Below are 57,671 nucleotides of genomic sequence, written 5' to 3'. Positions count from 1 at the left end.
TATCTAGGTTATTAATATCAGGATTATGTGAATATGAAGGTTCTGATAAAGAATATGTAAGGCTAATTAGCCCAATAAGTGATTTTTTACAGCGCTCAGAAAGAAAATTGAACCCTCAATTTCAAACAAACCTAGACATAGCACTAAAAAAGGTTTTAGAAGAAAGTGATTTTAATGAAAAAGAAATTCCAGACTTTTTATATGCCATTAAAACTCAATTTCAAAAAGGGGCTAAAATTGATACAAAGTATTTAATTCCTTCACATTTTTTAAAAATAATGATTGATTTATATGAAAAAAAGAGAAATTACCCTGACGTAATAAGATTTGCATATAAAGCTTTAGAAAATGAAGAATTTATTGATACTCAATTAGTACATGAAATTAGATATTTCTTATGTTTAGCTCTCGCAAAGCAAAAAAAACCTAAATTTTTCGAGGAAATACAAAATATTAATGGCGCCGATCATAATTTCTTATTCGGCTTCTATTATAGACAAATAGGAAATAATGAGAAAGCTTTAGAGCAATTAAAAAAGAGTTTGGAAATAAGACCTAATTTTAATAGAGCTAGAAGAGAATTAGTACAAGTTCATATTAATCTTGAAGAATATGAAAAAGCTAAAAACCTAGCCCAAGAATACTTTGAAAATGACAAAACAAACCCTTATTTTATACAAGCATATTTTACGGCAATCTTAAAATCAGACAAATCTAGACTGGAACTAGATAAATTAGAAGAACTAATACAATATCTAGAAAAAATAAAAACAGACAAAGCTAGCGAAATGGTATATAGATGTAAAGCTCAAATAGCTGCTTTTTATAAGAATGACAGAGATTTAGCTTTTCAATATATAGAAGCGGCTATTCACATAATTCCAAATTTAATTTATGCTAAGTTAATTAAATTGGACATTTGCCTAGAATTCAACGAATTAACATTAATGAAAGATGTTTTAGATGAGATAAATCAATATCATAAGAAAAGATATGATATTAGTGTTCTTACAAAATATGAATTATTATATTTGTTGAAATCTGAAGGAAAAGACAAAGCCAAAGGATATTTATGTAACTTACAAGGTGAAATAGGACCTAAGAAATATCAGAAGTTATCGAACATGCTAGAAGTATGACAAATTAATTTTAAATAGAATAATCTATTTAGAAAAATACTTTTTTATCCAAGAATTTTCAAGTTATAAAACTAACAATATCACTTAATAAGTGATGTGCAAATTCAATAAATAATGTTTATCTTGAAAATCCATTTTAAAAAAATCTCGATTTTTTTAAATGTCCTAATATTTCTCCCTTACTGTGTAATCCATAATTGATTACACAGTAAGGGAGTATTTTTTATATTCGAATTTAATCCTCATCCCAATCTAAATTAAATAACTCATTAAGCTTTCCTATTTTTTTATTGTTTACATCAACAGTATTTAAATTTGATGATTCACTTTTGAAAACCTTATTAGGGCTATTTAATTCTAAAACTTGTGAAATTTGATTTGGTAAAGTAATAACCTCCGCCTTCACATTAGCTTGTTTTAACTTGTCTGATCGTCCGTATAAATGAGGAAAATAACTTTCAGCAACAATTTGATTATACAGTGTTTCGTAGTGAGTTCTCTGGGCAGTTACTTTAGATAACTGTTCTTTCAATCTCTGTATTTCTAACTGCATTTTTGGTATAGATTCTTCAAGTGTTGCTAATTTTTTAGCGTCTGTGTAGAGGTCACTAATAATGTTTAATAGCTTTGCAATCTCATTTTTTAATTCTATTGTATTAGCACCATATTTAAAAAACAATTCTTCAACGCTAGGGATCGTTATAATGCCACTTTCGTCTAGTTTAGGAATATGAACAGGTGAATTTAAATGATTTATAAACTCTTTCATTCGCCTACTCCATGTATTCCTCCCTATTCCTGTTTCCTTTTCTAATAATAACGACGTTAATTTTCGATTAGGCTGTTTATATTTAACTTCTAAAGCAATGTTCTTTAAATCCTCATCAGACCATTGTTGTGGTTTACCTCTTTTAGTTTTCACCATTTTTATCACCTGCAATATTAGCATCTATTTTCGATTTCAATTCCATATAGTATTGTAACTTTTTAGCCGCTGACTTTCTTTCAGTTATATTTAAGTCATGACCGTATCTTTGTGGTAATCCAAATAAGCTTTCTAAAAGGGAAATAGACTCTTCAATTCTTTGTTTTAAATCTACAGAATGACTAGACAGCCATTTAATAGCTTCCTCTCTTTCATTTATACTAGGTGAGAATATATATTTTGGACAAAACTCACAAAACTCAATACAAGTATTTGGGAAATCCTCTTTAAGTTCTGAACATAGCCCGTATTGAACTCTACCTACGTGTTTTTCGGTTATCTTCTCTTTCTCAATGTTAGATTTATGAACAATATATTTTTTCCACCCTATGATTGAATTGTCCATTCTATAGCCAATCTCTGTTTCAAGCTTTAGTTGAGCTAGCCTATATACATACGATTGCGCAAAATGCTTAACATGACTAAAGTAACCTTGCGTAATTTTTAGTTCACTATGTCCAGCTAGTGTAGCAATATTATGCATACTAAAACCTTGCAAGCACATATTGATGATAGCAAAGTGTCGAGTATCACCCGCTTTTACGCGTTCTAAATTGTATCGTCCATATTTCTCTTCTACGATTATTTTATAGAATCTATCTTTTAAATCATTAAAATTTCGTAAGTTCATTATTGGATTCTGTTTTTTCCTTCTAATTTTATGATTTAAGCTAAACATTTCTGACGGAAAAAAATATTCCGAGTAAGGAAAATACATATTTACCTTATCCCTTACTTCTATTAAAAGTTGATATGTTTTTTGGTCAATCACAACTGAATCATATTTTATAGAAAAATCAATGGTAGCAGATTTATTTTTTATTCGTGGAACCGAAATTGTATAGGGCTCATTTTCACTTTCATCATAAGATAAGCAATTTTTTTAAGTTTTAGAAGTTCACTTGGGCGCATAGGCAATGTATTTGTAAGTAACCACCAAACTAAGATTGGTATGTAACTTATAATTTCTTCCACAGGGTTATTTTTAAAATAATGATTGATGACGTCATCTAATTCAAGTACATCTTGAAAATCAGGTAAGTCTCTGGAGGTTTGTGGCTGTTTAGGCATACTAGAGCATATATTAAGGATTTCTTGATAACTATCGGTTCTATAAAAATCAATAAAGTTCGACGTAACACTAACCATGTGATAACCAAGATATTTATATTTCTCAATACTTTCAGCTAATATGCCCTTTAATTGAGCTAAACTTTCGAAACCTTGAGATCCAAGTATAACCTTTCGTAATGCAGATAACTCATCATAAGTAGTTTTGGGTGTTTTTCCAGATATAAGTCTAAGTAAAATAAAGAATTTTAGATGTCTATTGATTTGCGGATAGCTAATTAAATCAAATTTCATTTGCAAATTTAATTGTGATAAAGGATCATAAACAAACCACTGGTTGTCTTCAAAAGATTTATTTTTTATAACCGCGCTTTCGACTAAATCATCAAATATCTGTTTATAATCTTTTAATAACAAGTCACCTTTAGAAATTTGTTGAATGGACTCTATTTTATAAAAACGTGATTCATTTAAAATTTTTCTAATCTCCATGGTTATCTCCTGGTAAATAGATTTTATAAGCATATCGTTTTAACAAATCATTGATTTGATTCATATCTACATAAGCTTTTACATAACTTTTACCGAAAGTATTATTAGCTTCACTCAGTATCAATAAACATTGCAGTAGAAAGCGACTTTGCCTTTTTAAAAGATTTTCATTGTCACTTTCCTGTATTGAAGTTAAAAGTCTTAGAAGTTCCTGATTTAATTGAATTAGAACCAAATTTTGTGGAAGAACATATTCACAATACATGCAATTCATTAAAGCTGGATAAGCACAATTTGGGAATACTAAACATTGTGCATGTTCAATTTTAGATGGCATAGAATGGGTTGATAATTCCGAAAATAAGTCATGTAATTGCTGTTTATTTAAGCGCATAACTTGATGTATAACTTTTAACCTCTTTTCATAGATTGCATTCATTACTTCCGCAACCGAATCATTATCAGTCTCCTCTATAATGGCAGGGGTTAAATAATTAGAAACATAAGCAGCTATTGATTCGGTTTCTTTAAGAGAGATGTGTTCTTTTATTTCTTCAATAATAGTGGTTCTATCTTCTAGATTTAGGGTTTTATAGTTATCGGTATACGTAAATCTTAATAATTGCTCATATAGCCATCCAAAATTTCCTCTTCGAAAAATATTTATGGCAACTCTTCCAATAGAGCCATCTTTGTTCATAAGCTGTATATAAGTTTTTGTGGTATCTTCATTTTTATGTGATCTTGCATTTTGAGCTAAAGTCAGTGCTAACTCAGAATCAAAAGCATCCCCTTCAGTTACAGATCCATATAAGTATGTTGCCAAAGAACGGTTCATTATTAAGCTACTAAATGTAAATCCTTCGAATTCTTTGTAGCATTCAAATAATTTAGAATGTGTCCCTTTTCTACCTTGAGTTTTAATTCTACGATACTTACCTTCAATAAATGTTTCCAACTGTAATGTGTTAATTTCTCTTAATCGCTCCGATAAAACTAATGCATAAGCTAGTGGTTTCTCCAAGTTTGAAGGGACTAAGAAAGTAAGTATCTCATTAGTTTTAGATGCCCGCTTATTTCTAAAAGCAAGATACAAATTTTTAATTATCATTTGAATTTGATGTTCACTTAATGTGAATTTTTCAGTGTGAAAATTTGATTCTTGAATGCCAAGTTCTTTTAAATTTAAGTTGGGTGTATTAAGAATTAAATCACTTCCTCGTATAAAGTCACAGCATAATAAAGTAACATACACCCACATATTTGCATACTGTCTACTATTAAGACTTTTTTCGATATGAAGTTCTATATTTTGTACATGCTTATATATTTGATTAAAAGTTGAGGCTGAATAAATTTCTTGTTGTTTATGTTCATGCTTTTGAACAGCTAATAATTTATTCTTTTGAGGTATATTTTTTTGATCAAATGCATATGACAGAAACCGAGTAAATAACAGTTTTTCTTTTGAAGTAAACAAACCTTCTTTTAAGGATAATTGATTTAATTCCTCTATATCGCTTTTGAAAACTTCTCTAGATAAGTTTTTTTGGAGTTTATTATGAAAATTAATAAATTGAGTAATAGTAACTTTTTTATGAATAGTAGAGCCTGTACATTTATTAAAGTAAGCTTGTGAATACGTTATAAATAGAGTTCGAGTTTCCATAAACAAATTATGTTGTTGTGTTTCATTAGCTATTTTATTCATCGCATATTCACAGTCAATCTCCACAAGACTATCACGGTCGTCGAGAAACTGTTTATATTTTATCAGCTCTTCTTTTGGTATAAAAACTCGACCATTTATTTTTTTTACACTCATTTTATGATTGGATCGTTTTGAATAAAGACTATTTTGAATAGAAACCGTACTCCTACCAAGAATCTCCGAAGCTTCTTTAATTGAATAATAATCTTTATTCAATTGAATCATAACCTCTCAACTTCCTTTCCATAAGTTTAGGAATGTATTCCTCATGCACATTATCTAATTTCTCTTCAATTTTTTTATGCATTCGTGGTGTTGAGACCATATAAGAGAGAGCAGATTCTAAGCTAGAATCACCTCGTAAATGTGCAATTTCATAAGGGTTTTGTGCCTCATTCGCAATGAGGTTTGTAAATGTTCCCCGTCCTATATGTGTAGACCATTTAATACTTTTTAAATGGTGGGCTACTAAGCGATGTTCAATATTATTTGAAGTTTCTAAGGTGGATATTAATTTAAATTTACATTTGTCGAAGTACTGTCTATAACTTCTACCTGACATCGGCTGCTCATTGGTGTTTAAAAACAAAGCATTAGTTTGCTTAGCAGAGTATAGCTTTAAATGCTGTCGAATCAGGGTAGATCCCCAGCCGTTCACATCTAACGCTACCTGAGATCGTGTCTTTTTTACTGAGGCATGTTCTTTTAAATCTGTTCTAAAATTTTGGTTTTCTATTTTTAATATCAACTCTTTATTTGTTATAGATTTTGATATTTGTGTACGTTTTAAATTAACTACTTCTGAAACTCGTAGCCCTCCAAATATTTGTAGATATATTCCTAAAGCAATTCTAGGAGTATGTGTAGAGGCAATCTCTAAAAATAATGGTATATATTCAAATGGTAAAATGTGTTCAATTTCTTTTATTTTCTTTTTTGGATAAACCACTGTAAAAGGAGATTTATAATATAAAGTATTGTATTCGTTTTTTTCTTGTTTAAAATCAATTAAACTAACCTTTAAAAATAGTAATTTATTTATTCCCCACGTATAGAAATGCACTAGGGTTCTTTCAGCATCTTTAACAGTATCTTGAGAAACCTTATTGGTGCCCAACCAATTTAAGTATGCTGAGCCATGTGAGATGGTCAATTCTGTTAAATTTTTAATTTTCAAACTTGGATAATATGTTATTAAGTAGTTTAAAAACTTCACTATATTTGTAGCATGCTTTTTCTGCGTATTAAATGACTTATACCCCCATTTTTCAATAATAAAATTGCTAAGGTGATGAATTACATATGTGTCCTTTTTGATGTTTTTAAGAGCAATTAATGAAATATGTTTTTTCTCTTTAACTGTTTGGCTTTCTTCAATTACATAATCAATCCAAACTGGTTGTGTTATAAATTTTAAATTTTCATTTACACTTTTTACTGAGATTAATTCCCCCACTAACTCTCCCCCTTTTTTAATTATGTGCAATGAATTTTAAAGTTTATCCTCCCCTATATCCTTATGAAATTAATAATGAAGCATCTCTTATGTTCTTGAATATTGAGTATATTATTATTGTACATCATTATGGAGATAAGCCGGTCGTGAGGGAGAGTTGGTCGCACGCTGGATTATCGATAAAGTTAAAATGCAGAAACCAATTAAACGTCTATGGATTTCATCTGTTACCGATAAAGCAATTAAAGATGGCTTCGCAAATTTAAAACCAGGAAAAGCATACGACAATCTATACGCTTCTGCTGTCGCACGTTCAGAGGCTGACTGGTATATCGGCCTTAATGCGACTCGGGCATTAACTACTCGCTTTAATGCTCAACTAAATTGTGGTCGTGTGCAAACACCTACTGTAGCCATGATTGCAAGCCGTGAAGATGAAATTAAACATTTCAAAGCTCAAACTTACTATGGTATCGAAGCTCAAACAGCTGAGAGATTAAAACTAACTTGGCAAGACACAAAAGGAAATAGTCGCAGCTTCAATAAAGAAAAAATCGATGCACTTGTGAACAAAATCAGTAAGCAAAATGCTACTGTTGTAGACATTGATAAAAAGCAAAAGAAATCGTTCGCTCCTGGTCTTTACGATTTAACTGAGCTACAACGTGATGCGAATAAAATATTTGGCTATTCTGCGAAAGAAACATTAAACATTATGCAAAAATTATATGAACAGCATAAAGTTTTAACGTACCCTCGTACAGATTCACGTTATATTTCATCTGATATTGTCGGCACACTTCCAGAGCGTCTGAAAGCGTGCGGAGTTGGAGAATACCGTCCTTTAGCACATAAAGTATTGCAGAAACCTGTAAAATCTAATAAATCATTTGTTGATGATAGCAAAGTAAGCGATCATCACGCAATTATTCCAACAGAGAGCTATGTAAACTTCTCAGCTTTCACAGATAAAGAACGTAAAATTTATGACTTAGTTGTAAAACGTTTCTTAGCTGTTTTATTCCCGGCCTTTGAATATGAACAACTAACATTGCGCACGAAAATTGGTGACGAAACGTTCATCGCACGTGGAAAAACGATTTTACATGCTGGTTGGAAAGAGGTTTATGAAAATCGATTTGAAGATGATGATGCAATCGATGATGTAAAAGAACAAATCTTACCTCGCATCGAAAAAGGCGATACATTAAACATAAAACTAATTGTCCAAACATCAGGTCAAACAAAAGCACCTGCACGCTTTAATGAAGCAACTTTACTTTCAGCGATGGAAAACCCAACAAAATACATGGATACGCAAAACAAACAACTTGCTGACACGTTAAAGTCAACTGGTGGATTAGGTACTGTAGCTACACGAGCTGATATTATCGACAAGTTATTCAATTCGTTCTTACTTGAAAAACGTGGTAAAGATATTCATATTACTTCAAAAGGCCGTCAGTTACTTGATTTAGTGCCAGAAGAGCTAAAATCTCCTACACTAACTGGTGAATGGGAACAAAAGTTAGAAGCTATCGCTAAAGGAAAATTAAAGAAAGAAGTATTCATTTCTGAAATGAAGAACTATACGAAAGAAATTGTTGCTGAAATTAAATCGAGTGATAAAAAATATAAACATGAGAACATTTCAACGAAGTCTTGTCCAGACTGTGGTAAACCAATGTTAGAAGTAAACGGTAAAAAAGGTAAAATGCTTGTATGCCAAGATCGCGAATGTGGTCACCGTAAAAATGTATCCCGCACTACAAATGCACGCTGTCCTCAGTGTAAAAAGAAACTAGAACTTCGTGGTGAAGGAGCAGGCCAAATTTTCGCATGTAAATGTGGCTATCGTGAGAAACTTTCTACATTCCAAGAGAGACGTAAAAAAGAATCCGGCAGCAAAGCTGATAAACGCGACGTTCAAAAATATATGAAACAGCAGAACAAAGAAGAAGAACCATTAAACAATCCATTCGCAGAAGCATTAAAGAAATTAAAATTTGATTAAACAAAAAGGTTCCTACCACTATCGGTAGGAACCTTTTATTTTTAATGAATAATTTTACTTCCTTTTGCGTTCTCAACAAACTTTTCACTCGATTTGTTAATTGGTGTTTTCAGTAATAACGCAGCAATAATCATAACTACTACGAAAACACTTAACACAAGTAAATCTCTTATTACTATATCCCAAAGCATTCCACCTACTGTTTCACGAATTGCACTAATTGCATATGTGAATGGTAAGAACGGATAAATCGCTTGGAAGAATGGTGGTGTCATTTGAATTGGGAACGTACCACCCGATCCTGCTACTTGTAGTACAAGTAAAATAATCGCCATCGATTTCCCAACGTTTCCGAAAATAGAAACGAGTGAGTATACGATACAAACAAAGACTCCACCGATAAATAAACTAAATAACACAAACCAGAACTTATCGACTACGTACGTACCGAGTAAGAATATATCTCCCATTGATACGATAAACGCTTGTGAAAGACCTATCGTTAAGAATGTTAATAAACGTCCGAAGTAAACTTCATGGCTCTTATAATTCGCGCCCTCTTCATGTACTTCTACCGTTAATAATGAAACCATTAATAATGCGCCTACCCATAATGCAAGCACTGTATAGAATGGTGACATTGCTGAACCGTAGTTCGGCATTGCAAATAATTTATTCTCTTTTAAATTTACTGGATTCGCGAAGTAATCACTTTGCTTTTCAACATCATTCTTTAATAAGCGTATGATGTCTTTTATATCCTCTTCTGATTCAAAATCACGAATTTTATCTGCTAATTCTTTAATCTTTTTCTCAGTAGCTGGCATTTCAGCTTTAATATCTGCAATTTTCTTTTGACCATCTACTAAGCCTTTTGATGAATCTTCAAGTAATTTTTTCACATCTGGAAGCTTCTTATCTGCCTCGCCTAAAATTTGAGATGTATTTTTAGACATCTCTTTTGTACGAGCAATTGCTGCGTTAAAGTTTGGAACGATTTCTGAATCATATTTAGCTAAGATGTCACCAATTTGGCCCGAAACATTTTTAGACACTTGATTAATACTTTCAATAACATCTGCTGCTGGTTTTTGACCTTTATTAATAGCGTCAATTCCTTTATCAGTTAAATCGATTCCTTTTTGAAAACCATCTTTTATTTTATTTAACTTAGCAATTGTGCCATTAAGATTTTTATCACTATTCACATCGCCCAAAACTTTATTTGTACTTTCCATAACCGGAATCATATCATTAACTAAATTCCATCCTGCTTTGAACTGTCCATTTACATCATTTAAGGCTACTTTTGTAGAATCTAATCCATTAACACCTTTGTTACTTAAGTCTTCTCTTGCTTTTTCAAGCTCCGTTTTTAATCTGCTGTAATCATTTACAGCCTTATCATATTTTTCTCTACCATTGTCTAATGCTTCATTTGTTTGGTTTACTAAATCATTTGCTGCTTTTATATCTTGATTTAAATTCCCTCTTAACTGCTGAGCGTCTTCTTTTACATTTTCAGCTGTGTTTTTCAATTGCTCAGCTGTGCTTACTGCTTTTTCGAAATCTGCTACAAACGTAGCATTATAATCTGCTTCTGCTTGGTTTACCAAGTTATTTATTGCATCTAACTTTTTATTAGTAGCGTCTCTTACATCTTGTTTCACTTCTTGCCCTGTACCAATAATATTGGCAATATCTTTAACGCCACCATTTGCATTTTCAATAGCTGATTTAAGGTTTGTTAATTTTTCTATTCTCTTTTGGAAGAATTCTTTTCCAAAATCAGTTGATGCAGACTCTTTAAATTTAGTAAAGACATCAATTACATATGAAACACTATCTGCTCGACCTTGCAGCGTCTCAGAAACCTTATTAAGATCTTGTTTCGCTTTTTCCGGATCAAGATTACCATTTTGCAACCCGTTTATAACACCTTGTGCATAAGTTGTTCCGACACGTATCGAACTAAAAACATTATTTACAGTTTGATCAATATTTTTAGCAATATTTTTATACCCCTCACCATTCACTTGCGGTAACGCTGGAATTTCTGGTATTTGTGGTACGTGCGGAATAGTTATATTAGGCAACACTGGGAATTTAGCCGGATCTGGAAGTGTCAGATTAGAATCAAATGATGGATTTTTTAAGAAATCCGTAATTGCTGCCGCACTATCTAAACCTTGTTGCATTACAATTAAGTTATTCTTAATAGTCCCTGGAGCACGTTTCAATGTTTCATCATTTCTCGCAAAGAATTTATCTAAATTCCCTAACGCTTCTTGCCCATCATTCATAACATTTTCTACAACTGGCAACTCTTTTTGCGCTACTTTTACAACATCTTCTGCTCGAGTCGCATCATCTAATGCCTTATCCACAAGTGTATTCATTTCTGGGAATTGTGCTTCTAACTTAAAGACAAGATCCTTGACCTTCTCAATACTCGGTAAGTTAGTTTCTAAATCGATTCCAAGGTCATTGAAGATTTTAAAAATCTCACCGTTTGCTGTTTTAACAAAGTTTTTACTAACCTCTTCTGTAAGACCCGATGCACCTTTAGCTGTAATCTTCGGTGCAATGGCATTCACCTTTTCATTTACATAGTAATCAATTTCCGGTTTCTGTGGATTTTCATTCAAGACCGTTGCAATCTTTTCAGAAAAATCTTTTGGAATAGTAATACTTGCGGAATAATCTCCACGCTCTACTCCATAAATTGCTTGCTTTTCATCAACAAACTTCCACCCGAAATTTTTGTCCTTCTTAAGTGAATCTACAATTTCTTCCCCGATGTTAATATCTTTCCCTCTTAAATTTGATCCAACATCTTGGTTAGAAACTGCAATCTGGATTCCCTTCGTATTTCCGTAAGGATCCCAAGAAGCTTTAATGTTAAACCAAGCATATAACGATGGTAAAATCATTAACCCTAAAACAATAACAATTGCAGCCCAATGTTTGGCTACATTCCGTAAATCTGTCTTATAAATACGCCAAATTTGTTTCATAAAAGTTATCACCTAATTATATATTTTTCCTTCTTTAGAAAATGATACATGCATTTTGCAATTATATCACTTTCTACATCGTGGATTAAACGAAAACATACTATTTTTCCCATTAAATATTTCACTTACTTCATTATATAACGAAGTGAAAAAAGTATGCATACAAAATGACCAAATTAGTTTTACATTCAATAATAACAAATATATAGGAAATGTCATAAAAAATACAAGTATTTTCTCTTGGAAATACTTGTATTCCTAAAAAAATCCTCACAGCTTTTTATAATCTGTGAGGATTTCTTCTATTATATGTCTAATTGCATCTCTACACCGAAATGATCTGAAATTACATTTCGGTTTGTGCCATTAAAAATAACTTTTGAAGAATGAACTGTTTTACTTTGGTTACACAATATTAAATCGATTCGCAAATTATGTTTATTTTCATCCCAACCAGCAATTTCACCTCGGACAGTTGTTCCTTCATCCTTCTCTATCGCTAGTTCATATGTGTCATATAAACCTTTTTGCATCATATACTCATAACCCTCTCCTTCCAAACGAGCATTGTTATTAAAATCACCCATTAAGAAGGAAAGTTCATTACTATTTACACGCTCCATTAAACGATCAACTTGGTCCTTGAATGATTCTTCTTCATCATTCCACCAGCCAAGATGGCAAGAATAAAACGTTATATTCTTATCATTATAAGCAATTGTTGCACTTACAATTTTGCGTGTTTTCCAATACGTTGTATCCTTATTTTCTGAGATAAAGAACGTATCTTCCTTTACAATGTTGTGCTTTGTTATAATTGCTAATCCTTCCTCGTACACATCATATCCAATATGAGAGAAATCCCAAATAATATTGTATGCTTTTACATTTAATGCTCTTAACTCTTCTAGCAGTAAAAGTCCAAAATTATCTTTTTTCTTGTTACCGCATACATTTTCAGCTTGTATAGACTGACTTACTTCTTGCAATGCGATCACATCATAATCTTCTTCTTGAATTACTTTAGCAAGATACTTTATTTTTTCAATTTGATTCTCTTCTTGCCAAGAGTGACAATTTAAAGTTAGCAATTTCATATTATTACGCACCTAACATATCTTGAATGTCTGACTTTAATACGTCAGCTTTCGGGCCATATACTGCTTGTACACCTTTATCTTTTACGATAAGTCCTAAAGCACCATTTTGTTTCCATTGTGCTTCTGGTGCAACAACATCTAAATCTTTTACTGTTACACGTAAACGTGTCATACAAGCATCCACGTCAGCAATATTTTCTTTTCCACCTAATAAATCGATAACTTTTGTTGCTAATGAACCATCTTGTACATTTCCTGTTCCTTCTGATGCCTCATCTTCATTATCAATATAGTTACCCGCACGACCTGGTGTTGGTAAATTGAACTTTTTAATTAAGAAGTTGAATAATGTAAAGTTAAGACCGAAGAACACTAATGAAACGATAACGAAATTGATTAAATCTCTTGTTAAACCTGCGTTAACCATCATTGGTGTACGAGTAATTAACTCAATAAATCCGAATGCGTGAACACGTAAGTTAATTAAATCTGCTAATGCGAATGCAAGCCCTGTTGTAATTGCATATACAACATATAATACTGGAGCAATAAACATGAACATGAATTCGATTGGCTCTGTTACACCTGTTAAGAATACTGCTAATGCTGCTGATAAGAACATTGGTTTATACTTTGCACGTTTTTCTTTATCAACATTACGGAACATCGCAAACGCAATCCCCATTAACGCTGCTGTTGAGCCGATAACTTGTCCAGCTTTGAAACGAGCTGGTACAACGTTATTTAATAAATCGTTATATGCTTTCGTATCTCCATTTGCTAGTAAATTATTTAAGTCTGTAATCCATGCAAGCCATAATGGATCTTGTCCTGCTACAATTTGTCCAACTTTTGAGCCAGTCAACATCGTATATGTTCCGCCTAGCTCTGTGTAGTTCATCGGAATCGTTAACATATGATGTAATCCAAATGGTAATAATAAACGCTCTAACGTTCCATATACGAACGGTGCAACAACTGGCGCACTATCTTTAGATGCTGCAATCCAGCGACCGAATTCATTTAATCCACTTTGGATGAACGGCCATAAAAGTGATAATACAATTGCAGTGACTGTAGACCAAACAATTACAACGAATGGTACGAATCGTTTTCCATTAAAGAATGCTAATGCCTGTGGCAGTTTATTATAGTTATAATATTTGTTATATAGAGTAGCTCCTAAGAAACCTGTGATAATCCCTACGAAAACTCCCATGTTTAATGCTGGCGCACCAAGTACAGAAGTAAAGTAATCTTTTACAACTAAATCTCCTGCTAATACTGAAGAAACTGTCGCTTTTGAATCCGCTAACATTTCAGCGTTTACGCCAAATATAGCTCCTGTAATTCTGTTTGTTAAGACGAATGCTAACAGTGCTGCAAATGCACCACCTGCGCGATCCTTCGCCCAAGATCCCCCAATTGCTACTGCGAATAAGATGTGTAGATTTGTAATGATTGCCCAACCGATGTCTTCCATTACGCGAGCGATTGTATGAACTGCGTTAATATCCCCAGCAGACATCCCAATTAACTTACCGATAGAAATCATTAAACCAGCTGCTGGCATTACAGCTACAACAACTAATAATGCTTTCCCGAACTTTTGCCAAAAATCAAAAGACGTAATTTTCATCTGTTCTTCCTCCCCTTTATTTATAACAAAATAATGATTTAAATTATAATTTCTGTTTCTCTTATGAAAACGATTCCTTATGTTACTTTTTTCTCTTTACGCAACCGTTTTCATAAATCTATTTTAATAAAAGCGTTTTCACTTTGCAATAGAAATTTATTTTTTTTCATAAAAAAAGATGCTCTAAGAGCATCCTTTTTTATTATGAAATGCGATAAACCCTTGTTTCATAAGGTTTTAACGTGATTGAAGTTACTTGTTCATTTTCCGCAACTTCATAGTTATTTAAAAGCAAACGTTTGCGTTCTAGTGCAAATGAACCCTCATTATACACAGCTTCCTCTTTTGAGATATTACTAATTACAATGACTTTTTCATCCTGTAACGTACGTGTATACGCATAAATTTGTGGATCGTCCTCTAAAAGTAAATCGTACGTACCATAATTCAATACATCGTGCTCTTTTTTCAAGGCGATCATTTTCTTATAGAAATTGAAAATAGACTTTTCGTCATTTTTTTGCTTTTCAACATTAATTTCTTTGTAATTTGGATTCATGCCAAACCAAGGTGCACTTGTTGTGAAACCAGCATTCATCTCATCGTTCCACTGCATAGGTGTACGTGAATTATCACGGCAAGAAGCCCATATAATTTCCATCATATCTTGATGTGATACGCCTTCTGCAATTTTCTCTCGATATAAATTTTTAATTGCTACATCATCGTAATCTTCAATATTTGGTAACTGAACATTTGTCATACCAATTTCTTGTCCTTGATAAATAAACGGTGTACCATGCATAAAGAAATACATCGCTCCTAGAGCTGTTGCACTTTCACGCCAATATTGTTTATCATCTCCCCACGTTGAAACGATACGTGGCTTATCGTGATTCTCGATGTATAAAGCGTTCCATCCTTTATTTTCTAATCCTTTTTGCCATTTCGTTAATACTTTTTTCAATCCTATAACATCAAGGTCTTTCTTCTTTTCTGCATCCCATAAGCTTAAATGTTCAAACTGGAATACCATATTGAATTTACCTTGTTCTTCTCCAACCCAAAGCTCAGCATCTTCAATCTTAACGCCATTTGCTTCACCAACAGTCATAATATCGTACTTAGAGAATGTGTTTTCTTTTAACTCTTCTAATAAAGGTTGAATACCGTCCACATTCATATGTTTATCAAAAGATGGTACATATTTTAATTCTTTTGGATTTGGCATATCCTTGAGGCCATCTTCTTTTTTAATATGGCTAATTGCATCAACACGGAAACCATCAATCCCTTTATCAAGCCACCAATTAACTGTATCGTATAACACTTCACGAACTTCTTTATTCTCCCAGTTTAAATCTGGTTGTTTACGTGAGAATAAATGTAAATAATATTGTTCTGTTACTTCATCATACTCCCATGCCGAACCATTAAAAATACTTTCCCAGTTGTTTGGTTCCGCACCATCTTTACCATCATGCCAAATGTACCAATCACGCTTCGGATTGTCTTTAGATGAACGAGATTCAATAAACCATGGATGTTCATCACTCGTATGATTAATAACTAAATCAATAATAAGCTTCATGTCACGCTTATGAACTTCATCTAGTAAAGCATCAAAATCTGCCATTGTACCAAACTCATCCATAATATCTTGATAATCACTAATATCATAACCATTATCATCATTAGGCGACTTATACATTGGACAAATCCAAATTACATCTATACCTAAATCTTTTAAATAATCCAGCTTTGCAATAATACCTTGTAAATCTCCAATACCATCACCATTTGAATCCATAAAGCTTCGTGGATAAATTTGATAAGCAACTGCTTCTTTCCACCATGTCTTATTCATACTAATTCTCTCCTTTTGCATCCCATCGGAATTTTATGCAAACGTTTTCGTAACACTATCATAACAAAATATGAATAGTTTGCAACTGTTTTCATTGAACTCTATGTAGATTCCTTATTCTTATGCTTTATTTATTTCTCGCCAAGGCAAATCTCATTCTTCTCCTCTCCTTGTCCACGCGTATTACAGACCTTTTTCATATATTAATAAAAAGCCTGAATTATTTTAGGAAGGAGCTATAAATTGAAACATACAAAATTAACCGGTCGTGTCGTCGTACCTTCAGATCCTGACTATGACGTGGCCCGAATGAATTTAAATTTAAGTATTCCAAAACTCCCTTGTATTATTGTTTTTTGCCAAAATAAAAATGATGTGTGTAACGCATTAAAATGGGCTCGTGAACGTCATATACCATTTCGCTTAAGAAGCGGACGTCATAGCTATGAAAATTTTTCTCTTTTAAATAAAGGACTTATTATTGATGTGAGTGAAATGCATCGCATTACTGTTAATACAGATAAATTAACAGCAACAATTGAAGCTGGTGCAAATCTTGGCACTGTTTATAAAGAGCTTTGGAATTATGGTGTTACAATACCGGCTGGTACAAGTGCAAGTGTTGGAATCGTTGGATTAACACTTGGCGGTGGTATCGGTATGCTTTCACGCTTATTTGGATTAACATGTGATCAATTAGTAGAAGTTGAAATGGTACAAGCGTGCGGTAAATTTGGCGCAAAAATCATTCGTGCAAACGAACAAAAAAACCCTAACTTGTTTTGGGCGTGCCGCGGTGGTGGTGGTGGAAACTTCGGAATTGTTACTTCTTTAACTTTTCGAGTACATCCTATAAAAAATGTATCAATCTTCTCAATTACATGGGAATGGGAAGATTTTATCGCTGCATTTCAAGCTTGGCAAAATTGGGCGCCTTATATAGACGAACGTCTCACTTCATCAATTGAATTATTCGCAAAGCAACGAAATAAAATTGAAGCACAAGGTGAGTTTGTTGGCTCTCCCTCTGAACTCCATTCCTTATTATCTCCTCTTCTTGAAACTGGTACCCCCTCTCTCTTCATAGATGAAGTTCCTTATATAAAGGCTGTTGAATTTTTTAACAGTGGTAACATCCCTGAAAACTTCAAGCGCTCCGGTTCCTACGTATATAAACCTATTTCCCTTAAAGGAATTCAAATCATGCAACATTTTCTTTCTCATGCTCCAAATAAAGATGCGAGTATTTGGCACCAATCGCTTGTAGGTGCTGTTGAAAATATCCCCCCTACTGAAACAGCTTATTTCCATCGTAAAGCAATTATTGCGCAAGAATACATTACCTCTTGGAAATGCGATGATGAAGAAAATCGCAATATACACTGGGTTAAAGATTTACGAGAAAGCTTAGATCCTTATACACTAGGTGACTATGTCAATTGGCCCGATATCGACATTAAAAATTGGCAAACTAGTTATTATGGCCCTAACTTTCAAAGATTACGTAAAGTGAAGACAACATATGACCCTTGTAATGTTTTTCGCTTTCAACAAAGTATCCCACCCTTTCATACGTAAAAAAGGGGATAAAATAAAAAATCATCCAATATGCCGTTACCTCACAGTATGTTGGATGATTCAAGTTGATTTTCTATATCTTTTCAAATTATTGCTCCTACTCATAAACTTTCAATTACGGATTAATTGTGTTTCTCATCATTTTTATGCAATGAATGTAATTTAATATTTGGTACTTTATCTTTTTCAATACCGCTATTATAAGCAACAGGAATTTGAAATTCGAATTGTTTTGTCTCATGTTTTTGTAAATAGACTGGTTTCGGTACTGGATAACCTTTTGAATTCTCGTTTGCATTATCATATAAAACAACTTTTAATGCCTGTGAATGATTACGATAATTTTTTAAAGTCACAATGCATTTTTGTTCGATACCCTCTCCATTTTTCTCCATTCTACACTGGCTATCTTCTTTTTTATATTCTATCGCCTCTACTCCTGTTTTTCCTGCGTAGTACCATGTTTTATTCAATGTATGGAGGATGTTATTTAAAATAAACGGCATCATTAAAATCAAAATACTAATGCCTACTACCTTTACCTTATTCATTGTTCTAAATGTACTAGATTTCTTTTTCACTAGCCATTTTACAAATAATATAAATGCGATTATATGTAGTACGAAAGAAACAATTAATATATTTGAAACTTTATAACCCATATAAATATATGTATATACCGGAACCTTATAGAAATTGAATAGTTTTTCCCCAATTAATTCATTATCGTTTGGAATTTTTAATAATAACAAAACCCCTATACTGTAACAAATAGCTACTAATCGATCATACTCAATTCGAACCATTCCTTCTCTCCTTCCCTTTGCTTTTTTATTATCGATTTTAGCTATTATTACCATAATATACAATCATTTTATAGAGGATAACGTAAAAAAGTTCCTTATAAATATATAAAGAACCTTATTAATATGCAATATGAATTAGAAAATCAATATGCAATTTTCACATAGAGATCTCCTCAAAATATGTTGGATTATGTATTGTAATTTTTTTATCCAGAATTGTAACAATACTATCGTTTTTTAATTGTTTTAATACGCCGCTAACCGTCTCTCGGGACGTCCCAGATATTTTTGATATTTCAATTGTTGTAAGTGGGCATGAAATTACAATCGTTTCGCCACTCTGTTCTCCTAAATCTTGCATTAAATAATTTAATGTTTGAATGACTCGATCTTGTGCATTAGGAATTGTAATATTTTGCACTCGATTTTCGTTTAGTTTTAATATTGATGATAATTGCTGAACAACGTACATTAATTGCGTCCTACTAGATTTCACCATATCTTCGAAAATTACTGTCGGAATATAATATACCTCTACATCTGTCATCGCTTCTGCCGTATAGTTATATCCTCTGTCTGTAAACATACCACCATAAGGAAAAATAGAATACCGCTTTACATAGTCATCATATAATAAATTTCCACTTTGATTTACCCGCTCTAACTTTACAAAACCATCTAACATGAAGTAAATTCTTTCTCTTGAATCCCCTTCTAAAAATAAAAATTGACCCTTTTTATAAGTTCGCCAATAGACAAACTCCGCCAAACCTTTCAATTTCTTTTCTGTTAAATGAGCAAATAATTCAAATTGTTTTAAGTCTTTAACTACGTTCCGTCTATTCATAAAATTCCCTCTCTCTTGCTGTATGTTGGAGCGAAAAATCAAGAAAGCGTATTCAAATTAAATTTTATCATAATTAACTTATATATTAAGATTTCATCATGAAAACTTTATGAACAATGAGTACAAAAAATATTAATAAATAAAAAGAATGAAGTTACTAACTTCATTCTTTTTTTACTAATAAATAGCGCACACAATTATTTAAACATACATGCATACATTCTGTTTAGAAATAATAGTACCAGCTTTTTCTTCTAGTGCTTCATATACTTTTTCTAAAGACGTAATAATTGTTTTTCTTTTTGGATTTGTATTAACAAAATTAATAGCAGCTTCAATTTTTGGAAGCATACTTCCCGCAGCAAATTGTTTTTCCTCAATGTATTCTTCTAATTGATTCACTGTGACATGCTCTAATTTCTTTTGATTCAGTTGATTATAATCTACATACACATGATCAACTGCAGTTAAAATTACGAGCGTATCAGCATCTACTAATTCAGCTAATTTCTGCGCAGCAAAATCTTTATCGATAACCGCTTCAGTTCCTTTTAACCCTTCTTCGGAATCAATTACTGGAATTCCACCACCACCAACAGCTATCACTATATTTCCATCCTCAACTAAAGAATTAATTACTTTATGCTCATGAATACTTACAGGCTTCGGTGATGGAACAACACGTCTCCACCCTCTGCCAGCATCCTCTTTAAACACTGCTTTTGTTTCTTCCATTAATCTTCTTGCTTCTTCTTCCGTATAAAAAGGACCAATTGGTTTAGTTGGATTTTTAAATGCCTCATCTTTTTCATCCACGACAACGCGTGTTATAACCGTTGCTACGTCTTTTTTTATATTCCGTTTTTTCAGTGCCTTTTCAATCGCATTTTCCATCCAATATCCAATCATCCCTTGGCTCATTGCACCACAAGTATCTAATGGCATTGCAGGTGTCTTTTCCGTTTCTGCAGCTTTTTGCTGTAATAAAATATTCCCCACTTGCGGGCCATTTCCGTGCGCAATTACTATATCTACATCATTTTCCATTATTTTCACAAGTTGTTCCGCTGTTTTTTCTAATGCTTCTTGCTGTGCCCCTGCAGTAGCTTTTCCAGACTGTATCGCATTTCCCCCTAGTGCAACTACAATTTTTCTTCGTGCCATATTTCAGCCCTCCAGTTAATTTCGCTTTCACAGCGCTTTATAAAGTAATACTGCCTGTAATTAATCCATAAATCGCAAAGAATGCTAAAGCACCAATTGCTACCGATGATGCTAATTCCACTCGAGTAAATATTTGCTTCGAACTCTTTTGCTTTTGAACATTGTAAAAAATAAAAATACCTGGCGCATATAAAGTCATTGTTAATAATAAATACTCTAAACCAGCTGCATAAACTAACCACACACCATAAATACTTGCTATCAAACCAATTATTATATTTTTATTTCGATCCACTTCTTCAGACTTTAAGCTATGCTTCAGTTGATAAAATGCTGAAAAAGCATATGGGATTAAAATAGCTGAAGATGCTAAAGAGAATGCAAAGTTATACGCCTGATCGGAAACGACGAATGTTAATAAGAACATTTGAATTAAGCCATTTGTTATCCATAATGAATTTATTGGGGCCTTATTTTTATTTTCTTTTGCAAACCATTTTGGAAACACTCCGTCTTTAGCTGCCAAATATGGAATTTCAGATGCGAGTAAAGTCCAGCCTAACCAAGCACCTAATACAGAGATGACTAAACCTAAATTAATAAAGATAGCCCCCCATTTTCCAACAACACTTTCAAATAAATAAGCCATAGACGGATTTTTCAAATTAGCAATATCTGCTTGCTGCATAAGTCCAAGAGACAGTAATGTAATTAAAATGTAAATGATGAGTGTACCAATTAAGCCAATAACCGTTGCTTTCCCTACATCACTTCTATTTTTTGCTCGACTAGATAAAACAACAGCCCCTTCTACCCCAATAAACACCCATAAAGTTACAAGCATTGTACTTTTAACTTGGCTGCCAACCGCTCCCCATGAAAAAGAACCAGTTTGCCCCCAAAATCCATCTAGAAACGTATCAATATGAAACGCGAAGATTCCTATAACAATAAATACAAATACAGGTACTAATTTTGCGATTGTAGTTACTAAATTCACAAGTGCTGCTGATTGAACTCCACGTAAAATTAACATGTGAACACACCATAATAATACGCTTGCACCAATAATGGATGCTACATTTTGACCGCCTTCAAAGATTGGGAAGAAATACCCTAATGAAGAAAACAATAATGTACCGTAAGCTACATTACCAAGCCAGGCAGATAGCCAATATCCCCACGCACTATTAAACCCCATAAAATTACCAAATCCTGCTTTTGCATAGCTAAAAATACCGCCATCTAAATCTGGCCGTTTTACAGTTAGATTTTGAAAAGATAATCCAAGCGCGATCATCCCAATTCCTGTTATAACCCAACCAATAATAATGGCTCCAGCACCAGCACCTTTTGCCATATCACTTGCTAAATTAAATGCTCCACCGCCAATCATAGACCCCACTACAAGCGCCGTTAATGTAAACAACCCTAATTTCTTATCTTCATCCATTCCACTCACCTCTCTTTAATTGCAATAACAATACGAAAGCCATAGTGAATGATAGTGTCTAAAGGAGGAGAAAGAAGAAAGGAAGACTCCCTTTCTTCTTTACTCCATGTTTCCTAAAGTAGCTGCCATAACCGCTTTAATTGTATGCATTCTATTTTCAGCCTGATCAAATACTTTTGAATGTTTACTGCGGAATACTTCGTCAGTTACCTCCATTTCCCTCAACCCATATTTCTCATAAACTTCCTCACCATACATCGTTTCAACATCATGGAATGCGGGTAAACAATGTAAGAAAATCACATTTTCATTTCCTGTTTCTTTAATCATTTTCATATTTACTTGATAAGGTTTCAATAACTCGACACGTTCAGCAAATTTTTCTTCCTCACCCATAGACACCCATACATCTGTATAAATTACATCTGCATTCGCAACAGCTTCTTCCACATTACTTGTTATCATTACCTGTTCATTATATTTTTTTGCTAAATCAATTACTTCTTGCTCTGGCCATAAAGATTCAGGTGTACAAATACGTACATCCATTCCAACGATCGCTCCACCAACTAGTAAGCTATTAGCAACATTATTTCGTCCATCTCCAACGTAAACGAGCTTCACATTTTTTAATTTCCCTACATGTTCTCTAATTGTTAATAAATCTGCCAGTGTTTGTGTTGGATGCCACATATCTGTTAATCCATTCCAAACCGGCACACCAGAATTTTGTGCTAAAGATTCTACAGTTTCATGATTAAATCCACGAAACTCAATTCCGTCAAACATGCGTCCTAACACTTTTGCTGTATCCTCTACGGATTCTTTTTTCCCAAGCTGAATATCACCTTTCCCTAAATATTCAGGGTTCGCCCCCAAATCTGTACATGCTACTGTAAATGCACATCGCGTACGAGTAGAGGTTTTTTCAAATAATAGCGCTACATTTTTACCTTCTAAATAATGATGTGGGACACCGTTTTTCTTTTTCTCTTTTAATTCTGCTGCTAAATCTAGAAAATATAATAATTCTTCTTGTGTAAAATCTTTTTCAGCTAGAAAACTTCTTCCTTTTAAATTTGGTCTAGTCATTAACATACTTCATCCCTACTTTCTCCGTTATTTATACTAAATATCTTTACGAACAATTGGCATACTCATGCAACGTGGACCCCCACGACCACGAGATAATTCCGAACTTAGCACCTCAATGACTTCTATACCATGTTCCCGTAATAAAGTATTGGATACATAGTTGCGATCATATGTAACAACTACACCTGGCGCAATTGCTAATGTATTAGAACCGTCATTCCATTGTTCACGAGCGGAAGCAATTGCATCTCCTCCTCCACAAGGAATAAGAACTAATTCACTTAAACCTAATACCTCTTTTAATGCTTCCATTAAAGAAGTACGATGTGTAATTTTAAGAGTTTCCACATCTGGACCTTTTTCTAAAATATAAATATTCATATTTCCTTTTGGCCCTTGAATGGCTGGGTGAATTGTAAACTTGTCATAATCAACCATTGTAAACACTGTATCTAAATGCATAAATGCTCGGCATTTTGGAATTTCTATTGCTAACACTTTCTTAATTTTATTTTGTCGGCTAAAAAGGTTTTTAGCTAAACGTTCAATTGCTTTAGCTGACGTACGGGCAGACACCCCAATTGCAATTGTTTCTTCATTTAAAATTAGCTCATCGCCACCTTCAATTGGAAACTTATAATCACGATCTAGCCAAACTGGCACATTGTGATTTGCAAATCTTGGATGATATTTAATGATGTACTCCATGAATAATGATTCACGTCTACGCGCCGGTTCTCTCATCTTATTTATCGTTAAGCCATCGCCCACGCTAGCTGCTGGATCACGAGTAAAATATAAATTAGGCATTGGGTCTAAGTAAAACGGATAATGATCTTCCATTAATTCGTATAAATGTGTCTTCTTACTTGTTTCAATTTCGTTTTTCCGTACACCACCCATAATTTTTTGAATTAATTCTTCATTTGAAAAGGAAAGTAAATATTCTTTTAAAGTTTGATGTGCAACATTTACGTCAGCCTGTCCTTCTTCTAAAATACGATCAACAAATTCTTCTCGAAGTTTTTTATCTACTAATGCCTCAGCAGCTAGTTTTTCTAAATAAAGAACTTCAACACCCCGATTGCGTAATGTTTGTGCAAAATAATCATGCTCTTTTTGAATAATTGGTAAGTATGGAATATCGTCAAATAATAATTGTTGTAAATAATCTGGCGTTAAGTTTTCCACTTCTTTACCAGGTCGTTTTAATAACACCGTTTGTAATTCCCCAATTTCTGAAGTAACATGTATCGGATGCTTCATTTGTTGTACCTCCTTTTAAATATGTTTGATGTCTTACAAGTACATAATAAATGCTACGCGCTTTCACCTTTGTGAAAACATCCACATTATCATTGTGAAATATTAAACAAGTTATTTTTTTAAAATCATATGAATTTGTATTTTTATAACACTCCATCCCGCTTTTTCAATAAAAAAATACATGTATTACGCATATATGTTGAATATTTAACTTCCGTATTTACACAAAAATCCTGTTTTTAATTTTTATTAAAAACAGGATTTTGCATCTAAATAATTAAATTTAACCTTTCTTCTAAAATCTCCCTATCTGATTTCGACTGAGAAATTATAAGGCATGTATCATTTCCACATATACATCCTATTTTTTCTTTCCAATCTAACTCATCAAACAAAACACCAATAACATGTGCATTACCGGGTAATGTTTTAATAACCATTAATTGATCTACACAATCAATTTTTACAACAACCTCTCGTAATTTTTTCTTTAACTTTATATCAGTTTGTAAATGCTCTTCTGAGAAAAATTTATATATCATTAATCCTTCTTGAGAAGGTACCTTCGTTAAGTTTAACTCACGAATATCTCGAGAAACTGTAGCTTGTGTTACTAATACATCTTTTTTTGCTAACAATTCTACTAATCTTTCTTGCTTCTCTATTTCATACTCCTTTACAAATTGTTTAATTAATCGTTGTCTTTTTTCTTTTTTCATAAAAGACACCCCTTTTAATATTATAGCTCGCTATAATTTTCATCCGAAAGGGACAGAAAAGAATGTTGCGGAAACGTTCATAGTTTATACTTTTTAACGTTAGATATTAAATCTAGCTAAAAAAAGAGAAGAACAGCATTCCGTTCTTCTCTTTTACATTGAAAACCGTTCAATTGTTTGCTTTAAATCCGCTGATTGATTCTCTAAGTCTTTTAATAATTGATCGATTGCTATCATATTTTTAGACTGTTGTAATGTCACACGTGCCACTTCTTGTGAACCAGCTGACGTTTCATCCGCAATTGCTGCTACAGCCTTTGTTTGTGCTCCTGTTTGATGAATGTGACTCACTTGTTCATTCATATAACTGCTAATTTTCTTGGTTGCATCGGCTACTTCCATAACACTTGATGACATTTCTTTTAAAATTAATTCTGTAGCTTCTCCGCGTTTCGCCTCTTCTTTAGCTTTCTTCACCTGCTCTGTCATTTTCAATGCGACTTGCTGTACTTCATCTTGCATATTCCGCAATAACTGCGATATGTTTTTTGCGGAATGATCACTTTCATCAGCCAATTTACGTACTTCTTCTGCTACAACCGCAAAGCCTCTTCCATGCTCTCCTGCACGAGCTGCCTCAATAGAAGCGTTGAGTGCTAATAAATTTGTTTGGGTAGCAATCTCACTCACAACAGAAACAATGTGTTCAACTTGTTTCATTCGCTCTTCTAATTTCTGTACATTTTCCATCGAATCTTCATTTTCTCTCGCCAATGTTTGAATACCTTGAATTAAAGAAGTAAATACACGTGTACTTTGTCCTAAAGCTTGAACCATTTCTGAAGACAACTCTTCAGACTGTTTTGCTTTTCCTTCATTTGCAATAGAAGTCGTTGTATCAACAGTAGAAACGATCGCTTGAATCGATGCTGCTGATTGCTCGGCATCGGAAGAAATCTCCGCAAGAGTTTCAGACACACCTTGTGCTTGTTTTGTCGCTTCACCTGTTTGTTTTCTAATTTTCTGAACTTGATTATTGGCATACAAAAATGTAGTATCAATATTTTTTACCCTACCTCTTAAATTTCCTAGCATCCTATTAAATGCAGCACTTAAAGACTTAATTTCATCATCCGTCTTTGGCAATGGGACATCTTCCCGAATATCACCCTCCGCCGCTTTCCTTGCAGCTTCTTCCAACTTCCGAAGTGCTTTAATTAAAAAAGTTGCTGCTCCATATGCTAAAATTCCAGACCATACTACACCTAATAACATAACGATAATATTATAAACAGTTTGACTTACATAACTTTGAAAATAATCATATATAACGTAAATAAAAAATAAACTTGTTGAATATGTAATTAAAGCTAAAGCTGTCGTAAATAGCATAGGTCGTATACGTAAACCAAAGGAAAATGTTTTCCTTTCTTTTTCCATCTCTTCTTTCCCCTTCTTATAAGCAATATAAGTGCTATCTATATATTGTCATCCGTATTTTCGATATAGAAAGGTATTGAGATTTTAAAAATCATAATTTCCTTGAATATCAAATCTCGCCAAAAAAATAAAGGATTCTGACAATTTATGACTAATTACAGAAATAAGGGGCAACATTTGTAAAATATATTTTTGACTGGGGGGTTTGTATGATTCAAGTTCGAAATCTAGTAAAATCATTCGGTTCACTTGATGTTTTAAAAGGAATTGATTTAGAAGTAAAAGAAAAAGAAGTTGTTGTTTTAATCGGTGCCAGTGGTTCCGGCAAAAGTACATTACTTCGCTGTCTTAACTTTTTAGAAATGTACGATGAAGGTGAAATTCATTTACAAGGTGAACGAATTGATCCAAAGCATTCAAATTTAAACAAAGTCCGTGAAAATGTCGGTATGGTTTTTCAGCACTTTAACCTCTTTCCTCATATGACCTCACTAGAAAACATCACAGAAGCACCTATTCACGTAAAAAAATTAGAGACAGCAAATGCAAGGGAAATTGGAAACCAACTCCTACAAAAAGTTGGCCTACAAGATAAGGCAGATGTAACTCCCCACCTCCTTTCCGGTGGTCAAAAACAACGAATTGCGATTGCACGAGCTCTTGCCATGAATCCTAAAATTATGCTATTTGATGAACCTACCTCAGCTTTAGACCCTGAACTTGTTGGAGAAGTGTTGCAAGTTATGAAAGAACTTGCTGAAGAAGGAATGACAATGGTTATTGTTACTCATGAAATGAATTTCGCAAGAGATGTAGCTGACCGCGTCATCTTTATGGATGACGGGAAGATTGTAGAGGAAGCTCCTCCCGCGCAATTCTTTTCAGCTCCATCACATGAACGGGCCAAGCAATTTTTACGCAACGTTTTATAATGTAACTTCTGTTTCAAACGAAAAGAAATACAGTCATACGGTGCACAACTAATCATCCAAATAAAATATCTCGATAACATACTTAAAACCATCCGTATGATCAATATATAGGAGGGGTTTTATGAAAAGAAAACTATTAACTATTGTTGCGAGTATTACACTGTGTACATCCTTCATACTAGGAGCCTGTAGCAAGGAAAGCACTACTACCTCATCTAATGGTGAAAAAGAATTTCGTTATGCGATGAGTGGTTTATACAAACCTTTTAATTATAAAGAAAATGACGGAAAGCTTGTCGGTTTTGATGTAGAAATAGGTGAAGCTCTCGCGAAAAAGATGGGAATGAAACCTGTTCCCGTTACAAATCCTTGGGAAACGTTAATTCAAGGTCTACAATCAAAAAAATATGATGTGATATTAGGAAGTATGGCTATTACAGAAGAGCGATTAAAAGCCGTGAATTTCTCAAATCCATATTATCGCTCTGGTGCACAAATTTTTGTAGCTAAAAAGAATACATCTATCTCTTCTCCAGAGGACTTGAAAGGTAAAAAAATAGGTGTTGTAAAAGCAAGTACCTTTAAAACTCTTGTTGCAAAACATACAGATCAAATTACAGAATATGATAGTGATATTACTGCACTTATGGACTTAGAACCAGGACGTGTAGACGCAGTTATTACTGATCAAATGGTTGGTCTTCGTATGATTAAAGAAGGTAAATCCAATATAAAAGAAGCTGGAAAACCATTAAACCTTGATGAAATGGGAATTGCTATTCATAAAGACAATAAAGACATGGTCGAAAAGGTAAATAAAGCGCTAGATGAAATCATTAAAGACGGTACGTATGAAAAAATTAGTAAGAAATGGTTTGGGCGTAATATTCTTGGAGACGAGGCAAAAACAAAGTAAGTTGGCCATTTAGAGATTTCATAAATCATGCCCCACTTTGTATGTGGGGCATTTTATTCACTACTAAAATCCATACAATATGAGGTGACACATATGTTTGAAATTTTTATCTCTACCTACCCCACACTCTTAAAGGCTACTATAGTCACATTACAATTAACACTAACATCCCTATTACTCGGTTCACTAATTGGATTACTAGTCGCTTTCTTTCGAATCTCTAACAATAAAGTTTTAAATAGTATTGCTCATGTATATATCGCCATTATTCGTGGTACACCTTTAATTGTTCAAATTGCCATTCTCTATTTTGGGATTACATCCGTTGTTGTTTTTACCCCTTTTTGGGCAGGCGCAATTGCTTTAGCAATTCATAACGGTGCATATATTACTGAAATTTTCCGAGGATCAATTCAATCCGTTGACCGAGGACAATTAGAAGCCGCTCGCTCTTTAGGTATGCCTTATCCTTTAGCGATGCGCCGTATTATATTACCACAAGCATTTCGCCTATCGCTTCCTCCTCTAGGGAACCAATTCATCATTGGATTAAAAGATTCTTCACTCGTTGCTTATGTAGGAATGTCCGAATTATGGGGATCAGGTTTATCCATTGCCGCAGGTAACTTCCAACAATTAGATACATATATAATCGTTGGTGTATATTATCTCGCACTTGTTCTTCTATTCACTTACCTTGTTAATCTTTTAGAAAAACGACTACAACGAAAAGAAACTAACTCTATACAAGTCAAGGCAAAGAACAAAAAAGAAGTTTCTTTATAACAAAAAGCAAGCTCTAAAAGAGCTTGCTTTTTCATCGTAAAATATATCTATTATTGATTTACTTTTTTAATACTCTCTTTTTCCTCTATATGATCCTCACGATATGAAATATTATGAGGGTCTAGTCCATTTCCTAAAGAACCATAGAAATGCTCCCTATGCGGATCAACTAATTCACTTCCTTGATAATACACACGTGGTGTATTCCATAGCGCTGCCAAAGCTTTGGTCATTGGCATCTCATGATAGCGTTCCGGCCACATTTCTTTAATTTTATCTTTTACTAACGGATAGTATTTAGAGCTCATAGCAGGAAACAGATGATGTTCCGTATGATATGAGAAATTGAAATGTAAAACGTCTACCCAGCGCGGCACTGTTACTGATAAACAGTTTGCTAACGGATCATTTACTGGAACAATTGGATTTAAGCGGTGATTTGTTGCGATATATGCCATTACAATGAAGTTAGCAATTAACAACGGAATCACATATGCAAATAACCATTTTCCAGGTCCCATAATAAACAATAAACTAATCCAAACTGTCCAAGGCAAAAGAAGTTGAAGCCATACAGATTTTTGATTGGATGACTTAAATTCTTTTATAAAATGAAAGAACATTCGAGTCGAATGCAATGTAAATTGAATTGTTAATGACAGAAAACTAAAGAATGAACGTACATGAAGAGGCATACGATATACCCAACTCAGAAACTTACTCTTTTTTAGCTTCTCAAGTGTCGGCCATGCATCTGGATCATTCTCTTCATGCTGCGTATGAACATGATGCGTTGCATTATGCCACTTTCTCCAAAGTTTAGGGCCTGTTGATAATGGCATAAATGCAATCGCGCCTAAGAAATCACGAAGCCATGCCTTTCTTACAACAGTTCCATGTAAAATTTCATGTCCTAAAAACCCAAGTGAAGCAAAACATAATCCGAGAACAATCGCAATTCCTAGATTCGCCCACACATTCAATTCAAATACACCAATCGATATTAACCCCGCCAATGCCACAAGCAAATAAGCCAGTCCACCAAATAAACGAGTAGGAACTGGTTTAAATGCTTTTTTCGGCAAATGTGGTGATACACGTGCTGCATACCACCCAAACGTATGAAGCTCCTTCATCCTTTTGCCCCTTTCTTATGCCGCGCCCTGCGCAACTTGCATATATTAATTCTTGCTTCCAGATTGATTTTACTAGGTGATCCAAAAAGCATCTATTATAAGGAAAATATACTCACTCTATCGTCACTTATTTTTCGCTTTTATTATCAATGAAAAACATTTCTCTTTTTACTCTCTATCAACCTTTCCACATGATGAATCATAACAATAGAATTTCTATATTGTCAACAACTTTTATGACCTAGTAATAAAAGTTGGTTATATTTTTATAATTATACTTTATTTCACTAAAGAAAAAACATAGATTTCATAAGGCTTTATCCGCTATATATACACATCCACTTACACACCATAGACTCTATCCTATTCAAGAACTCTCTATATAATCAACAAATCGAATCATTTGAATTGAGCTTTATATAAATCCTACTTCTTCATACTGCCCCTAATAAAATAATTATATTAAAATAATTTTATCTTTCGTTTAATAAGAATAGAATGCTACGAAAACAACATACATGAATTCCATATAATATGGAAATATTAAAAGGAAAATTGTTCTAATTCAGGAGGTTTCCAAAATGACAGATGACACATTTCCGCAGTTACCATCATCCTATTGGATTGAATCTACTCAATTGCCTACTTTTCCTCATCTATCCGAAAATATAAAGACAGAAGTTGCTGTTATCGGCGCTGGCATTACAGGCATTACCACCGCCTATTTACTCGCTAAAGAAGGAATGAGAGTCGTTTTAATTGATTCCGGCTCTGTTTTAAATGGAACAACTGGGCATACAACCGCAAAAGTAACAGCACAACATGATCTTATTTACGACGAATTAATAAATCATTTCGGTGTTGAAAAGGCAAAGCTTTACTATGAATCAAATAATCATGCTCTACAATTCATAAGTGACACTGTGCAAACATATAAAATCGACTGTAATTTCACAAATGAAGATTCGTATTTATATACAACTACCGATAATGGCCTGCGAAATTTAACGAAAGAATATGAAGCCTATCAAAAATTAAATATTCCTTGTGAATATGTTCAATCCCTGCCAATTCCTATTCCCGTACAATCTGCACTTGTGATGAAAAATCAAGCGCAATTCCACCCCCTTCTTTATTTAAAAACACTTTTAGAAAAGTTTGTGGAGATGGGCGGAAAGGTTTATGAACAAACAACAGCTATTGATGTGGAAAAAGGAGATTATCCACAAGTAATTACAAAGGGTGACCATCGCATCACTTGTAAATATATTGTCTCTTGTTCACATTTTCCCTTTTATGATGCTAATAGCTTTTTCTTTACGCGGATGTATGCAGAACGCTCCTATGCTCTCGCAATAAAAGCAAAAACGGATTATCCGGGCGGCATGTATTTAAGCATCGATGATCCAAAACGCTCCTTACGTTATATGACAAGCAATGGAGAAAAGTTGATATTAATTGGCGGAGAGAGCCATAAAACGGGACAGGGAATAAATACGATGCTTCATTATGAAGCACTCTATTCTTTTGCTGAAGCAACTTTTGGAGTAGATGAAGTTCCCTATAGATGGTCAGCGCAAGATTTAATTACTCTAGACAAGCTCCCTTATATCGGACATATTAACGAAAGGAATCCAAATATATTTGTTGCAACTGGATATCGCAAATGGGGCATGACAACAGGAACTGCTGCAGCTCATTTACTGAAGGACTCCATTCTAAAAATTCACAGCCCATATAAAGAGCTGTTTGCACCATCACGCTTTCATGCAAACCCAGATATAAAAACATTTCTCTCTCAGAACATTGATGTTGCTAAACATTTAATTGAAGGGAAAATTGAAACCGCATTACGTAAACCAGAAGATCTTGAAGTTGGCGAGGGCTCTGTTGTACATGTCAACGGTAAACGAGCAGGTGCTTATAAAGATACAGAAGGAAAATTACATATCGTCGACACCACTTGTACGCACCTTGGCTGTGAAGTTGAATGGAATAACGGTGATTGTACGTGGGATTGCCCTTGCCATGGTTCTCGTTTTTCAATTGAGGGCGACGTTATTGAAGGTCCTGCAGATCAACCATTAAAACGAGTTGATAACGAATAGACAATGCAATATAACTTGGCATGGAATTTTTCATTTATCCTCATTTGCGGGTCTTATCGCAGCTATATCGTTTTTCTTTACTCCTACAAAATAAAAAAGAGCACAAACTCACTTGTGCTCTTTTTCATATACTTCAAACAGCATATCTCGAAATAGTGTATTCAAACTCTCAATATCGATCCCCAATCCCTTTTTAATTCCTTTCACATATTGTTGATAATAATTAATTTGTTCCTCTAAAAATTGATTCAACACATTAATTTTCAATCCAATATCTAATTCAGTACCCGCCCTTTTCTTTATTAGTAGCTTTTCAATTTCATTCAATACACTACGCTCTACTGATAGTTCCGTAATTAACCGGTCAAATTCTACTGGGGGCAATGTCCCTTTCTCTTCTAACCATTTACAAGCTAAAATAGGACGTAATACATAAAAGTACTTTTTCAACTTTACATTCTCACCTTGCAAAAATTCACGATAATTTTTCGACGCCATATGTAAGTAATGATATATCGTTGCTTTTGGATCGAAATTCTTTTCACTCATTTGTTGAAGTTGCTCTGGAAAATTAGAGTTTTTCGAATAAAAAATTGGTGATCGAATCCACTCAAGTAAAGCTGGATTTGACTTTGCGAATAGCTGCAAAGCCTTTTTAATATCCCAGCCACTTATATCTAAATCATCACTAATCGGATATTCAATTACATCTCGTTTATCATGAATTGATAAATACCATTCTACTGGATGTATATAAACAAACCTAACATCATAATCACTATCTTTCGATGGAAATCCCCAAGCACGACTCCCTGATTCCACTGCAAATAAAATTTTCACATCATTCTCTTGTTCAATTCTTTCTAGCTCTAATTCAATTCTCCCTCTCATTTCATACCATCCCCATTTTTTGATTATTTCCTTGGAAATTCGACAAATATATTACTAATTTTACTACATACTAAAATAACTGCCAGAAATTTTCTGACAGTTCAATAAAGCCTACTTTCTCTTTTCAATTACAGTAGCGGTAATTCGTTCAAACTCTTTTTGAATTTCCTCTTTATATGCATCCACTTTTGAAAAATCCATAGCAGCAATATAAATTCGTTCTAATTTATCACGAACTGATTTCGCTTTTGCCAAGAAAGACATCGCCTCATTCATTTTTGCCTTATATCGAATGGAAACGTCACGAATTTCTTTAGCATATTTTTCATCCGTCCCCGGTGTAACAATAAGAGCATACATATCTATAATCTCATCACCCACGCGACTCGGAAAATATTCATGTGGTGCGGTACTATCAAAAATTGCAAATCCTAATTCTCTTACAATAACCATATCAAGACTATTTGGATCAAATCCGCAATGATATACTTCAACTTCAAACCCTTTTTCTTCTGCTGCCTGCGCTAACTTTTTGAGCATTGTTGATTTTCCTGAGCCAGGGCGTCCTTTTATAAAATAACGATGTGGTAATCCTTCTGTTAAATTAGGAACGAAATCAACTGCTCCTTTCGGTGTAGCAGCTCCTAAAAACCGATGTTTCACAATCGATTGTTTCCCCTTTTTATCTGTAAATAATTTCTGAATCAACTGATCTGTTAGTTCATTTGCTTTGTTAAAATCAATATTATTAATATATATTTTCTCCCACTCATCGTGTATAACTAATGCCTCTTTAAAACATCCGTAAGCAGATTGGAAAGCCTTGCTCGCTTCTGATACAAATCGTTCAATTTCTAACTTCTGCTTTCTTAATTTATCTGAGTCCCAAGCAACTCCTAAATTAATATACTCTTCCACAACCCCTGGCATTTTGGGCTCAATAACATGCGGTGATGTTCCATCAACAATTCCTACTTTTAATTTTGGGATAATCACTCCATCAACTGACTTATTATCAGAAGAACAATGCAAAAGTTCAATATCATATCCTTTTTCAGCCCATTCACGACCTATTGCCTTTATTAAAGAAGATTTCCCAGTTCCTGGACCACCCTTTAAAATAAACAACCTGTCTAGCCCTTTTAAATTCTCTTCGTATAAATTATGAAATCCTCTAGCTGTATTTCCACCGGCATAATAATTCAATACATTACCTGTCACTGCACTCACTCCTTCGCAGCATTCTATTTACATAAGCTACAATATGCGAGCAACTTTATTTGGGTGAATACCTATTTTGTATTGCACTAAAAAAGGAAATGAATTACAATTTAAATATTAAAAAATCAAAATATTAAAACTAAATATTTCTTTATCAAGAGAGGCAGAGGGACCGGCCCTTTGAAGCCCAGCAACCTCAGTTTATACAAACTGAATAGGTGCTAATTCCTGCAAAATGCAATGCATTTTGCAAGATAAAACTTAACCATTGTGTGCAAAGCTCATCTTTCTTGATTATGAAAGATGAGTTTTTTATATTTTAAAACATATATTGGAGGTATTCAAAATGAAAGTAATCGACCTATCACAAACATTTGAAAACAATATGTCTCAATTTCCTGGAACACCAAAAATCCAACTAGAAGCAATTACAAACGTTGAAGAGACGGGCTATCAAGTTACAGATTTTCATTCTGTCGTTCATGTAGGTACACATTGCGATGCCCCTGCGCATTTCATTTCAGGTGCAACCACTATCGATCAATTACCCCTAAAGCAATTTGTAGGTGAGGCCGTTCTTATCGATGTAACTCATATTCAAGAGAGAAAGTTACCTAAGGAAGTATTGCATAATACCGATATAAAAGAAGATGATATTGTCATTTTCCATTCCAATCTATCTAATAAGTGGAATACAGCCGCTTATGAGAAAGAAGCGTTTTATCTTTCCGAAGAATTAGCTGAAGAACTGGTTCAATTAAAAGTAAAATCAGTTGGTTTAGATTTTATTTCTCCTGATGAGGTAACGACAGAAACATCGCCGGTTCATCACATATTACTAGGGAATAACATTTACTTAATTGAAAACTTAACAAATCTAGATGCTATTAAAGCGAAACGTTTCTTTTTCTCGGCAGCACCTTTAAAAATTAAAGATAGTGACGGTGCTTTCGCAAGAGCATTCGCTGTTATTTTTTAAACACGGCCTACAAAAAAAGCAAAGATCATTTTTGACCTTTGCTTTTATATTTTTTATTTAAGTTTAAAAAGAATTGTTCCACTCTTGGGCGTAACCAAGCTAAATAATCTTTATCTCTCTTCTTTGTACAAGCTATCTCTTCTCCATCCACCATTTCGACAAGTTCTAGCTCTAACAATTGCCTCGTAAATGCTACCATATTTACGTCTTCGGCCGGATACTCTTCTTTTAATTTCTCCTCTATTTCTCCCAATAAAAAGCCGTCACGCATCATTGCTAGTGCATCAATCCAAAGTGGCGGCATTTCATATGTCTCTCCTGTAATCGTATCTTTTACAATATAATTCTTTTGCTCTTTTCGAAATTGAATTGTGTGTAAACATACAGTTGAATTTAATGTTAATTCCATCATACCACCCCTTTCATCATATCTGCATAGAAAAAAGGATGCGCGTGCACCCCTTCTTTTCTTTTCATAACACTACCAAACCGTTACACGAGCTAAAAGCTCTATGTCGATATTTTCCTCCATTATAAACGAAGTGTTTTATAAAAAAAACCCTTCTTGAAACATTTTATAAAATGTTTATATTTACACAACAAGAACACTTTTCTGAAAAATAATTTCGTCTAATGTACTACACTGTTGGTAAATAAATTTCCACTTTCGTTCCTACGCCCATACTACTTTGAATCGCGATACTCCCTTGATGTTCTTCAATAATTTTATATGTAATCATTAGTCCAAGGCCTGTACCATTCTCCTTTGTTGTGTAAAAAGCTTTTCCGATCTTTTCTATTTTCTCATTTTCTATCCCCAAACCTTGATCTTCAATAGAAATACACAAATTCTCTCCAGCTTTTTTATATGCACGAATCTGAATATCTCCACCCTTTGGCATCGATTCTATTCCATTTTTGATAATGTTTAATAACACTTGTTTTAATTGTTTATCATCACCATTTATAACGGGTAAATTTCCATCTACTTGCAAATGAAATTTCACTTTATATTGAGTCGCATAACTTTCCATTAACTGTACAACATATAAAAGGATTTCCCGTATATTACACCATTCATAATTTGTTGGTTTCGGTTTTCCTAATAACATCAATTCACTAACAAACTCATTAATTCTCTCAATTTCTTGCAGCATAATCTCATAACTCATCGTATCTTCAAGATTTCTTTCCTTTTGAATTTGTGTAAATCCTTTTAAAGCTGTTAATGGGTTTCGAATTTCATGAGCAATTGTTGTAGACATAGTCCCAATAACAGCTAAATTTTCGGTCTCTTTCATATTGCTCATCATCTCAACAACTGTTCTTACATAAGACTGGAAACGTTTTAACAGAGAATGTGAAATAATACAAAAGAATACACATAAAACAAGCGGAATCACAACTTTTATATCTTGCAATAACAGCGTGAAAAATACATATTTTCCAATTACACTACAGGAAACAAAATAAAAATATTTTCTATTCACGAAAATCGGTGCAAATAAAATTAAAAATATTTCAACCATATTTCCATTTTCAAAAACACGATCACTGTGTAAATAAATCATTAAGTTAGTAATAAGGTCAATAAGCATGTACCCAATTAAAAATAAATATTTTACAAAATATACATAGCCTTGTTTTTGAAGGTATATCGAAATAGGAAATAAGGATATTACTAATATATATACGCCTATTCCCATACCACCTTCTGGCCACCCTATCCTTGCTTCATTAATATTCATAGCGGGATAAACGAAATAATAGATAATGTCATATGAAAAGAATATAATATAGAATAATAATATAAATACTTTTAAAGCTTCTCTTTCTTCATAAATCAAGCTCCTGTATTTGTTCATATAAAAACTCCTCTTGATCAATACCAACAAATATTTCAAATGTTATCCCTTTAAATTATAATTATGAAATTGCTTTCAGGGCAATATTAACCTTCTAATGCTAAAAAGGAAGGAGATATACACCTCCTTCCTTTTTAGTCACATTTTATATCATTCTTACCCTATCATGTAGTAATCCATCTGTAAAATCATTATGCCCTACTACAAAATCCTTCATATATAAATTTAAATATTCCCCATACTTACTTTCAGTATTTAATAATAATTCTTCTACATAATAAGCACCTTGTCCAAAAGCATCTAACAGTAAACTACATAAGCCAGCATAAATTCCACACCCTACTTGGAAGTAAGTCCCATTTGTTTTATATTTTTGAAAAACTTGGCTACTATTCATTACATTATACATGTATGTCTCGCCATTTTCATAAACGAGTAACACACCGACTAAATCTTCTCCTACAATATCTTCTTCTGCTGGATTAAATACTTTACGATTCCAATTCCATAAATCTTCTACTTTATCTAAGTTCTGTCTAATTAAGTTTGTTGTATACTCATTGATCCGATAAAGAAAACCAACTTCCATATTAAAAGATTTCCCTAAAATTAAAACTTCTTCATGCGGCATTAAGCAACCGTAAAATTCTTTTTCACCTAACTTTACCTTATACTCTGAAGCATATACATCCTCATAAAAGTAAAGTGGACGATGATGACTCATATACATAGGATAACTCCATATCGCTTCATCAAGAAAACGCTCTACTGCCCATGATGCATAAAGTGTATGAGGTTTTATTAGCCCTTTATCATTCAAAAACGAAGTATCATGTTCTACAATATAGCATGCTCGTGGCTTTTCATTTGGACGTTCTTTCATAAGTTCAACAACCATCCATTGAACAACACCAGGATTCATACCTGAGCCTATAATCGCTCTTGTATTTGTAAATGTTTCTTTCTCCTTCTCAAACCTCGTATACCTTTCCGTAAGCTGAAAACCAAGTAAACTATCGTCTTGATCTACTGCCTCATTTTCCAAAGCCGAATTAATGTAACAAATACCAAGGTCATTACAACAACTCAGTACCCTAATCGTATCTGCGCCTGAAACATCAATAACAACCTTCGTTCCTTTTTCTTTTAAATGTTGTTTAAATTTGACTACATCTTGAAGATTTATTTCATATAAAAAAAATTGCTCTTTCAAATTTGGAAACAACTCATCATAATAACTTTTATCTTTTTGTTTTATATCCACCAAATGAAAATTCACATTCTTTATGACGTCATAAATTGGATCTTTTTCATTTACTACCGCTTGATTCAAAATTGCTAACACTGCTTTTGCTGCTCCACCAGCACTGCCAAGCAACGTAATCGAAAACGAATTTGGAAACTGCTCCACAAATAAAACCCCTTTAATAAATTAGTTGAGCAGCACTTACTCAAAAAGTGAATTGAATACAACAAAAAGTAGCTCGTACATCTTTTTTTATAATGTAGTACAAGGTTACCTCTTTATAAGTAAAAACAGGAACATACTTATATATTCAATTCACTTCCCCCCTCATATCCAAATAACGGTAAAAAAATAAGCTCGACCTTTTCTTCCACATATATAAAAGAAAAAGCCAGCCCTTTAAACTAGCTTACGGACAATGGACAGATTTCACATGTTGAATATTCACATACATTTTTGCGTCACGTGCTTTTAATATTTCAATATGTCCTTCATCAATTTTCGCCATCTTTCCGATTTTGTTATATTCCTCACCTAAATCAAAAACCATAATTTTCCCAGCCATTTTAATAAGCTGTTCTTCAAATGTTCTAGCTAAAGTAATATTTAATGGATTTACGGGGAGTTCATTTTTGTTGAGGGAATAAGGTACTTGGTTCTCTTTATAAGGAATTAACCATTTCAAATGCTTTAAAGATATATATACCGTTTTATAAACCGGGCTATAAAAAACAATATAATCGTTCATTACACTTGTAACATAACCGTGTATTGGAGCATTTCCTGCCACATAAATTTCTGTAAAAATCCCTTTAGATGTGCTTAATACTTTCCTCAAAGAAATTGAAGGTGATTCTCTCTTAATTACAGAGTCCACATCTGGTTTTAATATTTCTTCATCATGCCCTCTCAAAAATTTATAATATTGGACATGGTATAAAGATATATACACATAGTCTTGTCCATTGTAAAGAACTACAATATCATTTCCTACATCAATTAATATACCTCTAAACCTTTTTTCACCGATTAATTTAACGTATATATTTTCCCCAATGTTCTTGTTTAACTCATTCATCTATATCCTCCTTTCTATGAAATTGCGCTTTTCTGTCTTCCATTTCAAAAAAATAATCAGGGGCAATGTTCTGTCTTTTAATAGTAAGAATTCTTTTTCATATACCGCGAAATTATTGCAGCGAAATATGAAATCGTTCTTCACTTTCAATCATAATGCCCCTCTTATTTATTAAACATTATTCTTCTTCATTCTTTTTACTTTTAACTACTTGACTCACACTCTTAATATGAGAATTAATTACATAAATGACCTCATCACCGTTTACTAGTGTAATACTTCCATCATGTATATCACTTAATAAACCTTCCACACACTCTGGTCCACCACGATTAATCTTTATCCATTTATACTTCAAGTCATTTAATACATCTAAAAAAGTATCTTCATCAGCATAGAAACATGAACCATATTCTCCTTGTGCTTCTTTCACTTTCCTGACTAGACTCTTCACATGTTTCAGCTGATAATACACTAATTCTCCATGGGGTAATTGTAGTGTAAGATAATCTTTTCCTAACAATAACAGTACACCTACTCGACTTTCCGGTCCGCGAAGATTTACTTTTACATTCTCACCGACTAAACCTTTGATTTGATCACAGCTTACTACACTCTTCAAGTTCATACCCTCCTTTCTGTATTATCTTCCTCTACTTGATTGTCTTAGTGCACGAGCTCGACTTGAATTATTGCTGTTTTCATTACTTTTCTCATCGCTACTCTCATCACTACTCTCATCGCTCTCTCCACTTACTGGTGCATTATAATTAACACTTTTAATATGAGATAGTGCAATTAATACAACTTCTTCTTTTATAATTAACGTTACATAATCGCTAGAAACATCTTGTAAAATACCTTCAATTTTCTCTGGACCGCCACGATTAATTTTCACCCAGCGGTATTTGAAGCCTTGAAGTAGCGTTTCAAAGTCTTCCGCACTGTCTTCTTCCGACCATACGGAATCACCTATCCCACCATCTTTCGTATTTTTTGTAATGCTTTTCAGATGGCGAAGCTGGTAGTAATGGTACTCTCCTTTTTCATTCTGTAATACGAAGTAGTCCGCATATACTGATACTATTGCTCCTTTTTGAGATTCTGGTCCACCTCTGTTTATTCTTACATAAGATCCAATTAAATTTTCCAAAAAATCCCAATTAAATAAACTCACGAGAAAACCCCTTCCATTAATTTATAAGCTTTTGCACTGATAGTATATGTATCTGTACAGGTTATGTTCGCTATGTTTGTCCCCGCTATGAAAAAATATGCTTTTAACTAATAGTACTAATCCCTATAAAATCTTCTTTCCCTTAAAGTAACTCTAAGTTTTTGAATGACTTTTTCACCCCTTAATATAAAAATCCCCCGTATTAAGATACATTTCTGCATATCTTAATACGGGGGATTTTCCTAAATTTAATCTTCGTCTTTAACATCCATATCTTCCGGAATTGGCTCATTTAATATTTCTTCCACTAATTGCTTATATTTCTCCATTTGTTCTAAATGTGTATTAAACTGTTCCTTGTTTAATAAATATTGCTCTCCATCAAACAATGCACGAACTTTCTTTTGCTGAATTAAATCTTCAACGTACGATTTGGGTAAATTCAAATACTCCGCAGCCTCTTCTATCGTTATATACAATGTGTTCATTCCTTTATTATTTTTTCATATATATACTGTATCTTACTTTATTTTTGTAAACAAATAAAAAAGATTTTGTAAATACAAATTAAAAAGCAGGTAGATGCATTCCATATATTGTATAATAGTATAGTAAGTATTTTTTTAAATATAGAATGGTATTACCCATTTACACAAAGGAGAGTTAACATATGGCTACTCGTCACATCATTACAATGTTAGAAAAAACATTACGAGTTGAAACAGACAACACAATTTCTCATCTATCTAATTCTTTATCCGATCGTATTCTTTCACAAAGTGCAGCAGTACATGAAAACAATTGCTATCATACAATTGGCGAATGGTACAAAAATCATTTCTTATTCCAACAAGATGATTTCCTTTGGGCTAAATACGTTTTCTATGACGCATATTGTGAGGCTATAAAAAAACAAGGTCATCTTACAAAACGCGTTCGCCAAATATTAGAATCATTAGCTCGAAAACACGGAAAACAATACATTGCGTCTATACTAAATATGCCATTTCCTAATGAACAGGAAAAAGGGACAGCATAAACCAATCCTAGATTCATTGTTTTCTAGAGAGATTACAAATAAAACGTTCATGTCACATGAACTAATGAAACCGGTGTCATTATCATGATTGAAAATATAGTAAACAGGAAAACCCCCACTTACATCTCTCATCTAATCGAATAGAGAAGTAAGTGGGGGTATACTTGTTCCTTTATCCCGCTATTTGTGGGAAATAAAAGCCCGATTGGTGCGGGCTGATAATCAGTAGGGGGATGGCCCCCCACTAATTAAAGTTTCACCTTATTATTTTATCATCTGCTTAATCAATTCTCGATTTCTCTTCTTAAATACCTCATTATGAGAAGAAACCATACCATACTCACTTGCATCTGGTTGAATAAATTGTTTCGCTTTATTCACAGCATTTCCAGCATCTTGGAATGCCCCTGCAATTAAATGTAATTTTCCGTCATGCTTTAAAATATCTCCAGCAGCATATAATCCGTCTACCGAGGACTCACTATTTGCATTCCCTGCAATAAAGTAATTATCTACAATTGCGACATCTAGCTCACTATTTTCCAATAATGTAATGTCACGTTCATATCCATGATTAATAATAACTTCATCGATAGATAACTGAGAAACCTCTTCCGTTTCATGATTTGTTAATTCTACATATTCAATCGTTTCATGGTTATCACCAGCAATTAATTTTGTAATCGATGTATTAAAGAAACATTCTGCTGAACTATTCATAAGTTGTTTAACTTGTGCCTCGTGACCAGATAATTCTTCTTTTCTATATGTTAAGTACACTTTTTTCGCGATTGGTTCTAATTCATTCGCCCAATCAATTGCAGAGTTCCCTCCACCTGAAATAATTACCGTTTTATCTTTGAAACGTTTTAACGATTTAACTGTATAATTTAAATTTGAGACTTCGAATCTCTCCGCACCTTCAATTGACAACTTTTGTGGATTCAATATACCACTCCCAGTTGCGACGATCACCGTTTTTGAAAAATGTTCTTCACCATTGCTTGTTTTCAACGTAAAAATACCATCTTTATTACGAATAATTGATTCTATTTTTGTATTCAATACAACTTCAGGCTGAAATGTTAATCCTTGTTGTACAAGTTGCTCAATTAATTTCTCGCCAGTAACCGGTAATAATCCGCCAATATCCCAAATCATTTTCTCCGGATAAACATGTATTTTACCACCTAACTGTGGTTGAAATTCTATTATTTTCGTTTTCATCTCTCTTAGTCCACTATAAAAAGCTGAATAAAGCCCCGCAGGCCCTCCGCCTATCACGGTTACATCAAACAATTCTTCTTGATTCATTCGTGTTCACTCCTCAGCTATTAGTCATTGATTATCATTCTCAATAAAATATAACCTGTTTCCGCAAAATTTACAATCAAAATTACTATTGACAATACACCTATATAAAATTATATTATTTAAAGAATCAATAGTGATAATCATTATCAATTTGTTAATTATTAGCAACTGTGAGATTACATCTTCTCTCATTAATATGGTCAATACTATATTGTAAAATCTCATATTCAAGACTTTTGTATTACCACTACTCTTTCAAAGAGATTGCAGTTAAACAATTTATTGTATATCACATATCATCTATCCAAAGGAGAAAGACGATGAAAAAATTATTTATTTCACTAACAGTTCTGTTCGTCCTTGTTATGAGTGCTTGTAGCAATGGTTCAACAGACAAGAAGAACGACGCAAAAGGTAAGAAGTCAGAAACAATTACATACCAATCTGAAAATGGTAAAGTTGAAGTTCCAGCAAATCCACAACGTGTTGTTGTCCTATCATCATTCGCTGGTAACGTAATGTCATTAGGTGTAAATCTTGTTGGGGTAGATTCATGGTCTAAACAAAACCCACGTTTTGATAGCAAGCTTAAAAATGTTGCTGAAGTATCCGATGAGAATGTTGAAAAAATTGCAGAATTAAATCCAGATTTAATCATTGGTTTATCCAATATTAAAAATGTTGATAAGTTAAAGAAAATCGCTCCTACTGTAACATACACTTACGGAAAAGTTGATTACTTAACACAACACTTAGAAATCGGTAAATTATTAAATAAAGAAAAAGAAGCAAAAACTTGGGTTGATGATTTCAAGAAACGTGCACAAACAGCTGGAAAAGACATTAAAGCTAAGATCGGTGAAGATGCAACAGTTTCTGTTGTTGAAAACTTCAACAAACAGCTTTATGTATACGGCGAAAACTGGGGCCGTGGAACAGAAATTCTTTACCAAGAAATGAAATTAAAAATGCCTGAAAAAGTAAAAGAAAAAGCTTTAAAAGAAGGATACTACGCATTATCTACTGAGGTATTACCTGAGTTCGCTGGTGATTACTTAATCGTAAGTAAAAACAAAGATACTGATAACTCATTCCAAGAGACAGAATCATATAAAAACATTCCAGCAGTAAAAAATAATCGTGTATATGAAGCAAACATGATGGAATTCTATTTCAATGATCCACTTACATTAGATTTCCAGCTAGACTTCTTCAAGAGGAGCTTTCTTGGTCAATAATACAAACATGAGGAATTCTTAATTTAAGAATTCCTCTTCCTTTATTCTATGAAAAGAAAAGATGTGAAACGAATGACAAAAGATCACGGTAATCCACGTTCCATGGCTTTTACATACAAATTAATTTTGAGTATCATTGCATTCTTTCTTATTTTTATGTTCGCAATGGTGTTAGGTGCTGCAGATACTTCTATAAAGGATGTATGGTTAGCACTCACTTCCTCCGCTAAAGGAGACAAAATATCTATTATTCGCGAAATACGTTTACCACGTGAAGTTGCCGCTGTTTTTGTAGGAGCTGGACTTGCTGTTTCTGGAGCAATTATGCAAGGATTAACACGAAATCCACTTGCAGATCCTGGATTATTAGGGCTATCTGGTGGAGCAAATGCTGCACTTGCACTAACACTTGCTTCCAACCCTTCTATAAGCTACCTTTACTTAACACTAGCCTGCTTTATCGGTGCTGCAATTGGCGCTATTATGGTATTTGGAATTGGCATGGTGAAAAAGGGCGGACTTTCCCCTCTTCGAATTGTATTAGCGGGTGCTGCAGTTTCAGCATTTCTACTTGCAATTTCAGAAGGCGTCGGCATTTACTTCAAAATTTCACAAGATGTATCACTTTGGACGGCTGGGGGCGTAATTGGAACGACTTGGAGCCAATTAAAAATTATTATTCCTGTTATTTCAATAAGTATATTTATCGCTATTTTACTTGCAAGGAAATTGACAGTCCTTAGTTTCAGTGAAGAAGTTGCTGTTGGACTTGGTCAAAAAATTATCGTCATTAAAACGATTTTATTTATCATTATTATCTTGCTTGCTGGCGCTTCTGTAGCACTTGTCGGAAACATGGCTTTTATCGGCTTAATGATACCGCATATGGTTCGTCCAATCGTTGGACCAGACTACCGTTTCGTTATACCAATGTCAGCGATCGCTGGTGCTTCCTTTATGCTGCTCGCAGATACAATCGGACGTACAATTAACGCTCCGTACGAAACACCAGTTGCTGCAATCGTCGCAATTGTAGGATTACCATTCTTCCTATTCATTGTACGTAAAGGAGGAAGAACTTTCTCATGATGCAATCTATTCTAAAGAAACAACGTCTTATCATACTCGCATTACTTATACTTACCATCACAACTATTGTAATTGGAATGGGGCTCGGTTCTGCCGCCCTCTCCTATGACAGGTTAATCCCAACGCTGATGGGACAAGGTACATTTAAAGAAGAATTCGTTTTATATTCTTTACGACTACCTAGAATTGTCATTACATTATTAGCTGGTATGGCTCTCGCTTTATCAGGGGCTATCCTGCAAGGCATTACCCGAAATGATTTAGCTGAACCTGGTATTCTCGGAATCAATTCTGGAGCTGGAGTCGCTGTTGCTGTTTTCTTTTTATACTTCCCAATAGACGTAGGTTCATTTCTTTACTTACTACCAGTCGTTGGATTTATCGGTGCGTTTCTAACAGCTGTTCTAATTTACGTATTTTCATATAGCAAATCCACAGGCCTTCAGCCAATACGATTAACATTAACCGGTATCGGTTTTTCATTTGCACTATCTGGAGCGATGATTGTCCTTATTTCATCCGCTGATCGTATGAAAGTGGACTTTATCGCAAAATGGATTGCCGGAAACATTTGGGGAGATGACTGGACATTTGTTTTAGCAATGCTTCCATGGCTAATCGTATTAATCCCATTTGTCTTCTATAAAGCAAATCGATTAAATATACTAGCACTAAACGAGCCAGTCGCAATCGGTGTTGGAATTGAAATTGAAAAAGAACGAAGATACTTATTAATCGCAGCCGTTGCACTTGCTGCCGCTGCTGTTTCTGTAACAGGAGGAATTAGCTTTATTGGACTAATGGCTCCTCATATCGCAAAATCTTTAGTAGGTCCAAGGCATCAAATCTTCATGCCAATCGCCGTTTTAATCGGCGGGTGGTTATTGCTACTAGCGGATACAATCGGACGAAATATCGTCGAACCTAACGGCATCCCCGCAGGTATTGTCGTTGCTTTAATTGGTGCCCCTTACTTTATGTATTTGTTGCTTAAGAAGGCATAGAAACACCCTCAAGAGTAAAATCTTGAGGGTGTTTTTTCATTCTACTGCTGCCCATACCCTTCAAACTTCTTCGCCAAATTCGCCATCTCATCTTCTGGCAATAATTTCGGCTCTCCGACGCTTTTCGTTTGATAATAAATTTGCGCACAAAACTCAATTTCTTCCGCAACAGTAAATGCCATTTTTATATTATTCGCTCCGGCCATTAAACCATGGTTCGCAAGTAAAACAGCACGGCGATCAATCATGCCGTCGAAAGCAGCCTCTGCTAATTGCTTCGTACCAAATGTTTCATACGGTGCACAGCGCACATTCGGGCCTGCGAAAGCAATTAAATACGATACAGCAGGAAGTTCCCATCCTAATGACGCAATCGTCTTCGCATAAGGTGAATGTGTATGCACAAGCGCATTTATATCTTCACGATTTCTATAATAAATCAGATGCATATCTAGTTCACTTGACGGTTTTCTCTCACCTTCTACTACTTCACCATCTAAGTTTAATATTACTACATCTTCAGGTTTTGTTTCATAATACTCTAAACCACTTGGGCTAATCGCAACAAGACCTTGTTCACGATTGAAAATACTAATATTACCCCCAGTCCCCTTTGTTAAACCACTAGAGATCATTTTCTTTCCATACGCTACAATTTCTTCTCTTTCGTTTTGTAATAACATATACATCCCCCTAAGTATGAAGCTTATGATGACTGACTATATATCTACTTACTAAAATAGCTTTTTTAAGTTCTCTGTAAACGGCGCTTCCACAATCCCTTTTTCCGTAATAATCGCTGTTACATTTTCATATGGCGTAACATCAAATGCCGGATTATATACTTTACTTTCTTTCGGAGCAGAATATTGTCCGAAACGATTGATTACTTCAGAAGCATCTCTTTCTTCAATTGGAATTTCTTTTCCTGTCGGTGTTTTCAAATCAATTGTCGGTGTTGGTGCTGCTACATAAAACGGAATGTTGTAGTATTTAGCTAAAATAGATACGCCTAATGTTCCAATTTTATTTGCTACATCCCCGTTTGCTGCTACGCGGTCACATCCAACGATTACCGCATCAATTTTCCCTTGTGACATGACCATTGCTGCCATATTGTCTGTAATGACCGTTACATCGATTCCCGCTCGCTGTAGTTCCAATGCTGTTAACGTTGAACCTTGTAATCTAGGGCGTGTTTCATCCGAATAGATTTTTAAGTCCCATCCTTTTTCTTTCGCTAAGTACATTGGAGCTGTCGCAGTACCGTACTTCGTCGTTGCTAACGCCCCTGCATTACAATGCGTTAATACTCCCATGCCATCACGGAATAATGTTAATGCGTGTTCTCCAATTTGACGGTTAATTTCTTCATCTTCTCTATGAATCTCTTTTGCCTCATCTAATAATCTATCTTTCAACTGCACAATTGATAAGTGAGCATTCTCTTTCGCTACACTTTCCATTCTTTCAAGTGCCCAAAATAAATTTACTGCCGTCGGTCTTGATGTTGCTAAATATGCACATACCTTTTTTACTTCCTCTATGAATTCTTCCGCCGAACTTTCAGCAACTTCCTTTACCCCTAAATACACACCATAGGCTGCTGAAACACCTATTGCCGGCGCTCCTCGTACTTTCATTACTTGAACCGCATCCCAAACACCCTCAGCCGTTTTAAAAGATTCATAGACTACTTCGTTCGGCAATACCGTTTGATCCAACAACACTAAAGCATCATCTTTCCACTGAATTGGTATTAATTGCTCTGCCATCATCTTCTCCCCTTATTTCGCACTATGCATTTGTTTTCTTAACGTTTCTACAAAGCTGATACCTGTTTTATATCGATTCGCTTGTAAAATAAACTTCTTCGCTGCCTTAAGACAAATTCGCTCCGCTCTAGCACGCGCTGCATCATTCTCCATACAAGTAATATCCTTTACCTTCGCTAGACCAACAATACGACGAATTAACTCAAGACCCGTCACTGCAGCTGTATCCTCTAATATAGATTGTAAATAAACTTGGTTAAAGCCTTCTTCCTTCGCCATAACCTCTGTCACATGAATATCCCAAGCATCTAAGAACTTCTTCTTAAATAAATCAATTACATCAATCATGGTAGATTCTAGCCAGTTCATATATGTATCTTTCTCCATACCAGATTGCATCACTGCATCTGCATTCACCCATGCAAACATTAAATTTGCCATTATATTCCCAACGTCATATCCCATAGGTCCATAAAAAGCAAATTCAGGATCAATAACCTTTGTAGAATCACTTTTTACAAAAACAGAACCAGTATGTAAATCACCGTGAAGTAGCGCTTGTGCATTCGTCATAAAAGAAAACTTAAGTTTTGCTACTTCCATACGAAGTTCTTTATCACTATAAATATGCTCTCTAATCCAACCCTCATTTAATTGAAACAATTCGTTGCGTTTATTATGATTTGTAAACGGCTCTGAATATACGAGGTCCTCTGTAATCTCACATAACTCAGGATTTATATAATTTTTCACGAGTTCCTTCTTCTCTTTATGATTCATTACAACATCTGATGTTAATAGAAGAGTATTTACCATAAAAGTAGTTAAATCATCAGCAAGCCTCGGAAACATTTGATGATTTATGAGTGCTGTACGCAATATTGTGTGATCTGATAAATCTTCCATCACGCAACAATTCATCACACTATCAAACAAATATACATTTGGCACCAGTCCAGATGCTAACTCTCCTTCTAATCGCAAAACATCTGATTCTATACGGATTCGATTCGTCGACAACTTAAACTCATCTGAAATACGCGCTGTATCCCCAGCTTGCTTTACAATGACAGAAATGTTCTTCTGTTCATCCCAAACGCGGAACACATAATTTAAATTACCATCACCTATTTCTTTACACTTTAGCCCCTTTGCATGCTCGAACCTAGGTAATTTCTCTTGCACATATGCAATCACATCTTTAGCTTCCATTAAAAAATACTTCGTGAACTTAGACATGGTTTCCCCTCCACACTAAATGTAAACGTTTTCTAAAAGAAGTAAAAAATAATAGACTGAAGTTTTTTCAATCTATACTATATCTTCTCTATTGCAATACATATCTCGCTTTTATTATATCTTGTTAGAAATGAGCGTCAATGTTTCTATTTCTCATTGCAATATACTTCTTATTATATATATTTATGATGACAATAATTGTTCACAAAGATTCCGATACATTTTGTTTTATTTATCTCACAATTCTTTGTAAAATAGAAGTAAGCAGTTCCTTTTCAAATCTACAACTTCTAAGAAATATTTCCTTCCTAAGAATTTATACTTACACCATGTCTCTAACATACACACTACTCTTTCAAACACTCATTGAAAATTACCTTTTAATTCCCTAGTAGCCTTAATTGAGAATAAATATTAATTAAATTGGTATAAAGTTGGTTTATTCTCTTGACAAAATAACCACTTCTATATGATAATTAATATCGAATTAGAATTATTATAGTTAATTAAAAAATATATTTTATGAGCAAACTAATTTCCGATGCTCAAAACCAACCTTTAGGAGGAATTTTAATATGTTATTAATCGGCACAGAAGTAAAACCGTTTAAAGCTAATGCTTACCATAATGGAGAATTTATCCAAGTTACTGACGAAAGTTTAAAAGGAAAATGGAGCGTAGTTTGTTTCTACCCAGCAGACTTCACATTCGTTTGTCCAACTGAACTTGAAGACTTACAAAACCAATATGCAACTCTAAAAGACTTAGGCGTTGAAGTATACTCTGTATCTACAGACACTCACTTCACTCACAAAGCATGGCATGATAGCTCAGAAACTATCGGCAAAATCGAATACATTATGATTGGTGACCCAACTCGCACAATCACTACAAACTTCAACGTTTTAATGGAAGAAGAAGGTCTTGCTGCTCGTGGTACATTCATCATCGATCCAGACGGCATTATCCAATCTATGGAAATCAATGCTGACGGTATCGGCCGTGACGCAAGCATTCTTGTTAACAAAATTAAAGCAGCTCAATACGTACGTAACAACCCAGGTGAAGTTTGCCCAGCTAAATGGCAAGAGGGTTCTGCAACACTTAAACCAAGCCTTGACCTTGTAGGCAAAATCTAAGGAGTTCGATCAAAATGATACTAGATGCAGATATAAAAACACAACTATCCCAATACCTTCAGTTAATGGAGAACGATATTTTACTTAAAGTAAGCGCAGGAGACGATAACGTATCTAAAGATATGTTAGCTCTAGTAGACGAATTAGCTACTATGTCATCTAAGATTACAGTAGAAAAAGTTGAATTAGAGAGAACACCAAGCTTTAGCGTAAATCGCCCTGGTGAAGACACTGGTGTCGTATTCGCTGGTATTCCATTAGGACACGAATTTACTTCATTAGTGTTAGCTTTACTTCAAGTTAGTGGACGTGCTCCAAAAGTTGAACAAAAATTAATCGATCAAATCAAAAACATTCAAGGCGAATATCATTTTGAATCTTATATCAGCCTAAGTTGTCATAACTGTCCTGATGTTGTACAAGCTCTTAACGTAATGAGCGTTCTTAACTCTGGTATTACACATACTATGATTGATGGCGCTGCATTCAAAGAGGAAGTAGAAAGTAAAGACATCATGGCAGTACCAACTGTGTACCTAAACGGCGAATCTTTCGGAAGCGGTCGTATGACACTTGAAGAAATTTTAGCTAAAATGGGTAACGGTCCAGATGCATCAGAGCTTTCTGATAAAGATCCATACGATGTTCTTGTTGTTGGTGGCGGCCCTGCTGGTGCAAGTGCAGCAATTTATGCAGCACGTAAAGGCATCCGCACTGGTATCGTTGCTGAGCGCTTCGGTGGTCAAGTAATGGATACTATGGGCATTGAGAACTTCATCAGCGTAAAACGCACTGAAGGTCCTAAGCTAGTAGCAAGTCTTGAAGAGCACGTAAAAGAATACGACATCGATGTAATGAATCTACAACGTGCAAAACGTTTAGAGAAAAAAGAACTTATTGAAGTGGAACTTGAAAACGGCGCTGTTCTGAAAAGTAAGAGCGTAATCGTTTCTACAGGTGCTCGCTGGCGTAATGTTGGCGTACCAGGTGAAGCTGAGTTCAAAAATAAAGGTGTAGCATACTGCCCACACTGTGACGGTCCATTATTCATCGGAAAAGACGTAGCGGTTATCGGCGGAGGTAACTCTGGTATCGAAGCAGCTATCGACTTAGCAGGTATTGTTAAGCATGTAACTGTTCTTGAATTCATGCCAGAATTAAAAGCTGATGCTGTATTACAAGAGCGTCTTAACAGCTTACCAAACGTAACTGTTCTGAAAAACGTTCAAACGAAAGAAATTACTGGTACTGATAAAGTAAACGGTATTTCTTACATCGATCGTGAAACTGAAGAAGTTCATCACGTTGAATTACAAGGTGTATTCGTACAAATCGGTCTTGTGCCAAACACAGACTGGTTAGGCGAAACAGTTGAACGCGCTCGCGGTGAAATCGTAACAGACAAGCACGGCGCTACAAACGTACCAGGAGTGTTTGCTGCAGGTGACTGTACAAATAATCCTTACAAACAAATCATCATCTCTATGGGTTCAGGTGCAAACGCAGCTTTAGGTGCATTTGATTACTTAATCCGTAACTAATTATATAGACGTGAGTTTAAAAAAAGCAGGTGCCTTGGCACCTGCTTTTTTTATAATCCTAATGTATAAACTAAAAATCTCTCATTCCCATTCTTCTCATAAGCACCCGGCAATCTAACCTCTCTCTTCAATTCAAACGCAGTCTGGTTCTCTAAGAAGAAAATATAATCTTCAGAAGGATAGTATAAAATGATATCTACTTCTCTCTCCGTTTCTTCTACCGAAAGTAAAATGTTATTTACTACGTTCATAAATACTTGGGCAGAAAATGGATTGAAGAAATAAAACCGGTTATCACGTGGATCAATCTCATATTCCTGCGCTAAACAGCATTCAAACCGAATTTTATCTTTACTGTTTCTCACTTTTCGCGCATAACGATCACGATTATCCATTGCTTCTTTATAAAACTCTTCATTCATTTCAATCCCAACGGCCGAAGCACCACACTTATGGTGCATGTAAAAGTTTAATCGTCCTTTTCCGCACCCAAAATCTACAACCTGGTCGCTACTTCTTATTTCATATTGATTCAATAACTCATCTAATCCGCTATATGGCGTCGGTTCATAACGGTGATAATGCATAGACTTATTAAATCCTTTTTGCTCGCCGACAGTTTTTATATTTAATACAGCATCGTAATATTGTTCGTTCATTCGTTTGCTCCTATTAAGAAATATTACTATTATTATACACCACGTACTGAATGCTCATTTTTATCAAATTAATTGGTACGTGAAATTATATTATCGCAAAATCGAATATATCGACTTAACAACAAATTCCTACAAAAAAAACAGGAGCTTTCTAGCCCCTGTTTTCTAATACTTTCAATACAGTTTGTTTCAATATTTCTACTCCATCCATTATGCAAGAATGGTCAAACTTCATATACGGATGGTGTAATCCAGGTTGTAGGTTTGCCCCTAGTCCAAGCATGACAGCTTTTAAATGTGGCCTCTTCACTGTGTAGTAATGGAAATCATCGCTTCCTGTCGTATACAGTGGTCCAGTACATCCCTCTTCCCCATACACTTCAAGAATACCTTTACGCATAAAGCGCTCAGCTTCTTCTGACACTTCAGCCCCTGGTGCAAGATCAATCCACTCATAAGAAAGTTTAGATCCCATTGATTCAGCTGACTGAATTACTTGCTCTATTTTTTGCTTTAATTCATTTAGTAATATGTTATTTTCTGCTCTTACATCTAAACTAAAATGTCCGTTACCTGGAATAATATTTAGATTATCACCACCAGCTTGGCATCTCGTCATCTTAACAGAATACGACGTCTGCGGTGGTAGCCATATATTTTTCAATCCAATATTAATCATCGTGATGACATCAATCGCATTTATCCCTTGATGCGGGCGTGCCCCATGTGCATCATCTCCGTGAATCAACCCTTCTAAAAATCCTGCTGCTCCGTGACGAATAGATGGGGCAGCTTGTTTCAAAGGCAGTTCTTCAATCGGCCTTAAATGAACACCAAATAAGAAATCAGCATCATCCACGGCGCCTTTCTCTACCATCTTTAAAGAACCATTTCCTTTTTCCTCTGCCGGTTGAAAAATAAATCTAACCGTTCCACTATCCCATCTCATATTTTTCAATTGTAAAATAAGACCCATTACAATCGTCATATGAGCATCGTGACCACATGAATGATTCGGTTTAAATTCTCCGTCTACTTCTTGCCATAGTGCATCCATATCAGCACGAATCGCAATAACTGGGTTCCCGCTTCCGATTTCAGCGATTACGCCTGGACAATCATCAAATGTTTTATATGAAATTCCTTCTTCTTTTAAAAAGTTAGTAATATACGCTGTCGTTTCATACTCTTTCCAACTCACTTCAGGGTTTTCATGCAAATGCTGAAAAATTTCCATTAAACGCTCTTGTAGTTCTAATGTTTTCAAAGCCACATTCTCCTTCCCAAATTACAAACCATTCAGGTTAATTATACTTATGAAAAACAGATGTTTTTATGAACATATTGAATTTTAAGAAAAAAGTCAATTATTTATTTTTAAATACTATCGACAACTCACTTTATACAGATAGAACATTCCTTATTTTCTGTTTTTTATTGACGCTTACATGTATTTTTAGTTATTATAACTTAATAAACGTCTATTTTGCGACAATTCTAAAAATACAAACATACATAATGAGGAGGCAGTTTATGAAAAAAGAAATACCTTTTGGCGTAGCAATAATCCCTATTATCATTACAGTTGCAGTTATGATGGTTACAATTGTTGTATTAAAACAAAGCCCTCACGTCCCACTTATTATCGGTACAACCGTTGCTTCTATCGTTGCCTGGCGTTACGGTTACAAATGGAACGACATTGAAGAAGCAATGTATAAAGGAATTCGCCTCGCATTACCCGCTATCGTTATCATTATTCTAGTAGGTTTAACGATCGGTGCTTGGATTGGCGGCGGAATCGTCGCAACAATGATTTATTACGGTTTAAATCTTTTAACTCCATCACTATTTTTAGTCTCAATTACAATTATTTGTTCTATTGTTGCATTAGCTATCGGTAGCTCTTGGTCTACAATGGGAACAATTGGTGTTGCAGGAATGGGCATTGGCCTAAGTATGGGAATCCCAGCTCCAATGGTTGCCGGTGCTATCATTTCCGGTTCTTATTTCGGCGATAAAATGTCACCGCTTTCAGACACAACAAACTTAGCCGCAGGATTAACAAATACAGATTTATTCACACATATTCGTCATATGTTATTTACTACAATTCCAGGTTTAATTATTACTCTTATCGTTTATGCGTTCTTAGGAAGAAGCTTTGGCGCTAACAATATTGATGCAAAAAGCATAGAGCAAACATTACAAGTATTGCAACAAAACTTTGTTATCTCGCCTTTCCTATTAATCATACCCGTAGTCGTTATGGTATTGGTCGCTAAAAAAGTTCCTGCTATACCAGCTATTCTTGTAGGTATTATTTTAGGATTCTTATCACAAGTCTTTATTCAAGGCGGTTCTGTCTCCGCATCTGTCGGTGCACTCCAAAATGGATTTGTCATAGACACTGGAAACAAGCTAGTAGACGAACTCTTTAACCGCGGTGGCTTAGATTCGATGATGAATACAGTTTCTATGACAATTGTTGCTATGACTTTCGGAGGAGTACTAGAACATACTGGTATTCTTCGCTCAATTGTAAATCAAATTTTAAAATTAGCGACATCAGCAAAAGGACTTATCGCTTCTACTATCGCATCTTGCTTTGCAACAAATCTTACTTGCTCTGAACAATATATTTCGATTGTTGTTCCCTCAAGAATGTACGCAAATGCATACACAGAAAAAGGACTACATTCTAAAAATTTATCCAGAGCATTAGAAGATGGCGGAACATTAACTTCTGTTTTCGTACCTTGGAATACATGTGGTGTATTCATACTCGCAACACTTGGAGTTGGCGCATTCGAATATGCTCCTTATGCTATATTGAATTTCATCGTACCTATTATTTCAATCATTTACGGCATAACTGGTCTCACAATTACGAAACTATCAGATATTGAAAAAGCAGAACTACTAAAAAAACAAAAGGCTCAACTAGAAGCTTAAAGATAACGGTAAATTCAGTTCATATATTGCGCGAGGGCGCCCTTGTTGATAGGGCATTTCCTCGCCGCAAATATGAGCATATCTATAATCAACTAGTTTCTTTAATAACCTTTCTGTTGATCGCCGAGTCACTTGTAAGTATTCAGAAAGATCTGCTGCTGTAAACTTCAATGACGGATGCGATTGACTAAATTGAATAATTTTTGACAAGTTTGCTGGACTAAGTTTCGTTTCCTTCGCTATTTTCATTAGTTCTGGGTTGTCATTCTTCAAACTTTGTACTCTCTGTTCTTTCGGGAACGGACCAAATAGTTCTTTATCACTTGTTAGTATATAAAAACAGTGGTCTATTGGATTATTCTTCGCGAAACCTTGAGCGATTTTAGCATTTTGCTCTGCTTCCTTCACAGTTTTTCCGTAACCAAATCCAATAGCTATCGTTCCTTCTATACTCGCAAATAAATTATTTATCATATTTGTTTTTATAATCGATTCAATATCACCACGAGTCGTATACAAAATGAACGTCATTTCATCAACTTTTTTAAATGAACCACGTAGTTCTTTTGAAATGACATCTAATTGCTCAAGCAAACCTTCTCGTAATTTTAAAGAAGAAATCATACAAGCACCAACAGTAGCTGAATGGCTTTTTGCTAACTCAGCTTTTATTTTCGCATCTTTTAACCCATGTATAATGGATTGCTTCGGATCTATCATACGCTCTGAAGGAATACCTATTTTTTGAAGTTCATCATAGACAGCGTGAATACTAGTTAAAGCTAAATGAGCATCTCCAGATTGATATTTAGCTACATGAAAATCAATAACTCTCTTTATCTCATCTTTACTCCAAAGCATATTTTCATAATCAAACACTTGTGGACTTTCTTTTATACCGATATCATGGAACACATTTATAATGAATGAGCGGTCTACTAAATCAATTGAAATTTTATGTGGTTGAATACGTTGGTGATACATGACAGAAAGAATGGAAGATGCGACAGTTGCCTCGTCTTGCTGTAAGTACGTACTTGGAATTCTTAATTGTTCTCTTATTTCTTTTGCCATATAATAAGGTAAAGCACCTGAGAAAAAGATGAAATCACAAGGCTTTAAACGCTTTAAAAGTTCCGAAGATTCCGCCGGATGAAGGTAAATATATGGATCAATCTCTATTTCTTCTAGTTTATGAGCAATAGGCAAAAGATTCTCCATAAACTCCTTTGAACCGACAACTGCAATTTTTATCATCATTTCTCTAACTCCTTATCATTAATTAACGACTATTTAACGTCAACTATATCAAATGTACAAAACTATTGTAAACAGGAAGGGGTCTCTACCCAATGAAAATTACAGCTATTCACCTTTATGCAATTCGTTTACCGCTTCGCGATCCGTTTGTTATTAGTTATGGTTCTTATTCTGATATGCCTTCTATTATCGTCAAAATGGAAACAGATGACGGCGTTATCGGTT

49 protein-coding genes, 1 pseudogene and 1 riboswitch (2 of these 51 cut by a window edge) are annotated in these 57,671 nt (G+C 34.3%); of the genes and pseudogenes, 16 read left to right on the top strand and 34 right to left on the bottom strand.

Annotated elements, in window-relative coordinates; all coding sequences use genetic code 11:
* A protein-coding gene (locus Q3V31_RS23885) for a tetratricopeptide repeat protein (protein ID WP_329767376.1) crosses the window boundary here: on the top strand, positions 1-1,139 show its 3' portion. It extends 427 nt beyond the left edge of the window; 1,139 of the gene's 1,566 nt are visible here — the last part of the coding sequence; the start codon falls outside the window, past its left edge; the stop codon is at positions 1,137-1,139.
* 235 nt (positions 1,140-1,374) lie between these two features.
* Here Q3V31_RS23885 and Q3V31_RS23880 read toward each other — a convergent pair whose 3' ends face one another.
* From Q3V31_RS23880 to Q3V31_RS23860, 5 genes are read right to left on the bottom strand one after another with little or no spacing between them, the layout of a single operon-like run.
* Complete coding sequence (locus Q3V31_RS23880) at positions 1,375-2,064, bottom strand: hypothetical protein (RefSeq protein WP_329767375.1); 690 nt, start codon at positions 2,062-2,064, stop codon at positions 1,375-1,377.
* Positions 2,051-2,896: a site-specific integrase gene (locus Q3V31_RS23875; protein ID WP_329767374.1), complete on the bottom strand. Its 846-nt coding sequence runs from the start codon at positions 2,894-2,896 to the stop codon at positions 2,051-2,053. Before Q3V31_RS23875 ends, Q3V31_RS23880 begins: the two co-directional genes overlap by 14 nt.
* A gap of 47 nt (positions 2,897-2,943) precedes the next feature.
* Complete coding sequence (locus Q3V31_RS23870; RefSeq protein ID WP_329767373.1) at positions 2,944-3,687, bottom strand: hypothetical protein; 744 nt, start codon at positions 3,685-3,687, stop codon at positions 2,944-2,946.
* Positions 3,677-5,623: a helix-turn-helix domain-containing protein gene (locus Q3V31_RS23865; RefSeq protein WP_329767372.1), complete on the bottom strand. Its 1,947-nt coding sequence runs from the start codon at positions 5,621-5,623 to the stop codon at positions 3,677-3,679. Before Q3V31_RS23865 ends, Q3V31_RS23870 begins: the two co-directional genes overlap by 11 nt.
* Positions 5,607-6,854, bottom strand: coding sequence for a tyrosine-type recombinase/integrase (locus tag Q3V31_RS23860; RefSeq protein WP_329767371.1), 1,248 nt, complete (start codon positions 6,852-6,854; stop codon positions 5,607-5,609). Before Q3V31_RS23860 ends, Q3V31_RS23865 begins: the two co-directional genes overlap by 17 nt.
* Before the next feature lie 139 nt (positions 6,855-6,993).
* Here Q3V31_RS23860 and Q3V31_RS23855 point away from each other — a divergent pair.
* Positions 6,994-8,868, top strand: a pseudogene (locus Q3V31_RS23855) (DNA topoisomerase III); the annotation flags it as partial.
* Between the two features lie 41 nt (positions 8,869-8,909).
* On the opposite strand, the gene Q3V31_RS23850 reads toward Q3V31_RS23855, so the two are convergent.
* The 4 genes from Q3V31_RS23850 to Q3V31_RS23835 form a co-directional block, all read right to left on the bottom strand.
* Positions 8,910-11,885 carry a YhgE/Pip domain-containing protein gene (locus Q3V31_RS23850; RefSeq protein WP_329767370.1) on the bottom strand — a complete coding sequence of 992 codons (2,976 nt, stop codon included), beginning with the start codon at positions 11,883-11,885 and terminating at the stop codon, positions 8,910-8,912.
* Positions 11,886-12,190: 305 nt separating this feature from the next.
* On the bottom strand, positions 12,191-12,982 hold the full coding sequence (locus Q3V31_RS23845; protein WP_329767369.1) for an endonuclease/exonuclease/phosphatase family protein: 792 nt from the start codon (positions 12,980-12,982) through the stop codon (positions 12,191-12,193).
* Positions 12,983-12,986: 4 nt separating this feature from the next.
* Positions 12,987-14,624, bottom strand: a complete 1,638-nt coding sequence (locus Q3V31_RS23840; protein WP_000705548.1) for a PTS transporter subunit IIBC — start codon at positions 14,622-14,624, stop codon at positions 12,987-12,989.
* 202 nt (positions 14,625-14,826) lie between these two features.
* Positions 14,827-16,491, bottom strand: coding sequence for a glycoside hydrolase family 13 protein (locus Q3V31_RS23835; protein ID WP_016128271.1), 1,665 nt, complete (start codon positions 16,489-16,491; stop codon positions 14,827-14,829).
* Between the two features lie 243 nt (positions 16,492-16,734).
* On the opposite strand from Q3V31_RS23835, the gene Q3V31_RS23830 reads away from it, so the two are divergent.
* Positions 16,735-18,069: an FAD-binding oxidoreductase gene (locus tag Q3V31_RS23830; protein ID WP_090814095.1), complete on the top strand. Its 1,335-nt coding sequence runs from the start codon at positions 16,735-16,737 to the stop codon at positions 18,067-18,069.
* 122 nt (positions 18,070-18,191) lie between these two features.
* Here Q3V31_RS23830 and Q3V31_RS23825 read toward each other — a convergent pair whose 3' ends face one another.
* The 8 genes from Q3V31_RS23825 to Q3V31_RS23790 all read right to left on the bottom strand — a co-directional run bounded on the left by Q3V31_RS23825 (position 18,192) and on the right by Q3V31_RS23790 (position 26,859).
* Positions 18,192-18,875 carry a hypothetical protein gene (locus Q3V31_RS23825; protein ID WP_000251623.1) on the bottom strand — a complete coding sequence of 228 codons (684 nt, stop codon included), beginning with the start codon at positions 18,873-18,875 and terminating at the stop codon, positions 18,192-18,194.
* A gap of 157 nt (positions 18,876-19,032) precedes the next feature.
* Positions 19,033-19,722 carry a Crp/Fnr family transcriptional regulator gene (locus Q3V31_RS23820; protein WP_001081901.1) on the bottom strand — a complete coding sequence of 230 codons (690 nt, stop codon included), beginning with the start codon at positions 19,720-19,722 and terminating at the stop codon, positions 19,033-19,035.
* Positions 19,723-19,923: 201 nt separating this feature from the next.
* The gene (gene arcC / locus Q3V31_RS23815) at positions 19,924-20,886 is read right to left on the bottom strand and encodes a carbamate kinase (protein ID WP_000113955.1); all 963 of its coding nucleotides are present in this window, start codon (positions 20,884-20,886) and stop codon (positions 19,924-19,926) included.
* Positions 20,887-20,923: 37 nt separating this feature from the next.
* Positions 20,924-22,339 carry an arginine-ornithine antiporter gene (arcD, locus tag Q3V31_RS23810; RefSeq protein WP_000343045.1) on the bottom strand — a complete coding sequence of 472 codons (1,416 nt, stop codon included), beginning with the start codon at positions 22,337-22,339 and terminating at the stop codon, positions 20,924-20,926.
* A 99-nt stretch (positions 22,340-22,438) separates the two neighbouring features.
* On the bottom strand, positions 22,439-23,437 hold the full coding sequence (gene argF, locus Q3V31_RS23805) for an ornithine carbamoyltransferase (protein ID WP_000930304.1): 999 nt from the start codon (positions 23,435-23,437) through the stop codon (positions 22,439-22,441).
* A gap of 30 nt (positions 23,438-23,467) precedes the next feature.
* Positions 23,468-24,700 carry an arginine deiminase gene (gene arcA / locus Q3V31_RS23800; RefSeq protein WP_000682327.1) on the bottom strand — a complete coding sequence of 411 codons (1,233 nt, stop codon included), beginning with the start codon at positions 24,698-24,700 and terminating at the stop codon, positions 23,468-23,470.
* 269 nt (positions 24,701-24,969) lie between these two features.
* Positions 24,970-25,419: an arginine repressor gene (gene argR, locus Q3V31_RS23795; protein ID WP_000711835.1), complete on the bottom strand. Its 450-nt coding sequence runs from the start codon at positions 25,417-25,419 to the stop codon at positions 24,970-24,972.
* Between the two features lie 153 nt (positions 25,420-25,572).
* Positions 25,573-26,859: a methyl-accepting chemotaxis protein gene (locus tag Q3V31_RS23790; RefSeq protein ID WP_090814092.1), complete on the bottom strand. Its 1,287-nt coding sequence runs from the start codon at positions 26,857-26,859 to the stop codon at positions 25,573-25,575.
* A gap of 209 nt (positions 26,860-27,068) precedes the next feature.
* On the opposite strand from Q3V31_RS23790, the gene Q3V31_RS23785 reads away from it, so the two are divergent.
* The 3 genes from Q3V31_RS23785 (at position 27,069) to Q3V31_RS23775 (ending at position 29,493) form a co-directional block, all read left to right on the top strand.
* Positions 27,069-27,791, top strand: a complete 723-nt coding sequence (locus tag Q3V31_RS23785) for an amino acid ABC transporter ATP-binding protein (RefSeq protein ID WP_000616933.1) — start codon at positions 27,069-27,071, stop codon at positions 27,789-27,791.
* Positions 27,792-27,912: 121 nt separating this feature from the next.
* The gene (locus Q3V31_RS23780; protein WP_000823774.1) at positions 27,913-28,707 is read left to right on the top strand and encodes an ABC transporter substrate-binding protein; all 795 of its coding nucleotides are present in this window, start codon (positions 27,913-27,915) and stop codon (positions 28,705-28,707) included.
* A 93-nt stretch (positions 28,708-28,800) separates the two neighbouring features.
* Complete coding sequence (locus tag Q3V31_RS23775; RefSeq protein ID WP_000461545.1) at positions 28,801-29,493, top strand: amino acid ABC transporter permease; 693 nt, start codon at positions 28,801-28,803, stop codon at positions 29,491-29,493.
* A gap of 50 nt (positions 29,494-29,543) precedes the next feature.
* Here the strand turns inward: Q3V31_RS23775 and desB are convergent, their stop codons facing one another.
* Positions 29,544-30,629 (bottom strand): Delta(10) desaturase DesB, encoded by a 1,086-nt coding sequence (gene desB, locus Q3V31_RS23770; RefSeq protein WP_000661218.1) that lies wholly within the window; start codon positions 30,627-30,629, stop codon positions 29,544-29,546.
* A gap of 581 nt (positions 30,630-31,210) precedes the next feature.
* On the opposite strand from desB, the gene Q3V31_RS23765 reads away from it, so the two are divergent.
* Entirely contained in the window at positions 31,211-32,737 is a 1,527-nt protein-coding gene (locus Q3V31_RS23765) for an FAD-dependent oxidoreductase (protein WP_016128268.1), read from the top strand.
* 108 nt (positions 32,738-32,845) lie between these two features.
* Here the strand turns inward: Q3V31_RS23765 and Q3V31_RS23760 are convergent, their stop codons facing one another.
* A complete protein-coding gene (locus Q3V31_RS23760; protein ID WP_001214900.1) occupies positions 32,846-33,628 on the bottom strand; it encodes a nucleotidyltransferase domain-containing protein in 783 nt (260 codons plus the stop codon).
* A gap of 111 nt (positions 33,629-33,739) precedes the next feature.
* On the bottom strand, positions 33,740-34,849 hold the full coding sequence (locus Q3V31_RS23755) for a PRK06851 family protein (RefSeq protein WP_090814091.1): 1,110 nt from the start codon (positions 34,847-34,849) through the stop codon (positions 33,740-33,742).
* A 148-nt stretch (positions 34,850-34,997) separates the two neighbouring features.
* Positions 34,998-35,110: riboswitch (SAM riboswitch) on the top strand.
* Positions 35,111-35,195: 85 nt separating this feature from the next.
* On the opposite strand from Q3V31_RS23755, the gene Q3V31_RS23750 reads away from it, so the two are divergent.
* Positions 35,196-35,828 (top strand): cyclase family protein, encoded by a 633-nt coding sequence (locus Q3V31_RS23750; RefSeq protein ID WP_090814090.1) that lies wholly within the window; start codon positions 35,196-35,198, stop codon positions 35,826-35,828.
* 25 nt (positions 35,829-35,853) lie between these two features.
* On the opposite strand, the gene Q3V31_RS23745 is transcribed toward Q3V31_RS23750, so the two are convergent.
* From Q3V31_RS23745 to Q3V31_RS23715, 7 genes are all read right to left on the bottom strand, one after another.
* Complete coding sequence (locus tag Q3V31_RS23745; protein WP_000424118.1) at positions 35,854-36,237, bottom strand: hypothetical protein; 384 nt, start codon at positions 36,235-36,237, stop codon at positions 35,854-35,856.
* Positions 36,238-36,466: 229 nt separating this feature from the next.
* Complete coding sequence (locus Q3V31_RS23740; RefSeq protein ID WP_329767367.1) at positions 36,467-37,693, bottom strand: ATP-binding protein; 1,227 nt, start codon at positions 37,691-37,693, stop codon at positions 36,467-36,469.
* Positions 37,694-37,838: 145 nt separating this feature from the next.
* Entirely contained in the window at positions 37,839-39,104 is a 1,266-nt protein-coding gene (locus tag Q3V31_RS23735; protein WP_090814089.1) for an S-adenosylmethionine decarboxylase related protein, read from the bottom strand.
* A 244-nt stretch (positions 39,105-39,348) separates the two neighbouring features.
* Complete coding sequence (locus tag Q3V31_RS23730) at positions 39,349-40,017, bottom strand: LSm family protein (RefSeq protein ID WP_001004264.1); 669 nt, start codon at positions 40,015-40,017, stop codon at positions 39,349-39,351.
* 178 nt (positions 40,018-40,195) lie between these two features.
* Positions 40,196-40,639 (bottom strand): hypothetical protein, encoded by a 444-nt coding sequence (locus Q3V31_RS23725; protein WP_000844288.1) that lies wholly within the window; start codon positions 40,637-40,639, stop codon positions 40,196-40,198.
* Positions 40,640-40,660: 21 nt separating this feature from the next.
* Positions 40,661-41,194, bottom strand: a complete 534-nt coding sequence (locus Q3V31_RS23720) for an LSm family protein (RefSeq protein WP_000051836.1) — start codon at positions 41,192-41,194, stop codon at positions 40,661-40,663.
* A 248-nt stretch (positions 41,195-41,442) separates the two neighbouring features.
* Positions 41,443-41,682, bottom strand: coding sequence for a helix-turn-helix domain-containing protein (locus Q3V31_RS23715; RefSeq protein ID WP_080018159.1), 240 nt, complete (start codon positions 41,680-41,682; stop codon positions 41,443-41,445).
* Positions 41,683-41,864: 182 nt separating this feature from the next.
* Here Q3V31_RS23715 and Q3V31_RS23710 point away from each other — a divergent pair, with 182 nt between their 5' ends.
* Positions 41,865-42,233 carry a hypothetical protein gene (locus Q3V31_RS23710; protein ID WP_000235488.1) on the top strand — a complete coding sequence of 123 codons (369 nt, stop codon included), beginning with the start codon at positions 41,865-41,867 and terminating at the stop codon, positions 42,231-42,233.
* Positions 42,234-42,497: 264 nt separating this feature from the next.
* Here the strand turns inward: Q3V31_RS23710 and Q3V31_RS23705 are convergent, their stop codons facing one another.
* Positions 42,498-43,547 carry an NAD(P)/FAD-dependent oxidoreductase gene (locus Q3V31_RS23705; RefSeq protein WP_016128264.1) on the bottom strand — a complete coding sequence of 350 codons (1,050 nt, stop codon included), beginning with the start codon at positions 43,545-43,547 and terminating at the stop codon, positions 42,498-42,500.
* A 320-nt stretch (positions 43,548-43,867) separates the two neighbouring features.
* Between Q3V31_RS23705 and Q3V31_RS23700 the strand changes: the two genes are divergently transcribed.
* The 3 genes from Q3V31_RS23700 to Q3V31_RS23690 are packed head-to-tail and all read left to right on the top strand — an operon-like array spanning position 43,868 to position 46,878.
* On the top strand, positions 43,868-44,785 hold the full coding sequence (locus Q3V31_RS23700; protein WP_090814087.1) for an iron-hydroxamate ABC transporter substrate-binding protein: 918 nt from the start codon (positions 43,868-43,870) through the stop codon (positions 44,783-44,785).
* A gap of 48 nt (positions 44,786-44,833) precedes the next feature.
* A complete protein-coding gene (locus Q3V31_RS23695) occupies positions 44,834-45,874 on the top strand; it encodes a FecCD family ABC transporter permease (RefSeq protein WP_329767366.1) in 1,041 nt (346 codons plus the stop codon).
* Positions 45,871-46,878 (top strand): FecCD family ABC transporter permease, encoded by a 1,008-nt coding sequence (locus tag Q3V31_RS23690; protein ID WP_000983738.1) that lies wholly within the window; start codon positions 45,871-45,873, stop codon positions 46,876-46,878. The genes Q3V31_RS23695 and Q3V31_RS23690 overlap by 4 nt, the downstream gene beginning before the upstream one ends.
* A 41-nt stretch (positions 46,879-46,919) precedes the next feature.
* On the opposite strand, the gene Q3V31_RS23685 is transcribed toward Q3V31_RS23690, so the two are convergent.
* From Q3V31_RS23685 to mtnK, 3 genes are read right to left on the bottom strand one after another with little or no spacing between them, the layout of a single operon-like run.
* Complete coding sequence (locus Q3V31_RS23685) at positions 46,920-47,561, bottom strand: L-fuculose-phosphate aldolase (protein WP_000926609.1); 642 nt, start codon at positions 47,559-47,561, stop codon at positions 46,920-46,922.
* A 51-nt stretch (positions 47,562-47,612) separates the two neighbouring features.
* The gene (gene mtnA / locus Q3V31_RS23680) at positions 47,613-48,653 is read right to left on the bottom strand and encodes an S-methyl-5-thioribose-1-phosphate isomerase (RefSeq protein WP_139265985.1); all 1,041 of its coding nucleotides are present in this window, start codon (positions 48,651-48,653) and stop codon (positions 47,613-47,615) included.
* Positions 48,654-48,665: 12 nt separating this feature from the next.
* A complete protein-coding gene (gene mtnK / locus Q3V31_RS23675) occupies positions 48,666-49,892 on the bottom strand; it encodes an S-methyl-5-thioribose kinase (RefSeq protein WP_090814084.1) in 1,227 nt (408 codons plus the stop codon).
* Between the two features lie 575 nt (positions 49,893-50,467).
* On the opposite strand from mtnK, the gene ahpC reads away from it, so the two are divergent.
* Together ahpC and ahpF are read left to right on the top strand one after the other, a co-directional pair.
* Positions 50,468-51,031 carry an alkyl hydroperoxide reductase subunit C gene (ahpC, locus tag Q3V31_RS23670; RefSeq protein ID WP_000924419.1) on the top strand — a complete coding sequence of 188 codons (564 nt, stop codon included), beginning with the start codon at positions 50,468-50,470 and terminating at the stop codon, positions 51,029-51,031.
* Between the two features lie 14 nt (positions 51,032-51,045).
* On the top strand, positions 51,046-52,572 hold the full coding sequence (ahpF, locus tag Q3V31_RS23665) for an alkyl hydroperoxide reductase subunit F (protein WP_000599505.1): 1,527 nt from the start codon (positions 51,046-51,048) through the stop codon (positions 52,570-52,572).
* Positions 52,573-52,622: 50 nt separating this feature from the next.
* Here the strand turns inward: ahpF and Q3V31_RS23660 are convergent, their stop codons facing one another.
* Positions 52,623-53,231, bottom strand: a complete 609-nt coding sequence (locus Q3V31_RS23660; protein ID WP_001005656.1) for an SAM-dependent methyltransferase — start codon at positions 53,229-53,231, stop codon at positions 52,623-52,625.
* Between the two features lie 151 nt (positions 53,232-53,382).
* A complete protein-coding gene (locus Q3V31_RS23655; protein ID WP_000853502.1) occupies positions 53,383-54,498 on the bottom strand; it encodes a M20 peptidase aminoacylase family protein in 1,116 nt (371 codons plus the stop codon).
* Between the two features lie 266 nt (positions 54,499-54,764).
* Here Q3V31_RS23655 and nhaC point away from each other — a divergent pair, with 266 nt between their 5' ends.
* The gene (nhaC, locus tag Q3V31_RS23650) at positions 54,765-56,186 is read left to right on the top strand and encodes a Na+/H+ antiporter NhaC (RefSeq protein WP_000711536.1); all 1,422 of its coding nucleotides are present in this window, start codon (positions 54,765-54,767) and stop codon (positions 56,184-56,186) included.
* Here nhaC and Q3V31_RS23645 read toward each other — a convergent pair.
* Positions 56,175-57,446, bottom strand: a complete 1,272-nt coding sequence (locus Q3V31_RS23645) for a hypothetical protein (RefSeq protein ID WP_000972822.1) — start codon at positions 57,444-57,446, stop codon at positions 56,175-56,177. The genes nhaC and Q3V31_RS23645 overlap by 12 nt on opposite strands.
* A gap of 92 nt (positions 57,447-57,538) precedes the next feature.
* Here Q3V31_RS23645 and Q3V31_RS23640 point away from each other — a divergent pair, with 92 nt between their 5' ends.
* Positions 57,539-57,671, top strand: the 5' portion of a protein-coding gene (locus Q3V31_RS23640; RefSeq protein ID WP_000704448.1) for a mandelate racemase/muconate lactonizing enzyme family protein. Its footprint extends 977 nt past the window's final position; 133 of the gene's 1,110 nt are visible here — the first part of the coding sequence; its start codon is at positions 57,539-57,541; the stop codon falls past the right edge of the window.

Origin of the sequence: Bacillus nitratireducens, assembly GCF_036320425.1 — a bacterium.
Lineage (GTDB): Bacteria > Bacillota > Bacilli > Bacillales > Bacillaceae_G > Bacillus_A > Bacillus_A nitratireducens.
Note: the sequence above shows the minus strand (reverse complement) of the source record. Positions and strands in the feature narration are given on the sequence as shown.

Bases quoted from the DNA above. Each gene is read 5' to 3' on its own strand.
- Q3V31_RS23880 (WP_329767375.1), bottom strand. From the start codon at position 2,064: ATGGTGAAAACTAAAAGAGGTAAACCACAACAATGGTCTGATGAGGAT.
- Q3V31_RS23870 (WP_329767373.1), bottom strand. From the start codon at position 3,687: ATGGAGATTAGAAAAATTTTAAATGAATCACGTTTTTATAAAATAGAG.
- Q3V31_RS23865 (WP_329767372.1), bottom strand. From the start codon at position 5,623: ATGATTCAATTGAATAAAGATTATTATTCAATTAAAGAAGCTTCGGAG.
- Q3V31_RS23850 (WP_329767370.1), bottom strand. From the start codon at position 11,885: ATGAAACAAATTTGGCGTATTTATAAGACAGATTTACGGAATGTAGCC.
- Q3V31_RS23845 (WP_329767369.1), bottom strand. From the start codon at position 12,982: ATGAAATTGCTAACTTTAAATTGTCACTCTTGGCAAGAAGAGAATCAA.
- Q3V31_RS23840 (WP_000705548.1), bottom strand. From the start codon at position 14,624: ATGAAAATTACGTCTTTTGATTTTTGGCAAAAGTTCGGGAAAGCATTA.
- Q3V31_RS23835 (WP_016128271.1), bottom strand. From the start codon at position 16,491: ATGAATAAGACATGGTGGAAAGAAGCAGTTGCTTATCAAATTTATCCA.
- Q3V31_RS23825 (WP_000251623.1), bottom strand. From the start codon at position 18,875: ATGGTTCGAATTGAGTATGATCGATTAGTAGCTATTTGTTACAGTATA.
- Q3V31_RS23820 (WP_001081901.1), bottom strand. From the start codon at position 19,722: ATGAATAGACGGAACGTAGTTAAAGACTTAAAACAATTTGAATTATTT.
- arcC (WP_000113955.1), bottom strand. From the start codon at position 20,886: ATGGCACGAAGAAAAATTGTAGTTGCACTAGGGGGAAATGCGATACAG.
- arcD (WP_000343045.1), bottom strand. From the start codon at position 22,339: ATGGATGAAGATAAGAAATTAGGGTTGTTTACATTAACGGCGCTTGTA.
- argF (WP_000930304.1), bottom strand. From the start codon at position 23,437: ATGTTAATGACTAGACCAAATTTAAAAGGAAGAAGTTTTCTAGCTGAA.
- arcA (WP_000682327.1), bottom strand. From the start codon at position 24,700: ATGAAGCATCCGATACATGTTACTTCAGAAATTGGGGAATTACAAACG.
- argR (WP_000711835.1), bottom strand. From the start codon at position 25,419: ATGAAAAAAGAAAAAAGACAACGATTAATTAAACAATTTGTAAAGGAG.
- Q3V31_RS23790 (WP_090814092.1), bottom strand. From the start codon at position 26,859: ATGGAAAAAGAAAGGAAAACATTTTCCTTTGGTTTACGTATACGACCT.
- Q3V31_RS23785 (WP_000616933.1), top strand. From the start codon at position 27,069: ATGATTCAAGTTCGAAATCTAGTAAAATCATTCGGTTCACTTGATGTT.
- Q3V31_RS23780 (WP_000823774.1), top strand. From the start codon at position 27,913: ATGAAAAGAAAACTATTAACTATTGTTGCGAGTATTACACTGTGTACA.
- Q3V31_RS23775 (WP_000461545.1), top strand. From the start codon at position 28,801: ATGTTTGAAATTTTTATCTCTACCTACCCCACACTCTTAAAGGCTACT.
- desB (WP_000661218.1), bottom strand. From the start codon at position 30,629: ATGAAGGAGCTTCATACGTTTGGGTGGTATGCAGCACGTGTATCACCA.
- Q3V31_RS23765 (WP_016128268.1), top strand. From the start codon at position 31,211: ATGACAGATGACACATTTCCGCAGTTACCATCATCCTATTGGATTGAA.
- Q3V31_RS23760 (WP_001214900.1), bottom strand. From the start codon at position 33,628: ATGAGAGGGAGAATTGAATTAGAGCTAGAAAGAATTGAACAAGAGAAT.
- Q3V31_RS23750 (WP_090814090.1), top strand. From the start codon at position 35,196: ATGAAAGTAATCGACCTATCACAAACATTTGAAAACAATATGTCTCAA.
- Q3V31_RS23745 (WP_000424118.1), bottom strand. From the start codon at position 36,237: ATGGAATTAACATTAAATTCAACTGTATGTTTACACACAATTCAATTT.
- Q3V31_RS23740 (WP_329767367.1), bottom strand. From the start codon at position 37,693: ATGAACAAATACAGGAGCTTGATTTATGAAGAAAGAGAAGCTTTAAAA.
- Q3V31_RS23730 (WP_001004264.1), bottom strand. From the start codon at position 40,017: ATGAATGAGTTAAACAAGAACATTGGGGAAAATATATACGTTAAATTA.
- Q3V31_RS23715 (WP_080018159.1), bottom strand. From the start codon at position 41,682: ATGAACACATTGTATATAACGATAGAAGAGGCTGCGGAGTATTTGAAT.
- Q3V31_RS23710 (WP_000235488.1), top strand. From the start codon at position 41,865: ATGGCTACTCGTCACATCATTACAATGTTAGAAAAAACATTACGAGTT.
- Q3V31_RS23705 (WP_016128264.1), bottom strand. From the start codon at position 43,547: ATGAATCAAGAAGAATTGTTTGATGTAACCGTGATAGGCGGAGGGCCT.
- Q3V31_RS23700 (WP_090814087.1), top strand. From the start codon at position 43,868: ATGAAAAAATTATTTATTTCACTAACAGTTCTGTTCGTCCTTGTTATG.
- Q3V31_RS23695 (WP_329767366.1), top strand. From the start codon at position 44,834: ATGAAAAGAAAAGATGTGAAACGAATGACAAAAGATCACGGTAATCCA.
- Q3V31_RS23690 (WP_000983738.1), top strand. From the start codon at position 45,871: ATGATGCAATCTATTCTAAAGAAACAACGTCTTATCATACTCGCATTA.
- Q3V31_RS23685 (WP_000926609.1), bottom strand. From the start codon at position 47,561: ATGTTATTACAAAACGAAAGAGAAGAAATTGTAGCGTATGGAAAGAAA.
- mtnA (WP_139265985.1), bottom strand. From the start codon at position 48,653: ATGGCAGAGCAATTAATACCAATTCAGTGGAAAGATGATGCTTTAGTG.
- mtnK (WP_090814084.1), bottom strand. From the start codon at position 49,892: ATGTCTAAGTTCACGAAGTATTTTTTAATGGAAGCTAAAGATGTGATT.
- ahpC (WP_000924419.1), top strand. From the start codon at position 50,468: ATGTTATTAATCGGCACAGAAGTAAAACCGTTTAAAGCTAATGCTTAC.
- ahpF (WP_000599505.1), top strand. From the start codon at position 51,046: ATGATACTAGATGCAGATATAAAAACACAACTATCCCAATACCTTCAG.
- Q3V31_RS23660 (WP_001005656.1), bottom strand. From the start codon at position 53,231: ATGAACGAACAATATTACGATGCTGTATTAAATATAAAAACTGTCGGC.
- nhaC (WP_000711536.1), top strand. From the start codon at position 54,765: ATGAAAAAAGAAATACCTTTTGGCGTAGCAATAATCCCTATTATCATT.
- Q3V31_RS23645 (WP_000972822.1), bottom strand. From the start codon at position 57,446: ATGATGATAAAAATTGCAGTTGTCGGTTCAAAGGAGTTTATGGAGAAT.